Source organism: Synechococcus sp. OH20 (genome assembly GCF_047502685.1).
GTDB lineage: Bacteria > Cyanobacteriota > Cyanobacteriia > Thermostichales > Thermostichaceae > Thermostichus.
Map to the genome: position 1 here is coordinate 1 of NZ_JANSIQ010000010.1, position 56,330 is coordinate 56,330.

Genomic DNA, 56,330 nt, shown 5'->3' on the forward strand with positions numbered 1-56,330 from the left:
GTGGTCTGGTCTTGTTTCTTCCCACGCAAACCCTTAAGCCGTCTCAGCGCTGTCCAAAGTGTGATGCGATTCACAAGGAGTGGGCAGACCTGAGTAATCGCTACCATGTCTGCCCTGCTTGTGGTTTTGCGATAGAGAGGGACAGGGGGACGGTGATGATACTGTACAACGTTGCCACTAATCAGCAACCGGGGTTGGGAACCCGCCTCGTGAGTCTTGGATGCTTCAGCTCTACTTCACAGACCCGGTACACGGGATCAATGAAGCAACTGGGGCAGAGGAAGAGACAAAAATCTCGCCGTAAAGCGGATGGGGAAACCCCACCCGCCTGCGCGGTGGGGTAGTTCATCTATCACGAAGTTCTTTCCTTTTCGTGCTCAAGTCGGGGCTGACAAGAGTAGTTACGATGTTCTCATCCAGGGGAGCCGCGGAGTTGTCTCGATGGGCCAGGAGATTGCCTCCTTCAGCTTTGGCGCAGAGGACTTTGCCGAGTTCAAAGCTCGGCTGCAGCAGGAGACAGATCTGCTGGACCGCTGGCTGGCCGCCGCGCCGGGGCTGGATCCCGCCTGTCAGCCTTTTGCCCAGGGATCCCCGGTGGGAGGGTTCGAGCTGGAGGCTTGGCTGGTGACTCCTCAGGGGGATCCGGCCCCGATCAACTCAGCCTACCTGGAGGCCGTAAACAACTCGCTGGTGGTGCCGGAACTGGCCCGCTTCAACATCGAGATCAACGGCCGGCCTCAGGTCTTGGTCGGTTCGGCTCTGCGGCAGTTGCAGCAAGAGCTGGAACAGACCTGGGATCGCTGCTGCCGAGTGGCCGAGCAACTGCAGGCAGGGCTGATGATGATCGGCATTTTGCCCACGCTGCAGCAGCAGCAGCTCACTTTGGAGATGATCTCCCCCCGCAAGCGCTACCTGGCCCTCAACGAGCAGATCCTAAACCTGCACCGGCGCGAGCAACCCTCGGGGATCCCGCCCCTGGGGCTGGCGATCGCAGGGCCTGCCGCCCGGCTACGCGTCACCCACCCAAACGTCATGCTGGAGGCAGCCACCACCTCTTTTCAAATCCATCTGCAGGTGTCGCCCCACCAGGCAGCCCGCTACTTCAACGCTTCCCTGCTCGTATCGGCCCCCTTGGTAGCCCTGGCAGCCAATTCTCCCTATCTGTTTGGGCACGACCTGTGGGCGGAAACCCGCATCCCGGTGTTTGAGCAGGCGTTGGATGGCCCACCCCCCCTCGCCCCTACCCACCAAGCTCGCGTTACCTTCGGGCAAGGCTATGTCCAGGAATCCCTAATGGAGCTGTTTTGGGAAAATCTGCACCGCTACCCGGTGGTGTTGCCGCAAAGGTTAGCCGCTGCCCCCTCGGAGCTGGCCCACCTGCGTCTGCACAACGGCACCATCTGGCGCTGGAACCGCCCCCTCATCGGCTTGGAGCCCATTCCCCACCTGCGCATCGAACAGCGGGTGGCTGCAGCAGGCCCCACCCTGCCGGACATGATCGCCAATGCGGCCTTTTACTTTGGCCTGGTGCAAGCTCTGGGATCCCGACCTCTTCCCCCGGAGCAGGAGCTGAGCTTTGCCCAGTGCCGCGTCAATTTTTATACGGCCGCCCGCTTCGGCCTCGAGGCCCCCATCACCTGGCTCAACGGTTGGCAGGGATCCCTGCGCCAATTGTTGCTGCAAGAGCTGCTCCCGCAAGCAGAGGCGGGCTTGGCGCAACTGGACTTGGCGCCCCAGGACATCCAGGAGTACCTGGGCATTCTCCGCGGCCGTGTCGAGTCGGGGCAGAATGGGGCCACCTGGCAGCGCCGCTACGTGGCTCGGCATGGTAAAGATATGCAACAATTGACCTGTGCCTACTGGGAACGGCAGCGGCAAGGTCAGCCGGTACACACCTGGGATCTCGGCTAGGGAAGCCGTCTCCCCATAGTTGCCGGCGGGGGGGATAGGTCACCGCTTGGGCATGCCTGCATCGGAAGGGATGCCTTCTCAAAGGTCAGGGCGGCGACCTAATCCACAAGCACGACAGCCAGTTGTTTACCTCCAGCTAAGGATGAGACAGTTCGCTACCCCAATCTCCATCTCCCCTCTCCCGTTGGGAGAGGGGCTGGGGGTGAGGGCCTATTTCCCGGATCCCCTTTGTCCTTAAGCAGCCAAAAGGTTTGCGTTGAGGTGCTTGCCCAAAAAACCGTATGCTCACTGTTCTCGATCACCTGCCGGAGCAACTCCTAGATTTAGAGGCCCATCAACTCTACGACCGATTGGGCGGGCCAACCCTCATCCATCTGGCAGGACGACGGGATCCCCCCTTGTTTGTGTCCGTCCTGCTGCACGGCAACGAGGTCACCGGCTGGCAGGCGGTGCGACAGCTTCTGCGCCGCTACGTCCAGCGGGAACTGCCCCGTTCCCTGTCCCTTTTCATCGGCAATGTGTGGGCTGCTCGCCAAGGACAACGGCGGCTAGACGGCCAACCGGACTACAACCGCATCTGGGGCCCCGGCTCCACCCCCGAACACGCCATGGCCCAGGCCGTCCTGCAGCAGATGCAGCAGCGGGGCGTGTTTGCCAGCGTCGATATTCACAACAACACCGGCACCAACCCCCACTACGCCTGTGTCAACTACTTAGATGCTTCTACCCTGCACCTGGCCACCCTGTTTGGGCGCACCGTCCTCTACTTCACCAAACCGGAAGGGGTACAGAGCATGGCCTTTGGTCGCTTCTGGCCGGCGGTAACCCTGGAATGTGGCAAGCCGGATCAGCCCCACGGCACCCAACATGCCCGCGAATTTCTGGAAGCCTGCCTGCACCTGTCAGCAATCCCTCAGCGCCCCGTCCTTAGCCAGGATATCGACCTGTTCCACAGCGTTGCCATCGTCAAGATCCCAGACGAGGTGAGCTTCAGCTTTGGGGAAGAGGCGGACGACCCACACCTGCGCTTTCCCCCCGATTTGGATCTCTTCAATTTCCGGGAGCTCCCTCCCCACACCCGCATCGGCTGGACGAGCAACGGCTTTCACCTCGACGTGCAAGACGAGCAGGGCCAAAATGTGGCCGATCGCTTCTTCTACGCCCAAGATGGCGAAATTCGCACCCGCGTGCCCATTATGCCGAGCATGCTCACCCTCAACAGCCGCATCATCCGCCAAGACTGCCTCTGCTACTTGATGGAGCGCTACCCTCTGGCCGCTATCGCCCCCCCCTCAGACAAAAGACCCCGGCTGTTGTAGAAAATCCAGCTCTGCGGCTGTAGAGGGGCGACCGAGAACGGCATTGCGATGGGGGAAGTTGTTGATCAAACCCCTGGGCCACCCAAAGCCAAGGGATCCGTTGCAACGGCAGGGGGAGTGCCGCGAAACCCATTGCGGGGAAACCAGAGAACTCCGTCTCGCTGCGAGGGATGGCAGGTACGCTAACGTGAGACAGAATCCTCAAAACTGCCAACTGAGCACACGGGATCCCTATGTTGCGCCTGCTGCGGATCGAGAACTTTGCCCTGATCGAGCACTTGGAGATTCCCTTTCGGGCGGGGCTGAACGTGCTGACCGGAGAAACGGGCGCGGGCAAGTCCATCATTCTCGACGCCCTGGATGCCGCCCTAGGCGGGCCGGCGCGAGCCCTGCGCAGCGGCAGCGAGCGAGGTCTGGTGGAAGCGGTTTTCCATCTCAATCCCGAGCTGGCAGCCTGGCTAGAACAAGAACAAATCGACCCCCTAGAGGAGGGCTTGGTCTGTAGCCGCGAACTGCTGTTGCGCAACGGCAAACTCACCAGTCGTTCGCGGGTGAATGGGGTGCTGGTGAACAAAGCCCAGATGCTCAGCCTGCGCTCCCAATTGGTGGAGATCACCGCCCAGGGGCAAACGGTTCAAATCCAATCTCCGCAAACCCAGCGCCGTTGGCTGGACGATTTTGGCGGCGAAAAGCTGCTGCGAACACGCGCAGAAGTGGCCGCCCTCTACCAAACTTGGAACTATCTGAAAACAGAGACAGAATCCCGCCGGCAAAACCAGCAACTGCGCCTGCAACGGCTAGACCTGCTGCAGTTGCAAGCGCAAGAACTGCTCGCCCTGCGGCTGGAGGATCCCGACGAGCTGGCCAAACTGGAGCGGGAGCGGGATCGCCTGGCCCACCGGGTGGAGCTGCAGCAGCAAAGTTACGCAGCCCACCAACTGCTCTACCAAAATGACAGCGGCTCACCGGCCATCGCCGACCTGTTGGGCCAGGCCGAACGGTTACTGCAAGCTATGACCCAGCGGGATCCCGACCTGGCCCCTCTGGCCGAAATGCTCAGCAGCGCCCTCATTCAGGTAGAGGAGGTGGGGCGAGAGCTGCTGCGCTACGGCGAGACGCTGGAGGCGGATCCCGGTCGGTTGAATAAAATTGAACGGCGCCTTGCCCAACTCCGACAAGCCTGCCGCAAATACGGCCCCACCTTGGCCGAGGTGATGGCCCATGCGGAGCGGGTGCAGGCCGAGTTGGCCCAACTGCGAGGCGACAACACCGACCTGGAGGAATGGCAGGCACGGCTGGACAAAGCTGCCCAAGACTTGGAGTGCCATTGCCGAGTGCTCTCCCAACTGCGCCACCAGGCGGCCCGCCAACTGGAAGAGGCCCTTCTTGAGGAGCTCAAGCTGCTGGGGATGGGCGCAGTGCAATTCCAGGTGCGGATCCAACCCGGCCCCCCGACGGCAGAAGGGGTGGATCAGGTGAGCTTCTGGTTCAGCCCCAACCCGGGTGAGCCCCTACAGCCTCTGGCCAGCATCGCCTCCGGCGGCGAGATGAGCCGTTTTTTGCTGGCCCTGAAAGCCGTATTCAGCCGCATCGATCCGGTGACCACCATGGTTTTTGACGAGATCGATGCCGGTGTGTCCGGCAAAGTGGCCCAAGCCATCGCCACCCAGTTGCACAGCATCGCCCAAGATCACCAGATCCTCTGCGTCACCCACCAGCCCCTGATCGCTGCCTTGGCAGATCACCACCTGCGGGTTTACAAGGTGGTGCAGCAAAAACGAACTTCTGTGCGGGTGGAACTGCTAGGAGAACGGGAACGCCGCGAAGAATTGGCCCAACTGGCCGCCGGCCACTCCGCCCAAGAAGCGATGACCTTTGTAGAGGCTCTCCTCAAGCAAGCGGCTCAACTGCGCCAGCCCCGCCTAGCTCCCCTCTCCCTCGGGGAGAGGGGCTGGGGGTGAGGGTGGATCCCCTCGGGGAGAGGGGCTGGGGGTGAGGGTGGATCCCCTCGGGGAGAGGGGCTGGGGGTGGTCGCGTGAGCGGCGCGGAGCGCTTGGGCCTCAACCGCCCAAAAACAGCTCCAGCACCTCGGGATTGTTCAACAGGTTGGGGCCGGTGTCCTCGAAGCGGTTTTCTCCCATAGATAAGACGTAGCCCCAGTCCGCCATCTGCAGGGCCTGCTTAGCATTCTGCTCCACCATGAGGATGCTGACGCCAAGGCGGTTGATCTGCCGCAGGAGGGCAAAGGTCTGCTCGATGTACAGGGGCGACAGGCCGGCTGTCGGCTCATCCAGCAACAACAACTGTGGCTCTGCCATCAACGCTCGTCCCATAGCCAGCATCTGCCGCTGTCCGCCCGACAGGGATCCCGCCACCTGGCGCCGCTTCTCTTGCAGGGGCGGAAACAGCTCATAAACCCGCTCCAGTTGGGCGGCATAGCCATCGCGTCGGATGAAGGCCCCCATCTCCAAGTTTTCCTGCACGGTGAGGGAAGGAAAGACGTTGTTGGTTTGGGGCACAAAGCCGATCCCCCGTCGCACCAGTTGCTCGGCAGGGAGATGCGTGATGTCGGATCCCTGAAACAGCACCCGGCCTGTGCGGATGGTGGCTAGGCCAAACAAAGATTTCAGTACCGTCGATTTGCCCGCTCCGTTGGGGCCGATGATCACCACGATTTGGCCAGGGTTCACCTTCAAGTGGATCCCTTTGAGGATGTCCACCCCCCGGTAGCCACCGTAGAGATCTTGGATGTCCAGCAAAGGGGTCATGAGAGGGATCCCTCCGAAGGCAGAGAAGAGGGTTTGGATGGACTCAGGGAGTCGGCCAGCGCCACCGATCCCAGATAGGCCTCCCGCACGGCTGGGTTTTGTTTAATCTCCTCCATGGATCCCTGGGTCAACACCCTGCCGGCGGCCATAACTACCACGTGGTCACAGAGACGGGTTACCAGATCCAAGTCGTGCTCGATGATGCAGAAGGTACAGCCGCGCTCGCGGTTGAGATACTCGATAAAGCGCATCAGATCCGCCAGCAACGTGCGGTTGACGCCGGCCCCCGGTTCGTCCAGTAGGATCACCCGCGCATCGGCCATGAGGGTGCGCCCCAGTTCCAGCAGCTTCTTCTGCCCACCGGAAAGGGTGACGGCCAGTTGATCCCGCAGATGGATGAGGTTGAGCCGTTGCAAAACCTCTTCGGCCCGAGCTTGCAGGTTGCGTTCTTGTCGTTGCACCTGCCGCCAGCGGAACCAGGCATTGAACAGGTTCTCCCCCACCTGTTGGGGCGGGACGACCATCAAGTTCTCCAGGACGGTCATGCGGCCAAACTCGCGCGGGATCTGAAAGGTGCGCACCAGGCCGCGCCGGAACAGATGGTGGGGGGGCAGGCCGGTGATGTCTTCCCCATCCAGCCAGATGCGTCCGCTACTGGGCCGAACGAACCCGGCGATGATGTTGAAAAGCGTGGTTTTCCCGGCCCCATTGGGGCCGATCAAGCCCGTGATCCGACCGGTTTCAATGCGGAAGGAACAGTGATCTACCGCGCTGATGCCGCCAAACCGTTTGGAGATGTCGTCGATAACAATCACGCTGCCCGATGAGTTCAGTATTTCAATATAATGAGCCCAATTGCCGAGTTTGCTTATTATCCTTCCCGGATCCCTCTGGGAGCAACTGCCCTTGGAGGTCGCAGCCAACCCTGCGGCAGCTAGGGAACGGGCGAGATACTGAGTCTGGCCCGCTTGTTTTCTGGAGCCATCTTTTTTGAGGGAGTGGGGAACGCTTTGAGGCGAGCCAACGTCTAACTGCTACAATTCAACACTTGGCTTTTGGGATCTGAGTTCTACTTTCTCTTGCCTCACAGGAGGTTGTTGGTTATGTCTCGCATGCACAAACTCACCCGACGCGCCTTTGCGGCGGCGGCTGCCCTGACGGCGGCTGCTCTGGCCACCACTTTGCTGCCCGGCACGGCCCAGCAGGCTGCTCAAACGCCGGTCAAGATTGGGGCTCTGCTGTCTTTGACAGGAGATCTGCAGGCCTATGGAGAAAATTGCCTCAAGGGCATCAAGCTGGCCCTCGACCAGATCAACGCTGCCGGTGGCATTTTGGGATCCCCTGCTCAGGTAGTGGAGGCCGATGACCAGACCTCGGCCCAGCCGGCTATCGACGCCGCTCAGCGGCTGGTGAATGTGGAGAAGGTAGCCGGTATTATCGGTGCCCTGGGCAGCGGCATCACCATCCCGGTGGCCACCACGGTGACAGCTCCCAACAAGATCCCGCAAATTTCCCCGGCTTCCACCGCTCCCACCATCACCACCCTAGAGGACAGCGATTTTCTGTTTCGCACCGTTCCTTCTGATGCTTTCCAAGGGGTAGCCCTAGCCCAGGTTACCCGCGAAGAGAATCTAGAGCGGCTGGCGGTCATCTACATCAACAACGACTACGGTAAGGGGCTGGCCGACAGCTTTAAGGCGGCCTTTGAAAAGCAGGGCGGCAAGATCACCAAAGCTGTTCCCTACGATCCCGGCAAGGCCTCCTACCGCAGCGAGCTGACCCAACTGAAGGAAGGGGATCCCCAGGCGTTGGTGCTGATCGGCTACCCCGAAAACGGCGTGGTCATCCTGCGGCAAGCTTTGGAAGAAGGGCTATTCGACCGCTTTGTCTTCACCGATGGCATGCGCTCTCCCGATCTGGCAGCCCAGGTGGGAGCCGATAAGCTAGAGGGATCCATCGGCACCTCGCCCCAGGCCCTCACCGACAGCAAAGCCTACCAGATCTTTGCCGACGCCTACAAAGCTGCCTACGGGGAGCTGCCTCCCACCCCCTACATCGACACCGCCTATGATGCCGCCTTCCTCTTAGCTTTGGCCATCCAAAAAGCCGGCAGCACCGATGGCACTGCCGTTCGCGATGCCTTGCGCCAAGTGGCCAATCCCCCCGGCACCGAGATCTTGCCCGGCGAGTGGGCCAAGGCGGTGGAGCTGCTGAAGCAAGGGGAGGATATCAACTACACCGGCGCTTCCGGCTCGCTGGACTTCGACGAGAAGGGGGATGTGGCTGGAACCTTTGCCCACTGGACTTTCCAAGGGGGGAAGGTAGTCGATCTGAAAGTGTTTGAGCCGGGGAGCTAATTTCCTTTGGGGGTTTTCTAACGGTTAAGTTCAGTCAAATAAGCAACAGGGGCCTGCAAGGAGCACTCTTTGCAGGCTTTTTTGCGGCAAGTCAACAGAGCCTTCTGGACAAAACAGGCTAAAGTGTCGGCATCCTGGCGTCTTGTGGAGAATCCTCAATGTTGCCCACCCAACTTGTCGCTGCAATGGCAGCCCTGCTCAGCTTCGGGTTTGCTCCAGCCGCCCTAGCCCAGATCCCCCACCTTGAGCAGACGGCACTCCCAAACGACAGCGCCACCCCTCTACAAAGCAATGTCCTACAAAACATCGTCTTCGTCGTGCCCAACGCCCCAATGCAGCACTACGCTGGCAGGTGGGGTTGGCGCAGCAGCCCCTCACCGCCCCCTGCCCCCATCACAATCCTTATCCTCAACTCCCAAGCCAACCTGTCCGCCGAGGCAGCCGAGCCGCAGACCTGTGGCCAGCGCTGCCAGGGATCCCTGCGCCTGCCGTAAAGAAGAGGCGGCTGCTTGCACTTCAGACTGCCCAAGCCCGCAATCCGGCTCGCGGCAATGCTCGGATCCGCAGGGATGGGGGTTGATATAATTCAGGGCAATTGTCCACCGCTGGGCGGCAGAGGGTTTTAGTGCAATCTTGGCCCAGCTTTCCAATCTTTGTGGTGTGCGAGGGATCCCTATGAATTGTTCCAGGCAACTCTGCCCTTGGCTAGCTTCAGCCCTGACCTGTGGGATGGTGCTACACACCGCTGCAGCTTGGGCACAGCCCCAACCCGGCACCCTGGATCTGCGCACCGGTGGCGATGCCCCCGCCCAACCCACCCCCACACCTACCCCCGCCGCCGGCGAGCCAGAAGTTGAAGTTTTGGTGGCAGAAGTGGTGGTCGAGGGTACCGACGACCCAGAGCTGATCGAGCAGGTTTACAAAGTTATCCGTACCCGCGCCGGCGAGGTCTCCACTCGTTCCCAACTCCGGGAAGACATCAACGCCGTGTTTGCCACCGGTTTTTTTGCCGATGTGCGGGCGGTGCCTTCCGATACGCCTCTGGGGGTGCGAGTTACCTTTGAAGTCAAGCCCAACCCCACCCTCAAAGCCGTGCGCACGGAAGGGGCAAAAGTTTTGGATCCGGAGGTGCTCCAGAAGGCCTTTGCCGACCAAGAAGGGCGGGTGCTCAACTTTGGCAAGCTGCAGGCAGCAGTGGCCGAGATTGAGCAGTGGTATGCCGACAAGGGCTACGTGCTGGCCAAAGTGACAGATGTGCGCTCCTCCGAAGATGGCACTCTCACCCTGGAAATTGCCGAAGGGGAGATCGAGGATATTCGCGTGCAGGGCAACACCAAAACCCGCGACTTCATCATCACCCGCGAGCTGAAGTCCAAGCCAGGGGATGTGTTCAACCGCAACCAAATCCAGGAAGACCTGCAGGCGGTTTTCAACCTCAACCTCTTTCAGGATGTAAATGTGGGGCTCAACCCCGGCCAGGATCCCGACAAGGTGGTGGTGGTGGTGAACGTGGAAGAGCGCCGCACGGGCACCTTGAGCGGCACCATCGGCGTCAGCTCGGCCACAGGGGTCTTTGCCGGCCTCAGCGTCTCCGAGGAAAACCTGGGCGGCAACAACCAGAGCGCCAGCTTCAATGTGCAGTTGGGCACCAACGAAACTCTGTTTGATTTGAACTTCACCGACCCGCGCATTGCCACGCTGGAGATCCCCACCTCCTACAACGTCAACATCTCCAACCAGCAGAGCTCCAGCTTTGTTTTCAACGAGGGATTGACCTTGCCCAACGGGGATCCCGTGCGCATCAACCGGCTGGGCGGCAGCGTCACCTTCTCGCGTCCCATTGGGGGCAATTGGCGGGCCAGCTTGGGCACCCGCATCCAATTTGTGGAAGCCCGCAACAGCAACGGCGAGCAGGAGCGCTTTGATGTGCTGGGCAACCCGATTACCTTCAGCGCCAGCGGCCAAGACAGCTACACCACCCTGCGGTTCGGCCTCGTCAACGACAGCCGCGACAACCCCAACAGCCCCAGCCAGGGATCCGTCTTTCGCATCTCCAGCGAACAGTCGGTACGTCTTTTCGAGAATGGCCTCAACGCCAACCGCCTCGAGACTAGCTACAGCCAGTTCATTCCCGTCAAACTGTTCGAGACCCGCAGCGAACGACCGCAGGTGCTGGCCTTTGACGTGCGGGCGGGCACCACAATTGGCGACTTGGCTCCCTACGACGCTTTCCCCATCGGCGGGGGCAGCTCGGTGCGGGGATTTTTTGAGGGTGGCGTCGGCTCCGGTCGCAGCTTTGCCACGGCGACGGCGGAGTTGCGCTTTCCCCTTTTCGACCCGGTGGGGGCGGTGGTCTTCGCCGACTACGGCACCGATCTGGGCAGCGGCGCGGCGGTCATCGGCAATCCTGCGGCGGTGCGCAACAAGCCGGGCAGCGGTTTGGGGCTGGGGGCCGGTATCCGCATCCAATCTCCCCTGGGGCCGCTGCGCATCGACTACGCAATCGGGCAAGGGGAGGCCGGCCAGGCCCAACTGCACTTTGGCATTGGCGAGAAGTTCTAGCTTGGCGGTGGATCTGCTGCCGGCTTGCTATGGTGGGAGCAAGTGCTCGTGAGGGAAGCAACCGATGAAACGGCAACTTGGCCAATCGTTCCGCGGCGGATCTTGGGTACTCTTGCTCTGCGTCAGCCTAGCCCTGGCAGGGTGTGGGCCGTTGGCGCGGCTGGGCATCGGCACAACCCCCATCGCCCAGATCGAACAAAATCCTTCCCGCTACACCAATGTGTACGTCCGCGGTCGTGTGGTCAATCAAATAGGCGTGTTTGGCCAGGGCGTGTACGAGATCCAAGACAACAGCGGCTCCCTCTGGGTCATCACCGACAGGGGCCTGCCGGCCATGAACAGCACCGTAACCGTGCGCGGCAAGGCCCAAGAGGGCATCGTGCTGGGGGGACGCAGCTTCGGGGTCTCGTTGGTGGAAGCAGAGCGCTTCTAGCTGGCCCCCAAAGCCAGCATGGAGACGCGGCCCGCCAAAGTTTTGGCAATTTGCCGCAGGGCTTGGGCCGAAGCCGATTCGGGCTGGCCGACCACAATCGGCTGACCCGCATCTCCCCCTTGGCGCAGGGCAATCTCCAACGGGATCCGCCCCAGCAGTGGGATCCCCAGCTCGCGGGCCGTAGTTTCTCCGCCGGCTGAGCCGAAGATATCGTACTGGCGATCCGGTAGGTCAGGTGGAATGAAGTAGCTCATGTTCTCTACAATGCCGAGAATGGGCACCCCTAACTGGCGAAACATGTTCAAGCCCTTGCGGCTATCCAGCAGGGCCACCGACTGCGGCGTAGTGACGATCACAGCTCCCGCCAGCGGCACCGCCTGCACCAGGGTCAGTTGCGCATCCCCGGTGCCGGGGGGCATGTCCACGATGAGATAGTCCAGCTCCCCCCACTGCACCTGGTAGAGGAATTGCCGGATGACGCCGTTGAGCATCGGCCCCCGCCAGATCACCGGCTGATCCCGCCCCACCAAGAGACCCATCGACACCATCTTGACGCCGTAGTTCTCCAGGGGGAAGATGTCCTCGCCGCCGTCTTCCCGCTTGCGCACCAACAGAGACTGATCCTGCAACCCCAGCATCAGCGGCACATTGGGGCCGTAGATATCGGCATCCAGCAGCCCCACCCGCGCTCCGCTCTGGGCCAGGGCAACCGCCACATTCACCGATACTGAGGTTTTGCCCACCCCCCCCTTGCCGCTGGAGATGGCGATGATGTTGCGCACGCCGGGGACAGACTGGCGATCCGGCAGGGAGGGCGAGCGGGGAGTTTCTGCTGTAACCGTGACCTCGATGGTTTCAACGGGAGCCAGGCGGCGGATGGCAGCCTTGCACTCCTCGACGATGAATTCCCGCAAGGGGCAGGCCGGTGTCGTCAGCACCAGGGTAAAGGCCACCCGCTCCGGCTCGACGCGAATGTCGCGGATCATGTTCAGTTCCACCAGGCTGCGGCGCAGCTCCGGATCTTGAACCGGGCGCAACGCCTCAAGGATGGCGGCAGCATCGAGGGTGGAGGTGGTCATGGCATCAAAAATGAAGTAACGGCTCTATTTTTCACTCTAATCGGTTTTTCTCCAGGGTCTTCGCCCGCTGGCAGGACAGTTGCGAAACTGTCTGCCAACGCTGGCCCTCTGTAGCCGACTGGCCTAGGCTGGCTCTGGCCGACGGAGGAGGGCAATGGTGCAAGCGCTGATTGCGGGAGTCGGTTTGTGGTTGGGACTGACGTTCTTGGCCCAGTTGATCCCTCTGCTGGAAAAGAGAGGCTCCTGCCGCCCCTCAAGCTGGGATGAGCCCACTCCCTCCCACGAGCTGCAGCCCACCTCGGCCTGGGATCCCTCCTGCCGCTACTTTTCTCGCTCACCCTATCTGCCCTGTGCTGTCAACCCCCTAGGATCCTGTCGCTGCCCTCATTACGTCGCGCCTCCAACCGCTGGGGAAAAAGAATAAGCTGGAGTCTGTGCCCGTGCCGATGTTCCAGGAAAAGGGTGGGTGGAGCCGGGCAAAAGTATGGAAATTCGTCCTGCCACGCCTGAGGATGTGCCTGTTCTGTTTGATCTCATCTGCGCTTTGGCCGAGTACGAGCACCTGAGCCACCTGGTAACGGGATCCGCCGAGCTGCTGCAACAGCATCTGTTTGGCCCCGAAGCCTTTGCCTCGGCCTTGTTGGCAGAAGTGGGGGGGCAAGCGGTGGGGTTTGCCCTCTACTTTCGCAACTTTTCCACCTTCCTCACCCGACCGGGGATCTACCTGGAAGACTTGTTTGTGCTGCCGGAGTTTCGCGGCAGGGGCATTGGCAAGGCGCTCTTGGCGCGGGTGGCCCAGGAGGCAGTGGCCAAAGGATATGGGCGGCTGGAGTGGATGGTTTTGGACTGGAACCAGCCAGCAATTGAGTTCTACCGGCGCCTGGGTGCCAAGCCACATCCGGAGTGGATCCTGCACCGCGTGGTGGGTGCTGAGCTGGAAGCTTTGGCTCGGCTGGCCGAGGATCCCTACCCCTCTTGAGCAAGAGATCCCAGGGATCCCTGCGCGAAAGGGGGATCCAGACCTCTATACTTAGCGGCTGAGCCGAGGTTGAGCCGAGCATGAGCCCAACGCAAACCGTCACTCCCCAGGGGGCTGAGATCCTCTGCATTGGCACAGAGCTACTCTTGGGGGAGATTACCAACACCAACGCCCAATACCTAGCAGCCGAGCTGGCCAAGCTGGGGATCCCGCACTACTACCAAACGGTGGTGGGGGACAACGAAGCCCGCATCCACCATGCTTTGGAGGTGGCCTGCAACCGCTCCAGCCTGCTTTTAATTACAGGAGGGCTGGGACCGACCCCGGATGATCTGACCCACGCGGCACTGGCCTCTTTTTTCGGCGTGGAGATGGTGGAGCACCCGCAGGTTTGGGAGGAGATTCTGCGAAAGTACGGCCAGCGAGGTATGGAGCCCTCGCCCAGTAACCGCAAGCAGGCCTTTTTGCCTCAGGGGGCAACCGTCCTGCCCAACCCCCTGGGCAGCGCCTGTGGCCTCATCTGGCAGCCCCGGCCCGACCTGCACATTCTCACCTTCCCCGGCGTGCCGCGGGAGATGCAGCAGATGTGGCAGGAGACGGCTGTGCCCTATTTGCGCTCCCTGGGCTGGGGCAAGGAAGTGTTTTACAGCCGCGTGTTGCGCTACTGGGGCATTCCTGAATCGACCTTGGCCGAACGGGTGGGATCCCTGCTGGCGGGGGAAAATCCCACCGTGGCTCCCTACGCCAGCCAGGGGGAGGTGCGCCTGCGGGTTACCGGACGCGCCCCCACGCGCGAGGCGGCGGAAGCATTGATTGCCCCGGTGGTGGAGCAGATTTTACAGATTTCCGGGGAAGACTACTTCGGCAGCGACGAGGCCACCTTGGCCAGCGTGGTGGGGGAGTTGCTGCTGCAGCGGCGGCAAACCCTGGCGGTGGCGGAATCCTGCACCGGTGGCCTGCTGGGGCAGTTGGTAACCGGGATCCCGGGCAGCTCCCGCTATTTTGTTGGGGGGATCGTTGCCTACGACAACCGCATCAAGGAGCAGCTCTTGCGGGTGGATCCCGCGGCGCTGCAGCAGCAGGGGGCCGTGAGCGAGCCGGTGGCGGCCCAGATGGCGCTGGGGGCCAAGCAAGTCCTCGGCTCCGACTGGGCCTTGAGCATCACCGGCATTGCCGGGCCAGACGGGGGTACCCCCACCAAGCCGGTCGGCCTTGTGTATCTGGGCTTGGCCGACCCGGAGGGGAACGTGGAAGTCCACGAGTACCGCTTCGGCAGCTTGCGGGGCCGCGAGGGGGTGCGCTGGTGGAGCGCCCAGACGGCGCTGGATTGCCTGCGGCGGTGCTTGCTCCGCTACCCCCTTTCGGGGGATCCACCTCAGCAAGGCCAGATCCTTGAGTAAGCTGGGGGAGCAGGCAGATCTCAGAGCAGGCTGATGATCCCCGATGCCCTTCAGGCCGGCAGGGAGGCGCTGCAGCAGGGCCGTTTCCAAGAAGCCGTCCAACTGCTAGAAGCCTACTTGGCGCAGTCCCGCCAGCAGGGCGGAGCAGCAGCGATCCCGGCAGACGCATCCGACAGCCAGGCCCTGGAGGCCCAGATGAACCTGGTGCGGGCCTACCATCTGGCGGGCGAGGCGGAGAAGGCGCGGGCGCTTTGTCTGGAACTGCTGCAGCACCCGGATCCCCAGGCGCGAGGCTGGGCCCAAAAAATCCTGCCCCGCCTGCCCCAAACGGTGGAAAAACCCGCTGCTTCCCCGCCCTCCCCAGAACCGGCTCCTGAAGCTCAGCCGCTCTCCAGCCGCCAACGGGCCGGTCAACTGGGCCTGAAGATCCCCCTGCCGGAGCGGGCCGGTTCTCTACGCTGGGCCAAGTGGGGATCCCTGGGGGTGGGCATCCTCTTCCTCTGGTGGCTGAGTTTTGTGCTGGTGGGCGCTCACCTAGATTTCGGACGGCTGAGTTTTCCGCGGCAACTTTGGTTTTTGCAAGGGTTGCTGCCCTGGCTGCGCAATGGCCTGCGCTGGTTGGTAGCCGGCAGCCTGGCGGTCAACTTTGGCGTCGGCCTTTTGTTTTTTGCCCCCTGGCTGATGGATCACCTGCACCGGCGGCTGCACAAGCTGCGCTGGACCACCTTGGGGGAAATTGAGCGCCACAGTCCCGAGGCGGCCCGCCTGCTGCAGCGCCTCTGCGCCCAAAAACAACTGAAACAACCCCGCCTAGGGGTGATCCCGGAAGGGGGGCCGCTGGCTTTTGTTTACGGCACTCTTCCCGACGGCGGCCGCATCGTGGTCACCCAGGCCCTGTTGCAGCAGCTTGCCCCGGATGAGATTGCCGCCGTCTATGCCCAAGCCCTGGGGCGCATCGTCAACGGCGACATCCTGGTTATGACCCTGCTGGGATCCCCCCTTCAACTGGTTTACTTGGCTCTGGAGCAGGTGAGCCAACTGGGGAACAAACGGCGGGATCTCATCGGCCATGTGGCCCCCCTGCTCTACCTGATCTACACAGTGCTTTCCTACCCGCTGTTTTTCCTCTCTCGCCTGGGCACCTACCACGCCGATCACTTTGCGGTGGAGGTCACGGGCAACCCCAACGGGCTGGTGGCCGCTCTGCTCAAGTCGGCTGCCGGCCTGCAGGAGGCCCACAAAAACGACCGCCGCCCATCTTCGCTGCTGCACTGCACCCGACTGTTCAGCCTCCTGGACTTCAAAACCACCGCCGCTGCCAGTGCAGCCAGCCGTCTCCGGGATCCCGCCCAGGCCGGCCAAGTCTTTCTCTGGGATCAGCTCAACCCCTGGGCCCGCTGGATGCAGGTCAACTCCAGTCATCCGTTGCCGGGGCACCGCTTCCAGGTTTTGGCGGAATATGCGCAACGGCTGCGCCTGGCGCCGGAGCTGGGCTTGGGCAGGCCAAAGGGGGGAGCAGCTCCTCTGCCAGCTCGCTTCTGGCTGGATCTGGCCATTTACGCTGCCGAAGTGGTCGGGATCCCCGTCGGTTGGCTGGTGGGGCTGATCCTCTACCTGCTGCTGCAAGATCGCCTCGATCCCAAAGTCATTGCTGCGGCAGCGGTAGTGGGCTATGGGGCGGGACTGTGGGCCAAAGCAGGACTGATGTACCGCGGAGCCTTTTTGCCCCAGCCGACCGATGTGCTCCAGTTGCTGGCTGACCCTGAGGCGGATCCCTGCCGTGGCCAGCCGGTGGAGCTGGAAGGAGAGCTGCTGGGCTTGGGACAAGCCGGCTATCAACTGGGGGCGGAGCCGAAGCTGCAAGATGCCACCGGGCTGATCCCGCTGCACTTTACCTCTCCCCTGGGACCGGTGGGCAATGTCTTTTCCGGCCTAAAGCGGCTCCGCGGCCTCATGGGCCGGCGGGTCAAGGTGGTGGGCTGGTTCCGCCGCGGCAACACCGCCTGGGTGGATCTGGCCTATGTGCAAGTGGGATCCGACCGGCTCCACAGCCGTCCCCGCCTGTGGCTGGCTTTGTTGGGTTTGGGAGTTGTCTTGCTGGGGATTTGGGGGGCCTTCTATTTCCCCAACCTGCGCTTCTACCTGCGACGGTGGTAGCCGACCACTAGCGACGAGAGGCCGTCAACTGCGCCTTGCGCAGCCGCACCGACTGGGGCGTGATCTCCACCAGCTCGTCCTCGCCGATGTACTCCAGCGCCCGCTCCAGGTTCATCTCCACCGGCGCCTGCAAATGCACCAGCTCTTCCCCGCTGGCAGCCCGGTGGTTGGTCAGTTGCTTGGTTTTGCAGACGTTCAACTCCAAGTCCTGTGGACGGTTGTGCTCGCCCACGATCATACCCTTGTAGACGCGGGTACCTGGCGTAATGAAGAACACCCCGCGGTCTTCCGCATTTTTCAGGGCGTAGCTGGTGGCCACCCCTTCTTCAAAGGCGATCAGCACCCCGTTGCGGCGCATTTCCATTTCAGAGGTCAGGGGGCGATACTCCAAAAAGCTGTGGCTCATGATCCCCTCGCCGCGGGTGATGCGGACGAACTCGCTGCGGAAGCCGATCAGCCCTCGGGCCGGGATGACAAACTCCAACTGGGCCCGCCCGTCCGCGCCCACCATCAGGTTCTGCATCTCCCCCCGCCGCTGCCCCAGCCGTTCAATGCAGGCGCCCACCGTCGATTCCGGCACATCCAGCACCAAACACTCATAGGGCTCGTAGGGTTGGCCGTTAACCTCGCGGAAGATCACCTTCGGCTGCCCCACCTGAAACTCGTAGCCCTCCCGCCGCATGGTCTCCAGCAAAATGCCCAGGTGCAGCTCGCCCCGCCCCGACACCAAAAAGCGATCCGGGGAATCTGTCTCTTCCACCCGCAGCGCCACGTTGGTTTCCAGCTCCCGCAGCAGGCGCTCCCGCAATTGCCGCGAAGTAACAAAGGTGCCCTCTTGGCCGGCAAAGGGAGAGTCGTTGACGCAGATCATCACCTGCAGCGTCGGCTCATCCACCTTGATCAGCGGCAAAGCCTGCGGGTTCTCGGGAGAGGTGAGGGTGTGGCCGATGTTGGCCTCGGCAAACCCCGCCACGGCGACGATGTGGCCGGCAGTAGCCTCGGTGAGCTCGACGCGCTGCAGGCCCTGGAAGCCAAAGAGCTTGGTTACCTTGCCCTTGACGATCGACCCATCTTCTTTGACCACCGCCAACTGATCCCCAAGGCGGATGGTGCCGTTGTGGATCTTGCCGATCACGATCCGACCCAGGTATTCCGAGTACTCCAGCGTGGTAACCTGCAGTTGTAACGGCTTGGCCGGATCCCCAATCGGCGGCGGGACATGCTTGAGGATGGCTTCAAAGAGGGGCTTCATGTCCAGCGGGCCGCTGTACCTTCCTTCCAGAAAAGCTTTCAGGTCAGCTTCTTCCAAGGCAAAGCCCCGCAGCCCCGAAGCAAAGAGGTAGGGAAAGTCGCACTGGTCTTCGTCGGCCCCCAGCTCCAAAAACAGATCCAGCACCTTGTCGATGGCTTTGTAGGGCTCGGCACGAGGCCGATCGATTTTGTTGACCACCACGATCGGGCGCAGGCCCTTTTCCAACGCCTTGCGCAGCACAAAGCGGGTTTGCGGCATCGGGCCTTCGTTGGCGTCCACGATCAACAAGCAGCCCTCCACCATGCCCAGCACCCGCTCCACCTCTCCGCCGAAGTCGGCGTGGCCGGGGGTATCGACAATATTGATCAGGGTTTCGCCGTAGCGGACGGCTGTGTTCTTGGCCAGGATGGTGATGCCCCGCTCTCGCTCCAGGGCATTGAAGTCCAGCACGCAGGTGGGAATGTCCTCTCCCTCCCGAAAGGTGCCTGCCTGGCGCAACAGGGCGTCCACAAGGGTGGTTTTGCCGTGGTCAACGTGGGCGATGATGGCGACGTTGCGGATGGGGAGTGACATAAGAAATAATCAACTCATAAAGTAGCGCCCTACAGGCGAGCTTGCCCTAGGGCTGCTTCTATAACTGTAGCGCAAAGAAGCGTTACATTAAGAAATAGGGGAGCAACAGAGCGAACTCCCCCACCGACGCCGACAGGCCCTCCTCAGGGGATCCTGTCAACTGCGCCGGCAACCGGCCTAGGTTGCCTACATATCCGCGCCGCGTAGGTAGAGCAGCAGGATAACCGCCGGCCCTGCCAGAACGATCAAGGCCAGCAGCGCCAGCTGCACGAACACTTCGTACTGTCCGAACATACCCCCAACTCCCAGAGCTTACGTTTTGTATCCTAAGGGCAGCCCTTCCCCTGAGATGAGAGAGCTGTTACAATTCTTTAATATTTGACACTGCCCAGGGATCCCTAGCGTTCCTGCTGCGCCTGAAACGGCATGGGATCGAGGTTAAACAGCTCCTGCAGGATTTGCATAGCCCTGCGCCGCGCCTCGATGTCCCGCTTGGCCCGCAGCTGCACCATGGGATCGTGCAGGATCTTGTTGACGATGCCGCGGGTGAGGGCGTCGATCACCTCCAGGTGCTTTTCGGCAAAGTCTTTGCCTAGGCGGGAGAGGGCTTTTTCCATCTCCTGCTCGCGGATAGACTCCACCTTGTGGCGCAGGCTGGAAATGGTGGGCACCGTCTCCAGAGAGCGCCACCACTCCATAAACTGCTCCACCTCTTCTTCCACCAAGTCTTCGGCATCCCGGGCCAGCTTTTGCCGCTGGGCGCGGTTTTCTTCCACAATGCGGGAGAGGTGATCCACGTTGAACACCTGTACCCCTCTTAGCTTTTCCACGTCGGGATCAATGTTGCGGGGCACCGAGATATCCACCAACAGCAGCGGCTGATTCGTCTGCAGCACCCCCGCCAGTTGCTCGTAGGTGAGGATCGGCTGGGTGGCGCCAGTGCTGGTGAAGACCAGGTTGGACTCGGCCACACTGCTCAACAGCGCCTCCCAGGGCAACACCTGGATCGGCTGCTCAAATTGTTTGGCCAGGGCCTCGGCTCGCTCCAAGGAGCGGTTGATCACGGTAATATCCACCGCCCCTTTGGCCAGGAGGTGCTGCACCAACAGGCGGGCCATCCTCCCTGCTCCCACCACGGTCACCTTGCCCTGGGAAAGGGATCCCTGCTCCTGCAAGGCCAACTCCACCGCTGCCGAGCTGATGGACATGGCGCCGGTGCCGATCCCCGTCTCGGTGCGGATGCGCTTGCCGGCGGTGATGGCCGCCTTGAAGAGGCGGTTGAGGATGCGATCCATGCCGTTGCAGGCTTGCCCCAGTTGCTGCGCTTTTTTCACTTGCGACAGGATCTGCCCCTCTCCCAACACCAAGCTGTCCAGCCCGGCGGCCACCCGCACCAGGTGCGTCACCGCATCTTGGTAGAGCAGCGTAAACAGGTGCGGGCGCAGTTGGGGCAGCGGGATCCCTTTTGCCTCCGCCAAAAACTGCATCGTCTGCTGGACACCGCTTTCCATTTCTGGGGTGACAATGTAGACTTCCAGCCGGTTACAGGTGCTGAGGATCGCCGCTTCCTCAATGTGGGGGTGGGCACGGAGCTGCTGGATCCTCTCTCCCACCTCGGCCTCGGAAATGCTGAGGCGCTCCCGGATCTCCACAGGAGCTGTGCGATGGCTAAGACCGACAACCGCGATAAACATGCCTCTCCGTCGTCTGTACAGCAACAGTTATTAAAAGCAAAATCTCTGAACAAAAGCAAATCATCCCTTTTCGGGAAGGTTGAGCTGAGACCGGTGTCAAGGCAGTTCCTTGTCTCGGTTCCAGCAAGCTTAGGTAACTTTTCTCAGCCTACCTAAACCCTAAGACCAGTATCGAACCGGTTTCGCAGGATTTTGCTGAAGAGTTATTACGTTTTTTCGGGTTGCAACTTGATAGATTTTTTAACGTTCGACCAACGAGAAGAGCGACCTTCGCCAAGGGAAAGTCGCCCTCATCTTTTCGGCAGGGGATCTGTTTAGCGCAGTTGCAGGCTGCGGGGCTGTTGGCCGTCTTTCATGTGGATGGTATCCACGAAGCGCACCGTGCGCGACTGGCTGGAGATCACCAAGGTCTCGGTACGGGCCCCGCCGCCGAAGAAACGCACCCCCCGCATCAGGTCGCCATCGGTAATGCCGGTGGCGGCAAAGAGCACTTCCTTGCCGCTGGCCAGCTCTTCGCATTCCCACACTTTGTCGGGATCCTCGATGCCCTTTTCTTTCAGTTCCCGCCGCGTTTCCTCCACCGGCGGCAGGTAGGTGCCCGCCTGCACCACTTCGGGATCGTAGATCAGCCGCCCCTGGAAGTGGGCGCCCAGGCAACGCAGCGCCGCTGCCGAGATCACTCCTTCGGGAGCCGCCCCGATCCCCATCAGGGCGTGGATGCCGGTGCCGTTGAAGCCTGCCGAGAGGGCCGCCGAGATGTCGCCATCGGTAATCAGCTTCACCCGCGCCCCCGCCTCGCGGATTTGGCGGATGAGATCGACGTGGCGCTTGCGATCCATGACCACCACCGTCAGGTCTGAGATCTCCCGATCCAGGCTTTCGGCGATGATCTGCAGGTTTTTCTCAGGGGGATAGTCGAGGTGCACCTTGCCCTTAGCCTGGGGCGGAGCCGCCAGCTTTTGCATGTAGATGTCCGGCGCGTGCAGCAGGCCGCCTTTTTCGGAGATGGCCAGCACTGCCATAGAGCCGTTTTGGCCTTTGGCCACCAGGTTGGTACCCTCGCAGGGATCCACGGCAATATCGATTTCCACCAGCTCTTCCACACGGCAGAATTGCTCCGCATCCGGGCGGGTACAGATGCCCACCTCTTCCCCGATGTAGAGCATGGGGGCCTCATCACGGGTTCCCTCCCCGATGACGATGCGACCGCGCATGAGGATCTGGTTCAGTTTCTCCCGCATGGCCTCAACGGCCACTTGATCGGCAGTCTTGTTGTCGCCTTTGCCCATCCAGCGGGCGGCAGCAATGGCAGCCTGCTCCACCACTTCAATGATCTCTAGCCCCAACTTGTTGTCCACGGTGTGCCCCCTTTGTGATGTCGGAACGGTGAAGGCCAACTTAAGGATATCTTCAGACTCTGCTCCTCAGTTTACCAGGGTAGGCTTCTTCTCAGGATCCCGTTCTCTCAACCCCAATAATCTGAGAGAACAAATCCCCCAAAGTCAAGCAGAAAGAGCGATCCCCGTCTTAGCCGTTGGCTATTGTCGGCTGGGGATCAAGGGTGATAGCCTGGCTTAAAGCCAATAAGTTTTTCTTAAGGACATTAAAAAAACGCGATGAGAAGATACGTTTTCGTCAACCGTTCCCGGCAGGTTCAGGTGATACGAACGATCCCCGGCCACTGGGAGCGTACCCTCTTCCCCGGCCAGTATGCCATTTTCGAGGCGGAGCCCGACGACTACCTAGAAGTGTATAGCTGCTGCTGCTCCACCACCCTTTTGGAAGAGCGCCGCCCCTGCCACTCGCTCTTGGATTCTTCGCTGCCTGAGGCCGATCCCCACTCCTGGCTGCCCCCCCACCTGGGCAGCTTGGCAGATGCAGTGAACGGATAAAGTGAATCAGCTTGGGGATCCCAGATCCTGAGGCCGATTCCCGATTTTGGGCAGCTCGGCAGAAGGAGCATCGGGGGGACGGTTGAGGCAACTGCCCCGTGCGGCGTCGCGAAAGGTATCGATGCGCTCTACGCAATTGTGATAGCCGCAATAGGGGCAATAGAGGCGATCCCCCGGCTGGGGCTCCACGTCAGCCTGGCTCCACCACCGCCGGCAGCGGTCACAGCAAAAGTGGTAGAGAAACTCCAGCGCCACCCTCATGGCAAGCGACTCCCTGCCCTGGTAGAGTCCAGCGACGAGAAAGAAGGGGGATACCCTAGATCGCGGCGCTCCAGCTTAGCCGACCAGTAAGACAAAGTCATTATGAGTATGGTATGTTAGGTTTGGTTTGCATTTGTACTTTACCGTAAGGAGCATCGACTGATGTCTCAGGAAGGATGTCTGCGGGTGGGGCAGCCCGCTCCCGATTTTTCGGCCACTGCCGTCTACGACATGGAGTTTAAGACGGTGAGGCTTTCCGACTACCGGGGTAAGAAGTACGTGGTGCTGTTCTTCTACCCCCTGGACTTCACCTTCGTCTGCCCAACGGAGATCACGGCTTTTAGCGATCGCTACGACGAGTTTGCCAAGCTGGACACGGAGATCCTCGGCGTCTCGGTGGATAGCGAGTACTCTCACCTGGCCTGGATTCAGACCGACCGCAAAGCCGGCGGGGTGGGCGAGCTGAGGTATCCGCTGGTCTCCGACCTCAAGAAAGAGATCAGCGCCGCCTACAATGTCCTAGATCCGGCGGCAGGGGTGGCTTTGCGCGGCCTGTTCATTATCGACAAGGAAGGGATCATCCAGCATGCCACCATCAACAACCTGGCCTTTGGCCGCAGCGTGGATGAAACCCTGCGCACCCTGCAGGCCATCCAGTACGTGCAAGCTCACCCCGATGAAGTTTGCCCGGCCAACTGGCAGCCCGGCCAGAGAACGATGAACCCCGACCCGGTGAAATCCAAGGAGTTCTTCGCGGCGGTTGCCAAGTAGGCTTGCCCAGGCCCTGTCAGGGTGCAGGTACAGCTCCAGCTTTGCTGGAGCTTTTTTGGCCAAAGGCAGCCCGACAAAAGATCCGACTCTTCCCAACATGACCTTCCGCCTCCTCTCTCCCTCGGGGAGAGGGGCCGGGGGTGAGGGCTAACAGCGCCGAACCCTTTCAAACCGGTTGCCAGCGGAGACGAATAAATTAAAGATCCCCTGAGCTGGCCAGGGGATCCGACAAGACAGAAAGACAAAGGCCGCCGGAATTAGTCCCAGGGCTTCCCGTCGGTGAATTTGTAGGTAACCGGCTCTTTGTTCTTGCCGATGTTGTGATCCACCTTGCCGACGGGCTGGCGCCCCTCGTTGACCTTCTCGGGAAAGACGCCATCTTTGGGATGCACCAGCTCCGGCTGTCCACCCGCCGGGATGCGGAAGATCTGGTAGTCCTTGATCTTGAACTCCGAGATCAACTGGGCGCCGAGAGCCAAGCACTGCTCCTTGCGGGCGAAGGTGAGATAGTTTTTGCCCTCCACCATCTCGGCAGCGCCGCCGGTGGGCATTTCAAACACCTGCCCCGGCTTGCCCGTCCAGGTGATCACGTATTTTTCTTCGGTTTCGGCTGCGCTCAACAGCCCTCCGGTGGATCCGCCAAACAGAGGCAGCTTCGCCCCCTGACGGGGATCGCCTTCCATCACAGCCATAGCCTACCTTCTCGTTGTTGTTTGCGTTGTCGGGCCGCGCTTGGAGTTGCGGCGCGGAGCACTTTGAATCTACCATCGGCCCAATTTTTGACCCCAGATCTGCCGGCGAACTGTAATTTTTCGTAGCAGATCCAGATCCGGCGCCGGCGGATCCCGGCTTACCCTGTGAGCCACTATAGAAGCAGGCCGCAGAGCTCCACCTTTGCAACAGGAACGACGTCCATGGCCCAGTGGTCCCTCCATCCCAGTTCGCAATCCAACGCCAGGGTCATTCTCATCCCCACTGCTTTTGGCCACGATACGCAGGCGCCGCTGGCCATTCTCAACGCTGGCGCCGAACTGTGTGCCTTCGAGCCTAGGTTGGGGATCGATGTGGATAAGCTGGCGGTGGCGCAGTTGCCGGGGCTGGTGGATGAGCCGCCCTACGGCATGTGTGAGGCGGCAGTGACGCAGGCTTGGCGACGACAACAGTGGCCGGTGTTGTTGCCTTCGGTCTTGGCGGCCAGTTGGGGGGCCATTCGTGCCCTTTGGAAGCACCACCCGGCCCTGAGTGTGGTGCATTGCAGTGCCCATGCCAACCTGATGCCTCCCGCAGAGATGACCCAGCCGGAGCAAGATATGGGCTATGGCAACGCCGCTTGGGTGGAGCGGCTCTACCAGCACAAGCTGCCGGTGGTGCATGTAGGGCTGCGCAGCGGCAGTGCCCGCGCCTACGCCTGGCTCAAAAAACACTCCAGCCCGATCTTCTGGGCCCAGGATGGCTGGGATCCGCAGCAGGTGGTGGAGGCTTTGCCGGAGCAGCCGGTGTTTTTGGTGGTGGACTGCAGTGTGCTGGATCCCTCTCTGGCGCCGGCGGTGCATTACCCAGAGCCGGGGGGGCTGGGCTGGTTGCGACTGTTACAAACCTGTGAGGGCATCTTCGCCGCTCGCCCGGTGGTCGGCCTTTCCCTGGGAGGGGTGGCGGTGGGATCGGCGACGCGGCCAACCGCCCGCGTGGTGGCCCGTCTGCTCAATTGGCTGCTGGCCTGCTACGGCCTCTACTCCCTGAAGCTGGATCCCGACCCCGCTATGCTCGAACGGCTGGAAAATAGATCGCGAACCTTTTGAGCCCAGCTTATGAAGTCTTTATCCGCATTCCTCTCGACCCTGACACTACGGGTACAAGGCGGGGTTCCTGCGGTTTCTAGCTGACCTTGGGGTTAGGCTGAGGCACCAGCTTCGGCCCAGAAGCTTGGGGCTGTGCGTCCTCGGCTCTGTCCGGCACCGGGCGCAGGGGTGGGCCGAAGCGGCCAACGACTATGGTGTTGTGCAAGGCCGGGATCTGGCGGATGGATCCCTGGCGTAGGCAGCGGTGCAGGCGGCGCAGCAGGAAGAGGTCGGCCTCGGAGCACTCCTCTCGGAACAGCCTCACGTTGAGCTCGTGTTCCTGAGCAGCGGTGAGCAGACCGGTGATCATAGCGGTTTGAATGATCTGCTGCACGGTCATGGTTGTCGCTTCATTCATAGATTCATGCTGCTAAATCGAGATTTTTTGCTGCTCTTATTCTCGACAAATCCCTCTGATATTGACTCCGCCAAATAGCGGATTCGAGAATGGGGGCTTTCGAGGTGTTCATTGACTGCTGATTCATAAGGGCTCCGTCCCGCTGATGCGACCAGATCCCATCCGAGGAAAAAGCCTAGAATCTTTGTGGTGCAAGCTTTTCTCGGCTAATCGGGAGCAAAGCCAGCAACTTGATACGTAGGGATCCAACCTTCGCTGCAGTGCGGAATTAGACTCAACAATGGGTTGCTTGAACTTGCCAAAGAGTGGCCGATTCCATGATTTTCCGAGCTGTTGTTTGAAGCTACAAACAGATGTCTGTAGCAATACGGAACTGGGAAGCGTCGCTCGTTACCGACAAATGGCGTAGGCTTGATTGGCCTTTTATCTGGGCTTTGTGGGACAGGAAGGCAACCAGGATGAGCGGCAACTTTGTGTTAGTGTAGGGGCACTCTGCGGTGGCGGTTGGCCATGTCGGAAAGTCCCCAACAAGTTGGCTGTGCTGTCCCGCTGGGCTGCTGCGGCTGTGGTTGTCTGGGTCTGCTGGCGGTGCTGGGCTTGGGGCTGGTGGGGGCAGGGATCCTGGTCTGGAATGGGATCCGCGCTTCGGGAGCCTATCGCACCTACCAGTTGGCGGTGGAGCAGCTCGAACAGAATGCGGTGGTGGTGGAGCGGCTAGGGGATCCCCTGCGTCCGGGCTGGCCCTCGCGGCTGCGCTTTCAGAAGGATGAGCAAGCCGGCTGGGCCTGTCTGTCCTTTTTGATCACAGGCTCCCGGCGCACCGGCGAGGTGGCTGTGGAGTCGGAGCGGGGGGTGGCCGGTAAGGACTCCGTCCCGCTGACGCGAACAGCCTGGCAGTTGCGCCATCTGCAGGTGAAGGTGGATGGGGATCCGCAGGCCATTCGGGTCATCGAGGGGGGATCCCGGTGTGAAGGGGAAGAGCCGCCCCTACAGCCTGAGGGCGAGATCTGAGTAGTCGGACAAGGGCAGCCACGGCTAGAGTCAAAAGGACTCCGTTCCGCTGACGCGAATGGTTGTGGCCCTGGATCCCTATGCGATCGGTTCCCTATCTGCGCTTGCTGCTGCTGTTGGCGCTGCTGGCCTCGTTCACGGGCTTGATTGTCTGGCTGATCCAATCGTTTTTGGATCTGTACTACGCCACCCGCTACCACCCGATTTTGGGGGGGCTGTTGATCGGGGTGCTGGTGTTGCTGCTGCTGGTGTTTTTGGCCGCTTCCATCTACTACTTGTTTCTGTTCCGCCCCGCCCCTAAAACCGAGAGGCTTCCCAGGCCGGCCCCCCCGGAGACCCCTGCCGAGAAGTGGGAGGCAGCCCGGCGCAACCTGGCGCAACTAGAAGCTCAGATGGCGCAGATCCAGGATCAGGTGGCGCGGGCGGCGCTGGCGGAGCGGTCGGCTCGGCTGGCCCAACAGTTGGCCCAGCCCCAACTGCAGGTGGTGGTCTTCGGCACCGGATCGGCGGGCAAAACCTCGCTGGTGAACGCGCTGCTGGGGCGGCGGGTGGGGGCGGTGGGGGCAACGCTGGGCACCACGCAGGCGGTGGCGGTTTACGATTGGGACTTGCCCGGGATCCCCCACCCGGTGCAGATCGTGGACTGCCCGGGCATTTTGGAGATCGGGCCGGCAGGGGCGATGCGGGAAGAGGAGGTGCAGGCGCAGGCCCAGGCCGCCGAGCTGCTGTTGGTGGTGGTGGATGGGGATCTGCGCCAGTCGGAGGTGGATCCCTTGCGCCGGTTGATCGCCCTGGGCAAGCGGGCTCTGCTGGTGCTCAACAAAATCGACCGTTACACCTCGGAAGAACGGCAGCTCCTCTTGCAGCGCCTGCGGGAACGGGTTTACCCCCTGATCCAACCGGAAGATGTGCTGCTGGCTGCTGCTGACCCGGCCCCCGTGCGGCTGGGATCCCAAACCTGGCAACCGGAGCCCGAGGTGGCGGCGGTGCGGGATCGCGTCCAGGCGGTGCTCTACGCCGAAGGGGGATCCCTGGCCTTGGACAATGCCCTGCTGCAATCGCAGCAGTTGGGGGAAGAGGCCAAGCGGATCATCCAGGCGCAGTTGCGCCGCCAGGCGGAGGAGGTGATCGATCGCTTTCAGTGGATCGTGACCGGCGTCGTGTTTGCCAACCCCATCCCGGCGCTGGATCTGCTGGCCATTGCCGCCATCAACGCCCAGATGGTGGTGGAGCTGGGATCCCTCTACGGCTGCCAGATGAACCTGCAGCAGGGGCGGGAACTGGCCCTGTCCCTGGCCAAGACCCTGGCCGGCCTGGGGCTGGTGGAAGGGGCGATCCAACTGACCACCGGGCTCCTGGCTACGGTGGCTGAGGTGAGCGTGGTCGGTTTTTTGGCGACAGCCCCCATCCAGGCGGCCAGCGCCGGCTATCTCACCCGCATTGCCGGCAAAAGCTTCATCGAGTATTTCCAGCGCAACCAAAGCTGGGGGGAAGGGGGGATGCAGGCGGTGGTCAGGGCCCAGGTGGAGAGCACCCAAAAAGCGGGCTGGCTCAAGGAGTTTGTCCGCCAGGCCTCAGAACGGGTTTTTCGCCTGCGCTAGTCCCTGTTGGCGGCCTCGACAGCAATATCCGTCGGCAGGAAGGTCAGCTCCATCTGCGCCACATAGTCGGCGTAGCTCAGGGCGGGCACATCATCCCATTCCGCCAGGCCATGCATGCACTTCGACCACTGAATAAAAGTGGCCGGATAGATATAGGCCAAGCTGGGATCCTGCAAAACCTCTTTGGGCAGCGGCGGAGCCGACTTGAGCACCGCCAACAAAGCCGGGGGCTTGTGGAGGATCACGCGGGTGGCCTCGATCTGCTCTGGGGAAACCTTGAACTTGGCGGCGACAAACGAGATCACTTTGGAAAGGGTCATCACCCACCACCAACCTTGCCTACAGAAAGAGATTGCCCCTAAGCCAAGAGGCTGGCCTCAGGGATCCTACGGAGCCCAAGCAAGGGGAGCGGCGAGGATGGCTGGCTCTGGGATCCCCTTGCCTGAGGGGAGGGCTTCTCGCTATTCTAGATGAGCTGAAAAATTGGGAGAAACAGGTGAGCCGTGGCTAAAAAGAGCATGATCGAGCGGGAGAAAAAGCGCCAGCGCTTGGTCGAAAAATATCGGGAGAAGCGCCAACAACTAAAGGCGGCCATGGCCGATCCCAACATCGACCAGGTCACCCGCATGGAGCTGCATGCTCAACTGCAAAAACTCCCTCGGGCCAGCTCGCCCACCCGCCTGCGCAACCGCTGCTGGAAAACCGGGCGTCCCCGCGGCTATTTCCGGGATTTTGGGCTCTGCCGCAACAGCTTGCGGGAAATGGCCCACCGCGGCCTGCTGCCGGGCGTGGTGAAAGCAAGCTGGTAGAGCCAAGCTTGCCAGCCGCTGATTACAACCCTGCCTTCAGGGGTGGCTTTGGGCTAAACTGAACGCGGAGCGTTGCGAGCGAAAACCGGCCTGCTGGCTGTCTCAGTCGAGGGGAGAGCACCTCCTGTCTCTGAGGGGGATGAGGCTTGCTCAGGGCTAGCTGGCCAGCAGCGCTTGTTGAGATGTCAACAACTCTTGTCTTCAGGTGAGGGAAGTATCTCAGCGGGGCGGCTGCTCCCGCTAAGTGAGGGATCCTTGTGGAGCCTTTCCAGATCTGCGACGAAGATCTCACCCCCGAAGTGGCAGAGGCGCTAGCCGGGGAAACCTTCCTGGCCGTGGATACCGAAACGATGGGCTTGATCCCGCAGCGGGACAGGCTCTGCGTCGTGCAAATAGCTAACGCTGCCGGCGAGGTGGTGGTGCTGCGGCTCAGCCGCGGCGTGAAGCAGGCCCCCCGTTTGGCGCGGCTGCTGACGGATCCCAACATCGAAAAGATCTTCCACTACGCCCGTTTTGACCTGGCCATGCTGCGCTACCACCTGGGGATCCAGGCCTGGCCGGTCTTTTGCACCAAGGTAGCCAGCAAGCTGGCCCGCACCTACACCAGTAAGCACAGCCTGAAGGACGTGGTGAGCGAGCTGTGCGGGGTGGAGCTAAACAAAGCCGCCCAAAGCTCCGACTGGGGAGCTGTCCAGTCCCTCTCGCCGGAGCAGTTGGACTATGCGGCCAACGATGTCCGCTATTTGATCCCGGTGCGCCACAAGTTGGCCCAGATGTTGCAGCGGGAGGAGCGCTGGGAGCTGGCGCAGCGCTGTTTTCAACACCTGCCCACCTTGGTGGAGCTGGATCTGCTGGGATATAGCAACGTCTTCGAGCACCAGTAGGCGACAGCCCCGAAGAACCGGCCTCGCCGCTGGCCGGCAGAGTATTGGGCAATACAGTTGGTTGCTCTCCTCTCTGGTGTAATGGGAAGGAGGCTGGCCGTGAAAACCACCGGAGTTGAGTCGATGTTGGAGTCGCAGCAGGTGGCCCAGAGCAGTGTCTCTCTTGGGCTCTTGGACAAGCCTATCCTGGAGCTGCGCCACGTCTCCCTGCAGTACCCCGGCAAGGGATCCCCGGTCACGATCATCCGCGACCTTAGCTTTTCGGTGGCCCACTCGGAGTTTGTCTCGATTGTGGGGCCGAGCGGCTGCGGCAAGACGTCTCTTTTGAAGATGATAGCCGGCCTCAACACCAACCACGGCGGCACCCTTTACTTTCGGTTGCAGCCCGTCACCGGCCCCCTCAAGAGGGTGGGCATGGCCTTCCAAAACCCGGTGCTGCTGCCCTGGCGCACTACCTTACAGAACGTGTTGCTGCCTCTGGAAGTGGTAGAGCCCTACAAGCGCACCTTCCGGCAAAACCTGGCTCAGCACAAAAAGTCGGCGCTGGAGCTGTTGGCCGCCGTGGGCTTGGATGGTTTCCAAAAAGCCTATCCTTGGCAGCTTTCCGGGGGGATGCGGCAGCGGGTTGCCCTCTGTCGAGCTTTGATCCACCAGCCGGAGCTGTTGTTGCTGGATGAGCCCTTTGCCGCCCTGGATGCCTTCACCCGCGAGGAGATGTGGGAGATGTTGCAGCGGCTGTGGCTGCGCACCGGCTGCACGGCTATTCTCATCACTCACGATCTGCGGGAGGCGGTTTTCCTCTCCGATACCATTTATGTCATGGGGTCGCGGCCTAGCGAGATTGTCTTTACCCTCAAGGTAGATCTGCCCCGCCCGCGCCCGTTGGAGATCTGCCTGACGGACGAGTTTCACCACTTGGTTGCGGAAGTGCGCAAGCACATAAGGACTCCGTCCCGCTGACGCGAACGGCGCAGCAGCTAACCAAAGTTTTCTCGATAGATCGCCGCGCAACCCTGATGAAAAACTCCTTTGACCGATTTCTCCAGACGAAAGCGGCCTCGCTGCTCCTGCCGGTGGTCACCCTGCTGCTGACCCTTGGCCTTTGGGAGGCAGGGGTGCGGCTGTTGCAGGTTCCCCGCTTTGTTTTGCCTGCGCCCAGCGCGATCTGGCAGTCGATGCAGGAGTGGGACGAGGTGATCCTGGGGCACTCGCTGTTTACCCTCAGCTCAACCCTGCTGGCTTTTGGGCTGGCTTTGGTGGGCGGGATCTTGCTGGGATCCCTTATCGGCAGCTCCCGCCTGGCCCATCTGTGTCTGTACCCACTGCTGGTGGGGTTTAATACCATCCCCAAGGTGGCCCTGGTGCCGCTGCTGGCGATTTGGTTTGGCCTGGGCATGATCCCGGCGGTGATTACAGCTTTTTTGCTGGCCTTTTTCCCCATTGCCGTGAATGTGGCGGTGGGCCTGGAGACGGTGGAGCCAGAAATGCGCGATGTGCTGCGCTCCCTGGGGGCCAGCGGTTGGGAAATCTTCCTCAAGGTGGGGCTTCCCCACAGCTTGCCCTATCTGTTTGCCTCGCTGAAGGTGGCCATTTCGCTGGCCTTTGTCGGCGCGGTGATCGCGGAGACGGTGGCCTCTAACCGCGGGCTGGGCTACCTGATTGTGTCCGCCAGCTCTTCTTTTGATGTGCCCTTGGCCTTTGCCGGCTTGGTTGCCCTCGGCCTCATGGGTGTTCTGCTCTACTCTTTTTTCGCCGCTCTGGAGCGCTACCTCTTGGCCTGGCGGCAGTAGCGGGAGGGATCCCGACGGGAAAGCTGGCCCAAGCTAGCTCAAGTCGGGAAAGGTGGCCCGCACCGCCGGGTGGATGAGCTTTCCGCCCCGGATGTTGAGCCCCTTGGCCAGGCCCGGATCCTGCTCCAGGGCGGCGCTCAAGCCAAGGTTGGCCAACTTGAGGACGTAGGGGAGGGTGGCGTTGACCAGCGCCTGGGTCGAAGTCCAGGGGACGGCCCCCGGCATGTTGGGAACCCCGTAGTGCAAGACTCCGTGGGCTTCGTAAACCGGCTGGGCATGGGTGGTGACCTTGGTGGTGGCGATGCACCCCCCCTGATCCACGGCCACATCTACGATCAAAGAGCGGGGCCGCATCTGGGCCACCAGCTCTTCCTTCACCAAAACCGGGGCGCGGCTGCCCGGCACCAACACTGCTCCCACCACCAGGTCGGCCTCGCGGACGCACTCCTCGATGCTCTGGGCGGTGCTGTAGAGCAGCTCCACCCGCGACCCGAAGATCAGCTCCAGCTCGTTGAGGCGCTGCAGGTTGATGTCCAGAATCTGCACCCGCGCCCCCAGCCCGACGGCCATCTTGGCCGCCTCCGTACCCACCGTGCCCCCGCCCAGGATCACCACCCGCCCCGGCGGCACCCCTGGGATCCCGCCCAGCAACACGCCTCGCCCCCCCTGCTGACGGGTGAGGTAGTGGGCGCCAAATTGCACCGACAGCCGCCCGGCAATCATGCTCATGGGCATCAAGAGGGGCAGGGATCCGTCGGGCAGCTCCACCGTCTCGTAGGCCAGGCAGGTGGCCCCCGAACGCAGCAGGGCCTGGGTCAGCTCGCGGCTGGCCGCCAGGTGCAAGTAGGTAAACAGGATGAGATCCGGATGGAGCAAGGGATACTCGGCGGGCAGGGGCTCTTTGACCTTCACCACCAACTGCTGCCGGTAGATCTCCTCGGGCGTAGCGGCCAGCTTGGCCCCCGCTTTTTGGTAGTCTTCGTCGCTAAAGCCTGCCCCCTGGCCGGCTTGGGTCTCCACCCACACCTGGTGCCCCTGCTCAGTCAAGGCCCGCACCGCCGCGGGCGTCAGGCCGACGCGAAACTCCTGCTCTTTGATCTCTTTGGGCACGCCAATGCGCATAGGGATCCCCACAGGGCTGTTCTCCAGTCTAGACAGACCGGCGCTGGGATGGGATCCCTGGCCTGCGCAGACCGGCCAAAATCCCTACCTTTTCCCCGCAAGGGGACGGAAATTCTGTTGAGGGGATCCGGTGGATCCCTGGCTAGGTTGGGGGTTGCTCCGCCCGGAAGGGATCCCTAGCGCAGGAAGCGGGCCAACAGCAGCAGGCCGAGGCTGCCAAAGAGGAGGTTGAAGCTCCAGGCTGCTGCCCAGGGGGGAAGGGCTCCTGCTTCTCCCAGGCTGCGAGATACGCTCAGCACCACGTAGTAGGCAAACACCAACAGGATCCCGAAGACGACGCCGCCATAGCGGCCCACACGGCGAGCGGTGCTGGATCCCAGGGGAAGGGAAATCAGCACGGCAAAAAAGCTGGCCAGGGGCAGGGAAAAGCGCATGTGGAACTCGGTGCGCAAGGGCTGGGTATTGAGGTTGGAGCGGGCCAGGCGGGAGATGCGCTCCGCCAGCTCCGGTAGGCTGAGCTCGTTGGGGGGAACTGGCGGCTGCAACAGGGCGGCCAGATCTTGGGAGACCGCCAGCGGCTTGCGGTCGAAGGGCTCTTCGGCCAGGCTGAGGCCATCGGGGCCGTAGCGGTGGGTCACTCCTTCGCTGAGGGTCCAGTCCAGGCCATTCCACACCGCCTGGGCCGCCAGCGTCACTTCCGCCAACTGGTACTTGCCCCCCGGCAAGGGATCCACCTGCAAGATGGTGACATCCTGCATGGTATTTAGCCGCGGATCCACCTGGCGGATGAAAAACCAGAGGTTGTCTAAGGACTCCGTCCCGCCAACGCGAGCGGTCTTGAAAAAGACGTCGTATTGCACCGGGCTTGTAGCTTGGGCCAGGAGCGCCTGCTGGTCAATGCGGCGGATTTCCCGTTTGCTGGCCGGCAAGAGCACGTTGCTGATCAAAAAAGCGCTCAGGCTCATGAGCAGCCCCACCAGCAACAGGGGACGAAAGATGCGCGTAAACGGGATCCCGGCTGCCCGCATGGCGGTAATCTCGCTGTTGCCGCTCAGCTTGCCCAAGGTGAGCATGGTGGCAAAAAAAGCAGCGATGGGCATGCCCAGCACCACCATCTCCGGCAGATCCAACATCAAGAGCCGCAACACCGTCAGGGGCGGTACGGATCCCTCGACCAGCCGCTCGGCCAGGGTAAAGAGCCGGCCCGCCAAAAGCAGCAGGGTTCCCCCAGCTATACCGGCCAAAAGGGGGGTGAGCATCTGTCCAAAGAGGTAGCGCTCCAGCAGCCAGAACTTGGTGAACAAGCGGGCCATGGGCAAAAGTTGAGGGATTAGGGCTATTTCAAGCTAGCGTGAACGGTTCTCCGGCATTCCCTCACCCCCGGCCCCTCTCCCAGAGGGACTGCCCTCACCCCCGGCCCCTCTCCCAGAGGGAGCATTCCCTCACCCCCGGCCCCTCTCCCTCTGGGAGAGGGGAGCTGGTCATTGGCTCTGGATCAGGGCCGTAGGGAGGCTGGCGGTTCGGCGGGAGGGGGTAAGGGCTCGCTGCTGCCGCCGGGATCCAAGCGGGAATTGGGGGGCGAAGGGTCGGGATCCAGTTTGGCCCCCCAGGTGGCCAGGTAGGCTCTTTGTTCGGGGGAAAGGCGACGCACCCGGCGGAAGTCCGCGCCGGCCACGATGGCGCCGGCATAGGCTCCCGTTTTGAAATCGGGCTTTTGTCCTGGCTGGGCCGGGGAAGCGGTCTGCAGGGATCCCACAAACAGCAAAGCGCGGTAGAGATCGGCCCCGCGCAGGTCGGCATTGCGCAGATTGGCCCCGCAGAGGTTGGTGTGGCTGAGGTCGCAATCCTGCAGGTTGGCTCCTTCCAGGCTGGCCTCGCTGAAATCCACCCCCCGCAACAGGGTGCCATGCAGGTCGGCCCCTTCCAGCATGGTGCCCAGGTTAACCACGCGGATCCCGTTGAGGCGATCCCGCTGGTAGCCGCCTTTGCCGTCCAAAATGGGCCGGCCCAGGTGTTCGTCGCGGCGCAGGGGGCTGAGCAAATTGGCGGTGGAGAGGAAGCGCAGAATCTTGGCTTTGCCGAAGCGATCCACGCCGTTGAGGAGCGCCGCCGTGCGCCCGGCAGCGATGGCCCGCTCCAGGGGCCAGTCGTCCAACTGCCCATCAGGGGAGAGAACCAGGTTGGAGATGCCCTCGAAGTAGGCGTCGATGGTCTGCTGCTGGGTGATGATGTTCTGCTGGATGGTGAGGTCGCGGGAGATGACGTACTGCCGCCAGGCGATGTAGGCGGCTAGAAGAGCAATCAGGATCTGGCCTGTAGCCCCGAACACCTCCCCCAAAGCCCCAATCGCCTCCCAGCTCAGGGATCGCAGGGTTGAGAGAACCCCACTCCAGACCACTGCTCCTGCCACGGCCAAGCCGAGGGCTGCTGCCGCCCATCCCAGGCTGGGCCACGTGGTTAGCCACTGCCAGAGATCGCGCCCAATCTGCACCCAGAGCGGCTGCCCCCACCAGCCGGCCAAGCCCAGCCAAGCCAGCACCGCCCCCCAGCCCAAAACTGGCTGCCCTGTCAACCCCGCCAGCGCCAGCAGCCCCGCCGGGATCCCCAACAGCAGCAGATTAAGCAGGGGGCGCCCAGACGAGAGGGAAGCCAGCGGCAACTCTTGGGAGGAGCCTTCGCGGGCAAGGGCTTCTTCGGTCATGGCAAGGGTATACTCTAGGGGTAGCGTTGGATCTACAAAAAAAGCCTGCGTCAGTCCGTATTTGGAGTTGGGGAAGAGGGCAGGATCCCGCCTCTCGGGTTTGGTAGGATAGCCTCGACCCTCCTTCCTTCTCTGGCCCAGCCTGGTGTGAGGATGACTCCTATGATCGCTTCCTTATCGTTTATCCGTCTGCAGAAATCCGGCGAACACCAATTTACAGCAGTCCTGCCTGACTTGTGGTTGCAGCGTCACGGCTCCGCAACCCTGGCACGACTGGCCGCCTCTCTGCTGTTGAGCACCAGCCTACTGCTGGCGGCAGGAAGGGATCCCAGTTGGGCGCAAACTTCCCTGGACACCGGCCTTTTGGAGAAGCAGGCCCTGCCCCAGGCGCCACCGCTGCCGGACGACCGCCCGGCCATTTTTGTCGATGCCGCCAACGGCAGCGATACCCAAGGGGATGGATCCCGCAACAACCCCTTCAAGACCATCACCCATGCCATTGGACGGGCGCCAGCGGGCAGCATTATCCAGCTTCTGCCAGGGATCTACAGCGCAGAAAGCGGCGAAGTCTTCCCCATCCGCCTCAAGGCTGGCCTTATCTTGCGCGGGGACGAGTCCAACCTAGGGGAGGGCTACCTCATCGATGGCGGCGGCACCTACATGAGCCCGACCCTGGCCCGGCAAAATGTTGCTCTGCTGGCCGAGACCGGCTCAGAGGTGCGCGGAGTTACCCTGCGCAACCAGGGGCGGCGCGGCTATGCCCTCTGGATAGAATCGGCTTCCCCCCGCATTCTCAACAACAGCTTTGTGGGCAGCATCCACGACGGCATTTTCATTGCTGGCGCCTCCAACCCCTGGATAGAGGGCAACCGCTTCTACAAAAATGGGGCCAACGGCATCTCCGTCTTGGGCACCTCCCAGCCCACCATTGTCAACAACCTCTTCCAAGAGACCGGCTTTGGCCTCACCATCGACCAGCGCTCGGCGCCGATGGTGCGCAACAACCGCATCCTGCAAAACCGCACCGGCATTGTGGTTGGCGGCAGCGCCCGGCCCATCTTGCGCAACAATCTCATTGCCCGCAACCTGGAGACTGGCCTGACAGCTATCACCAACGCCCAGCCCGATCTGGGCACGGCCTCGGATCCCGGCAACAACATTTTTGAGGGCAACGGCCAGTACGACATCCACAACGCCACCCGCGGCCTGCGCCTCAACGCCAACGGCAACCAACTGGCGGGCAAAACCAAAGGGGAGCTGGATCTAGCGGGCCAAACCACGGTTGCTGCTCTGCCCAGCAGCGCCCCACCACCCATTGCTGCCGGCGGCCTGACGCTGCCCAGCGCTCCCCCGGCTCCCAGCCGGGATCCCCAGCCGGCGGCGGCCAAGCCAGCCGAAACTTCCACAAACCTACCGGTGGTGGCGGTGCCGCAATCGACAGCCCCCCTTCCCCCTCCTGCAGCGGGCTCGGGGGGGCGTATTTTGCCCAGCGGCCCCAGCCAGCCGTCAAGCACGCAACCCCAGGAGTTTGTTGCCGTCCCCTTCACCCCCGATGGCTCTACCACGCCTGCCCAGCCGGTTGAGCCGGCTCCTGCCGCCCCTGTCCGCCAGGCCTCTGCAGCTCCTCTTACCGACATCACCACCCTGCTGCCGCCGCCGGCCCGCCGCCAAGCCAGAGAAAACCCTCCTACCTCCTCCTCTGCACCCTCAAGCTCGGCCCCAGCTCCTCCTGCTCAGGCTGCCGACAAGGACTCCGTCCCGCTGACGCGAGCGGCAACCCAGTTTCGCGTCTTGGTGACCCCCAAGGGCAGCGACGATTTGCAGCGGCTGCGGCAGCTCGTCCCCGAAGCGGTGGAGACCGTGTTCAACGGCAGGACGATGCTGCAGGCCGGCCTCTACGACAGCCGCAGCCAGGCCCAGTCAGTCCTGGATCGCCTGTTGGACGCCGGCTTTGACGCAGTGGCGGAGATGATCTTCCGTTGATATCACTGCCCAGGGATCCCCCCCGGCAGGATAGGAACTCCCGAGCAGGGGATGTATGATGCCTAGCACGGCTTTTTCCAAAAGGACTGCGGAGAAAGCCGTGCCGTCGGGTTGCTCTGGGGATCAGCCAGGGCAAGCAATGGGGAAAGTCCGGTGCAAATCCGGCGCTGTGCCGCAACTGTGATGGGCTAAGGCCCTCAGTCAGGATGCCCGCCTGCGGCTTTGGCTCACAGCTTAGCTCTTCCGCGTCGCACGGAAGCAGGAGAAAGCGGATGAAAGTAATTGTTGTATGTCTCAGCCTTGGGCTGGGGAGCTGGAGTTTGGGGATCCCAGCCTGGGCGCAAGCGGTCTTGGACACCAGTCTTAGTGCCGAGATTTTCAATCAACCCGTCACCACACCGTTTCGCCGCCCTGGCTTGCTGCGGGACTCTTCGCGCCCAGTCTATGTCATCACCCGCCAGCAGATGCGCGAGCAAGGGGCAAGGACGGTGCAAGAAGCCCTGCGCTATCTGCCTGGGATCCTCAGCGATGGCACAGCGGGAACTCAGTTGGGAGCTCTTAGCTCTCAATTCATGCGAGGGGCGCGAACGGCGCAGGTGTTGGTGCTCTTGGACGGCCGCCCCCTCAACGATCTGGGCTTCTTTGGGGGGTTTGACCTCTCTCAACTCACCACAGATATTGTCGAGCGAATTGAAGTCTCTCCCGGTGGCGGCTCTACTCTGTATGGCTCGGATGCTGTTGGCGGCGTGATCAACATCGTTACGGTGGAGCCACAGCCAGAAACGGAGACGGTGCTGGAAGCGGCGGTCGGCAGCTACGGCCTCAATGAGCAAGGGATCCAAAGTCGGGGCCAAGCCCAGGATCTGGGCTGGGTGCTCAGCTATCGCCGTCTGAAAAGTAACAACGACTTTCCCTTTGCAATTGAGCGGCTGGGCAAGTCAGGCAAGCGGGAAAACTCGGCGGTGGAGTACCACAACTTGCAGGCCAAGCTTACCTGGCAACTGGCCAAAGACCAAGTCCTAACAGCCAACGCCCTCTACCTCAATAAAGCCTTTCGTGTGCCCGGCAGTGTGGAATTTCCCTCTCCCGATGCAGAGCAAAACACCAACGATCTGCTGCTGGATCTCAGTTGGCTGTGGACTCAGGCAACAGGATCCCTGCAGGCAAGAGTCTTTTTTGACGATCTCAACTACCGTTTCAGTGCTCCGCAAAGCCAGGGATCCCGCGACGTCATCCTGCGCAATGGCTGGGGATCCCAGCTGCAGTATGCTTGGCAAGCCGGCGAAAACCTAGAGGGAGTTTTGGGGGTAGATTATCGCTCCATCTCAGCTCGCAATACAACTTTTTCCTTTGCCAACGGTTCTGCCAATATCAACTACGACGATACGGTTAACCAGGGCGCCCTGTTTGCCCGCCTGGATTACAGCCCGGATCCCAACTTCCACCTTGATCTGGGCATTCGCCAGGACTTCAGCAGTTTGGCCAATGGCTCGGCCACCTCGCCGGCTGTGGGGATCCGCTGGACAGTGGCGGAAGGCACCACCTTGAGAGCCAACTACGCCAGCAGCTTTCGCACCCCCTTGATCTCGGAATTATTCTTTCGGCTGCGAGGCTTTTTTGAAGTGGATGGCAACCCCAATCTCCGCCCAGAGCGAGGGGAGAGCTTTGACGTTGGCTTGGATCAGAGCCTGGGAGATTTTGGCCTGCTGCGGCTAACGTTTGCCCACAACCGCATCCGCGATGGCATCACCTTTGTCAGCCTGGGGCCGCGCCAGGGAACCTATGAGAATATTGGGCTGGTCGAATACACCGGCCTGGAAGCGGCTTTGGATTTGCGTTTGGGGGAAAACTGGACGCTTTTTGCCAACTACACCCTCAATGATCCCATCATCCGCGCTGCACTTAACCCGGCCACAGTTGGCAAACAGCTAGCCTTTGTGGGAGCCGATAGCTTCAACCTAGGCCTAACCTATCGCCATGAGCAGGGCGGGTACGGCTCGATCTTGGTCCATCACATTGGGAGCTTTTTTACCAACAACTCCAATACGGAATCCCTTCCAGGCTATACCACCGTGGCTTTGCGGGGAGGGATCCCGTTGACTGAGGCCCTGAGCCTAGAGTTGGGGATCGACAACCTGCTGGATGAGCAGTATGAAGTTTTCCCCGGCTATCCCGGCGTTGGCCGCACGCTGAGGATGAACTTGCGGGGGCAATTTTAGCATCCTCTCGGGCTATTTTTGGCTAACTATCTAGAACAAGCTGCCCTAGTGGAATTGTCTGCTTTGCAGTGGAGTTTGGATACAACTCTATGGTGAGCGCGACCAACTTTCCCTCTATTTCTCCATCGACAACTTTGGCTCAAGCTGAGTCTAAACATTGCCTCTGGGTTTGCACCACCTGTGGATCTCGCTGGGTCAACGGCCAAAAAGAAGGGATCAGCAAGGGAGAAATGCTCCTAGCTGCCTTGGAATCCCAAAGGCTCAATCCCCAACTGCAACTGAAGCCAGTTGCCTGTATGAGCGGCTGCAGCCACGCTTGTGTGGTTGCGCTGGCAGCCCCCCGAAAGATGACCTATGTCTTTGGCGATCTCGATCCAAAAGACGTGGAGCCAATCTTGCAAACGGCGGAGCTGTATTTGACAAAGCCCGATGGGATCCTGCCCTGGGCAGAGCGCCCCATCAAAAAGGGGGTGATTGCCCGCATTCCGCCAATCCAATAGGAGCAACCTATGGCTGTTTTCAATCCCTGGGTCACACCCTTAAATCAAACTTGGCAAGAGGTTTCCCCCACCGGCTGGACAACCGTTTACGAAGGGATCCCGGCTCACATCGACTGTCTTGGGCCGCTGCTCTATGGGCTCTTTCAGGAGCGCTGGGCCGAGATCCAAGTGGGCCAGGTGGTGGAGGGTGGCGTCCTGGAAGCGGCCTTCAAGGATCCCCCTGCTCTCTGTGTGCTCTACGACGGCTACTTGACCGTGGCCACGGAAACTTGGCATTTGCATCTGTGTTTGGAGGAACACCAGGGCGGCCCCTACCGCAGAACTCCTCCTGAGCTGCGCCGCAAAAGATTGGTCGGCCGCGCCGCACTCTATCGCCGCCTCAATCCGCAGGGCCAGCCTCGCCAATGGGGGATCCAGTTTTGGAACGGGGCAGAGGAATCGCTGCTGCAGATCTTTTTGCCCAGTCCCTTTTTGGGGCCAGGAGAAGACTACCTGCCCGAAGGCAAAGCCGACTATCAGCAGCTTTCCCTTTATGAACGCCTGCGAGCCATTTACGTCGAGGGAAAAGAGCGGATCCCTTACGCAGATAACCCTCTCAAGCGGCCCTATTTGGCGGTTTGCCGTTCCAGCCGCTGCTATCCTTCTCGCCACTATCAGCCGGTGGTGGAAGCTTTGCAATCGGCCCTGCGCGAGGCCAATCTGGATGTTCCGGTTATCACCTCAGGATGCCTAGAAGTCTGCCAACAAGGGCCGGTGGTTTTCTACTCTGGTGACCGCACCTGGTACAAGCAAGTCACACCCCCAGTAGCGCGGCAAATTGTCCAGGAGCACCTGCTGAACAAGTGTCCCTTAAAAGCTCACCTCTTTCCTGGGGATTAGCCTATGGTCAGCCTACAAGCTCTTGTCCAGTCCATCCCCAAAACCCGCCGCGGGATCCCGGAGGTCATTTGGATCCAAGCCACCCGCGATCTAGCCCAAGGTCGATTTTGGCCCAGCCTATTGACCACCATCGGCTGCCTTAGCAACATTGCCTATACCTGTACACTGCCTTTTGTAACTGTTGGCATCGTCACGGGCACCACGTTAACTCGCCAAAGGGCAATCGTCAGCGCTTCGATGATTTGGCTGGCCAACCAAATCTTTGGCTACACCTGGCACAACTATCCCCGTACCCCTGATTCTTTGGCTTGGGGGTTGGTCTTGGGGATCGGCACGGTGGGGGTGGCGTGGCTGGCCAGCTATCGCCCGCTCTTTTTCCAGCCCCACCCTGTCCAACCTCGGCAATGGCTGCGCAATTACCTTTGGATCCTGGTCATGCTGATCCTAGGGTTCCTTGCTTTTGAAGGGCTAATCTTGGCAGCCGGCCTGGTGCTGGGCGGAACAGAGGGCTTGACCCTGCCCATCTTGGGCAAGATCTGGTTGCACGACTGGCTGTGGACGGGCTTTTGGCTTGGGATCCACGCGCTGCTGGCCTGGGACAGAGGACGCCGCCGACTGGAGTTGGCGAGAGCCCACCTCAGCGGGCTGGGGTATCCCCAAGAGAGATCCAGGCCAGAATAGGGGTGACCTGCGCGCGAGGGATCCCTTTGCAGCCCGCTCAGCTCGACAACTCCCCCTTTGACCGGCTCGTGGACTACGTCCCGCTGACGCGATCGGCTTCCTGCCGCTTGCTGCTGTTGAGCGGCAAGGGGGGCGTGGGCAAAACCACCCTAGCCTGTGCCCTGGCCCGTCACCTAGCCCAGAGGCAACCAGAGCGCCGTCTGCTGTTGTTGTCCACCGATCCGGCCCACTCCCTGGGGGATGTGCTGGGGATCCCGGTGGCCGACACCCCCCAACCCCTGCCGGAAAGTGCTCCGCACCGCTTGCGCGAATGGCCGAACTTGCAGGTGCGGGCTCTCCAGGCCGAGGTGCTGCTGCAGTCTTTCAAGCAGACCTACGGCCCTGCTCTGGAGCTCATTGCCGAGCGGGGCAGTTGGCTGGGGCGAGAGGATCTGTTGCCCCTTTGGGATCTGGACTGGCCGGGGGTGGACGAGCTGATGGCCATCCTCGAGGTCAACCGCCTGCTGGCAGGCCAAGAGGTGGACACAGTCATCCTGGACACGGCCCCCACCGGCCACACCCTGCGGCTGTTGGAGTTGCCCGACTTTTTGGATAATCTGCTGGCGGTGTTTGCCACCTTCCAGGCCAAGCACCGCGAGGTTGTCCAATCCCTGACGGGCACCTATCGACCGGATGAGGCCGATGCCTTTTTGACCCGGCTACAAAGTGAGCTGGAGGGAGGCAAAGCCCGCCTCACCGACCCGGAGAGCACCTCTGCTTGGCTGGTGCTGATCCCGGAGCCCTTGAGCGTGGCGGAGACCCGCCGCTTCTGTCAACAACTGCAAAGCCGCCGTGTGCCTGTGGGGGGTCTTCTGGTCAACCAGGTGTTGCTAGGGACGGTGGCGGCCGCAGGGGAAAAAGCGGAAGCAACCCCCAGCCGCCCCTCGCCTCTCTACCTGGCCCGCCAGCAGGAGCAGTGGCGCTGGCTAAAAACGCTTCAAGAGGAGCTGCCTGGCTATCCCATCTGGGTTTGTCCCTATCAACTGGAGGAGCCGATTGGGCCGACGGCCCTGGACAAGCTGGTGCAGCAGCTTCGCCCCTTGCCAGAGGTGCTGCCGCAGTTGGCAGGGATCCCCGCCCCGGGGGAACTCTCCCCTTCGCCGCAGCGGGACGAAGTCCTTGGGATTGCTTCTGGGCAGAGCCAGGCTTTGGGCCTTCCAGATTTTTTGGCCCAAGGGATCCGCCTTGTGCTGGTGGGGGGCAAGGGTGGGGTGGGCAAGACCACGGTGGCCGGGGCCCTAGCCTGGAACCTGGCCCAGCGCCATCCCGACCAGCGGCTCTTACTGGTCTCCATCGACCCGGCCCACTCGCTGGGGGATCTGTTTCAGACGAAGCTGGGTCAGGAGCCGCTGCCGCTCTTGCCCAACCTGCTGGGCCAGGAGATCGAGGCGGCGGCAGTGCTGGAGCGCTTCCGCCAAGACTACCTGGAGGAGGTGGCGGCCATTTTGGCAGGCGAGGGGACGGCAGGGGTGGAAGTCCAGTACGACCCGCAGGCTTGGCGGCAGCTTTTGCAGATGCCCCCTCCCGGCCTGGACGAGGTGATGGCCCTGCTGACGGTGCTGGAACAAGAAGCCAGCGGCCAGTTCAACCTGGTGGTGGTGGATACCGCCCCCACCGGCCATCTCCTGCGCTTTTTGCAGATGCCGCAGGCCCTAGAAGGCTGGGTGAGCTTGGCCCTGAAGCTGTGGCTAAAGTACCGCGACGTGGTGGGCAGGCCGGAATGGGCGCAGCGGCTGCGGGATCTCTTGGCCCAGGTGCGCCAGCTCCAGCGGCGGCTGCGGGATCCCCAGTTTGTTAGCTTTGTCCCCGTCTTCAACCCCGAACAGGCAGTTCTGGCCGAAACCGAGCGTCTTTTGGCGGAGTTGGATGCCCTGGGGATCCCCCATCCCTACGCCGTTCTCAATCGGGTTTGGCTAGAGGACTCCACCCCCTTGGGAGAGGCCCTCCGCCGCCGCCACCAAGCCCTTCTGGCCCAGCTCCCCCGGCGATTCTCCCAACAGGCCATCTTGATCATCCCCTTCGTGCATCCTCCCAGCTTGGAGAATATCGGCTCCTACTTATTTGCTCCCCAGGAGCCCTAACCTGGGGGTAGATCTTGCTCACCCAAACGGTATGGATCCCAGACTGGAAGAGCGCGCCCGCGAGCTGCGCGCCCTGCTGCAGAAGGCCAGCATCGCCTACTACGTCCACGATGCCCCCATCCTGGAAGACAGCGTTTACGACCGCCTCTACCGCGAGCTGCAAGAGCTGGAGCGGGCTTACCCCGAACTGGTCACCCCCGACAGCCCTACCCAGCGGGTGGGAGAAAAACCTGCAGAGCATTTTCCTACTGTCTTCCACCGCATCCCCCTCCACAGCTTGGAAAATGCTTTCAACCCAGAAGAGCTAGAGGAGTGGCAAGAGCGCCTGCTGCGAGTTTTGGGCCGCGACAGCGAGACAGAGGAGGAGCTGGAATACGTCTGTGAGCTGAAGATCGATGGCGCCGCCTTGGCCCTGACCTACCTCGATGGTCTTTTGGAGCGGGGCGCTACCCGGGGGGACGGTCAGGCCGGAGAGGACATCACCCCCAACGTGCGCGCCATTCGTTCCATTCCCCTGCGGCTGGCGACGGCAGATCCGCCTCCCGTTTTGGAGGTGCGGGGGGAAGTCTATCTGGCCCTGGCTGAGTTCGAGCGCATCAACCAAGAGCGCCGCTCCGCTGGGGATCCCCCCTTTGCCAACCCGCGCAACTGCGCCGCCGGCACCCTGCGCCAATTGGATAGCCGCGTTGTCGCCGCCCGCAAGCTCAGCTTTTTTGCCTATGCCCTCCACTGGCCAGAAGGCTGGCCGAGCGGGGATCCCCCGCAAACCCAGTGGCAGTGTCTGCAGCGGCTCAAGGAGCTGGGATTGCCCGTCAATCCTCTGTCCCAGGTGTGCCGGGGCTTGCAGGAGGTGATCCAATTTTACGAGCGGTGGCGGGGTGCCCAGCTCCCCTACGCCTGCGACGGCGTGGTGGTGAAGCTCAACTCCTTGCGGCTGCAAGAGGAGGCCGGCTTTACGCAAAAATTCCCCCGCTGGGCCATTGCCATCAAATACCCTGCCCAGGAAGTCCCCACCCGCATCCGCGCCATCGTGGCCAGCGTAGGCCGCACCGGAGCCGTCACCCCGGTGGCAGAGCTGGAGCCCGTGCTTCTGGCCGGCACCACCGTCAGCCGCGCCAGCCTGCACAATGCCGATCGCCTCGAGGAGCTGGATGTGCACATCGGCGACACGGCCATCGTGCGCAAAGCCGGGGAGATCATCCCCGAGGTGGTGGGGATCCTCAAAGAGTTGCGCCCCCCCGACGCTGTTCCCTACCGCCTGCCCAGCCACTGCCCCGAATGCCACACCCCCCTGGTTCGCCCTGCCGGCGAGGCGATAACCCGCTGCCCCAACCCAGACTGCCCGGCCAAGATCAGGGGGGAACTGCAGCACTGGGCCAGCCGCGACGCTTTGGATATCGAGGGCTTAGGGGAAAAGCGAGTAGCCCAGTTGGTGGAAAAGCTGGGGGTGCGCACCGTGGCCGACCTCTACCGCCTCGCCCCGGAACAGTTGGAGAGTTTGGCAGGGATGGGATCCCGTTCCAGCCAGAAGCTGGTGCAGGCCATTCAGCGCTCCCGCCAACAGCCCTGGGAGCGGGTGCTATATGGATTGGGGATCCCCCATGTGGGGGTGGTGACCGCCCAGACTTTGGCCCAGCATTTCCCCGCCCCAGAACTCTTAGCCCAGGCCAGGGCTGAAGACATCGCCCAGATCTACGGGATAGGGGCGGAAATTGCCGAGGCGGTGGTGGCCTGGTTTGCCGATCCCGCCCACCAGAAGTTGTTGCAGGAGCTGGGGGAGCTGGGGATCCCTGCCCTGCCCCAGCAGAAGGCCCCTGCTGTTTCCCAGGTGCTGGCCGGGAAGAAGTTTGTAATCACTGGCACCTTGCCCACCCTCTCCCGCCAGCAGGCCAAGGCTTGGATTGAGAGCCGCGGCGGCAAAGTGACCGCCAGCGTCAGCCGCCAAACCGACTATGTGGTGGTGGGGTCGGATCCCGGCTCCAAGCTCAAGCAGGCGCAAGAATTGGGGATCCCCCTGCTGAGCGAAGCGGAGCTGTTGGCCCTGGAATCCGGTGATCCGCAGCCTTGACAGGGGTAGATCCCCAGAAAACTTGGGGAAAGTGGGTTGTTCTAACGGCAGGGATGATTTATGATTCAACTCTAGTGAGGAGTGGACGCCAATAGGGGGGAAGCGAACGAAACACGGACAGTTCCTTCCCCTTTTTGGTTGCCAACAAAGGCCGTCACACCCCCCCGAAAGCATCCAACTTAACTGAAAGATCCCTTGGCCTTCGATAGCCATCTTTGCCAGGGCCGGGTAAGTTCTACTATGATGGGATCAGCGGAGACGCATGTTTCCGTTCACTCCTCACACCATCTGCCGCTCGGCGTTCAGTCGGGCGGTTTTTCTGTAGACCTGTCTAGGGGGGTCACAGTTATCTCACAAGAATCTCTGAGCACTTCGCCTGGGAACAAGCCCAGCGGAGATGCTAGACTGATAGACCAGTGAGTTCCACCCGCCTCGGCATTCCTACACTCTCATAGCCGATTTGCCCCACGCTTTGATTTGTTTGAATGTCCAGTCTTCTTCTGGCTTTTGCCGGATAGGATAGCCAAGAACAAGCAGCAACGAGGATCCCATGGCCAAATATGACTCCCACTTAAGGTGCTCCTTCTGCAATAAGTCCCAGGATCAAGTGCGCAAGTTGATTGCAGGGCCGGGGGTCTACATTTGTGACGAGTGTGTGGAGCTCTGCAACGAAATTTTGGATGAGGAGCTCTACGACGGCAACCCTCCTGCTACTGCTGCCACTGCCCCTGCCCCCAGTCGTCGCGAAACCACCAAGAAATCTTTTCGCAGCCTGCCTTCTCTGGCGCAGTTGCCTAAGCCGCGCGAGATCATGCGTTATCTTGACCAATATGTGATCGGCCAAGAGAAGGCCAAGAAGGTCTTGTCGGTGGCGGTGTACAACCACTACAAGCGCCTAGCGGCCAAGGCCAACCCCAGCAGCCTCGGAGCTGCGGAGCTGGATGAGGTGGAGCTGCAAAAGTCCAACATCTTGATCATCGGCCCCACCGGCTCCGGCAAAACCCTGCTGGCCGAAACCCTGGCCCGCATGTTGGATGTGCCCTTTGCTGTTGCCGATGCCACCACCCTCACCGAAGCCGGCTACGTCGGCGAAGATGTGGAAAACATCCTGTTGCGCCTGCTGCAGGTGGCGGACATGGATGTGGAAGCAGCCCAGCGCGGCATCATCTACATCGACGAAATCGACAAAATTGCCCGCAAGAGCGAAAACCCCTCCATTACCCGCGACGTTTCCGGCGAAGGGGTGCAGCAGGCTTTGCTGAAGATGCTGGAAGGCACCATCGCCAACGTGCCCCCCCAAGGCGGACGCAAGCACCCCTACCAAGACTGCATTCAAATCGATACTTCGAATATCCTCTTTATCTGCGGGGGCGCTTTTGTCGGCCTAGAGAAGGTAATCGAGCAGCGCATCGGCAAAAAGTCGATGGGCTTTATCAAGCCAGGGGAGCAGCTAGCAGTTACCCGTGAGCAGCGCATGGCCAACGCCCTCAAGGCTTTGGAGCCGGAGGATTTGATCAAGTACGGCATGATCCCCGAATTCACGGGACGAATTCCGGTGGTGGCCACTTTGGATCCGCTGGATGAGAAGGCGCTGGAGGCCATCTTGACGCAGCCTAAGAATGCCATTCTCAAACAGGCGCAAAAGCTGTTGCGCATGGACGGGGTGGAGCTGGAGTTCGAGCCGGCTGCCATTTCTGCCATTGCCAAGGAAGCCTACCGTCGCAAAACGGGGGCGCGGGCGTTGCGGGCCATTGTGGAGGAGCTAATGCTGGATGTAATGTACGAGGCGCCCTCCCGCCGTGACCTAAAGTACATCCGCATCACCGCCGAGATGGTGGAGCGCCGTTCCACGCACGAGCTGATCCCTCACCCTTCCACCCTGCCCAAGCCTGAGTCTGCCTAGGATCTCAGCCCTGCCCGATCCCTGCTGCGTCAGCCTATGATTGGTGTTTGGTTTTGAAGTAAAGGGCAAGGGGGCGCATGGGGCGAGCGGATCGCGAGTATGCGGTGATCGGTCTGGGACGCTTCGGCACGAGTTTGGCCCTCACGCTGATGGAGCGGGGGCACAATGTTTTGGGGATCGACCGCAGCCGGGAGATCGTGCAGCGTCTGGCGGATCAACTGACGCAGGTGGTGGCTCTGGATTCCAGCGATGAGGATGCGCTGCGAGCGGTGGATATTCTCTCCTTCGACACGGTGGTGGTGGCCATCGGCAGCGATTTCGAGAGCAATTTGCTGACGACGGTGGCCCTCAAGAGCTTAGGGGTGCGCAACGTGGTTTGCAAGGCTTCGACGGAGCGGCAGCGCTCGATTCTCTTGCGGGTGGGCGCCGATCGGGTGGTGTTGCCGGAGCAGGAGGCGGGCCGGCGTCTGGCTCAGGTGTTGACGGCACCAGGGATCCTGGATCAATTGGAGCTGGAGCCGGGCTACGGCATTACCGAGCTGGAGGTGCCGGAGGCGTTGGTGGGCCATACGCTGGCGGAGTCGGACTTGCGTCGCCGCTTTGGCATCACGGTCTTGGTGGTGAAGCGAAAACAATCATTGGTGGTCTCACCGCCAGCAGACTACCTGTTGGAGAAGGGAGATCTGCTGGTGGTGCTGGGGGCCAATACCAATATCTCGCGGCTGAACGAGATGTAAGGGGGGATCCGATGAGAGAGGGTTGTGTCCCGCCGTCGCAACCCGAGGGGGCTGGGGGCTGGGGGTCTGCCCGAGCTGCGGGAAGCCCTCGCCTGATGCTGCCTCAGTCCTCTTGGATCCCGGCCAACCGCTTGCATCGGCTCGTTTTTGGGGACAGGCGTCGCCCGCTGCCGCCGCCTCTGCGCCTGGTCGCAGGGTTGGGCCTGCTGGCGGTGGTGGGAACTTTGCTGCTGATGCTGCCGGGGATCGGGCGCGGAGATCCCTTGAGCTGGAATGAGGCGCTATTCACGGCCATGTCCGCCCTGAGCGTAACGGGGCTCTCGACGATTGTGGCGGCGGAGGATCTCACTCTGTTCGGCCAGATCGTCTTGCTGCTGTTGATCCAAATTGGCGGGGTAGGCTTCATGGTGCTGGCGGTGGTGGTGTTCCAACTGATCGGGCGGCGCATCTCCCTGCTCAACCGCTTGGCGCTGTGCAATTCGCTGGGCCTGATCGATCCGGGGGCCATTCTGGAATTGACGCGGCGGGTGTTGATCGGGGTCACCCTGATCGAGCTGGGAGGGGCCCTGCTGCTCTGGGTGCATTGGCGGGATCTCTACGGGCCAGGTCGGGCGGTTTTTCTGGCCATTTTTCACGCCGTGTCAGCTTTCTGTAATGCGGGGTTCGACCTATTTGGGCAGGAGGGGATCCCTACGGATGGCCTGTCGCTGGCGATCTTGGGCGCTCTGATTTTTATTGGCGGCTTGGGCATCCCGGTTTTGTCGGATTTGTTAACTTGGCCGCGGGGCCACCGTCCCTCTCTGCACACCCGCATCACTCTAGTTGTGGTAGTGGTCTTGCTCTGCACAGGCGGCTTGGGGATGTTCTTGGCCGAGAGTTTGCCTGAGGGATCCCTGCGGGAGCTGAACTGGCCCCGCCGCTTGGGCCTGACGTTTTTTCAATCGGTTTCGGCTCGTACCGCCGGGTTCGCCGGGATCCCCATTGAGGATTTGACCCCGGCAAGTCGGTTGTTGCTGATGGCTCTCATGTTTATCGGGGCAGCTCCGGCTTCTATGGGGGGTGGCATCACCACCGGAACCTTGGCGGTGTTGGTGCTGGCCCTGTGGGGCTATGCCCGCGGCCTGCCCAGCGCCCAGATTGCCGGGCGCAGTTTGGATCCCTCGATGGTGCGCAAGGCGGCGGCGGTGCTGACGGTTTCTCTGTTTGTGGTGCTGTTGGCGGCCTGGCTGATCTTGATTTCCCACGGCAACAGCAGGCTGGATCCGGTGTTGTTTGAAGTGATCTCCGCTTTTGCCACCTGCGGTCTCTCGACGGGGTTTACCGGGGAGCTGAACTTGTTTGGCCAACTGATCATCGTTTTGGTGATGTTCTGGGGCCGCTTGGGGGCACTGACCATCGTCTTGGCTTTGGCCCAACAGCAGCCCCGCCCGTTGGTGACCTACCCTGAAGAGTCGATCTTAATCGGTTAGCTAAGGCAGTCTTCGTTAGACTGGGTATCGGAGTTCTCTGTCTCTCGCGTTGCCAGGAGCCATCCGTGTCCAAGTTCCTTCTCATCGGTTCTACTGAGCCCTTCAGCGGCAAGTCGGCAGCCATCTTGGGTTTGGCCAAGCATTTGCAGCGGCAGGGGGTGCAAGTTACCTACAGCAAGCCGATTGGATCGTGGGCTAGAGAGGATGGCTCCCTGGAAGGGATGGATCCGGATATGCGCTTTGTAGCGGAGACGCTGCGGCTGACTCAGATGCCTCCCATGCTTCTCCAGCTCAACGAAGAGGCGTTGCTGGCTCACATCCAGCAGTCGCTGGAGAAGCTGGCCCCCGCCTGCTCCGTTGCCCCTCTGCTGGAGTTTGCCGAGGGATCCGCTGCGGATTTGATCCTGCTAGAGGGCCCCGCCGATCTCTACGAGGGAGAGTTGTTTGGCCTCTCCTTGGCCAAAATGGCCCAAGCCCTGGATGCTCAGGTACTGCTGATCAACCGCTACCACTCCCCTTTGGCGGTCGATTCTCTTCTCTTTGCCCACCGCCAACTGGGATCCCATTTGGCCGGCGTGCTGCTCAACGATGTGCCGCCCGACCAGATGGAGCCCACCAAGACCACCGTTCGACCCTTCCTGGAGGCGAAAGGGATCCCGGTTTTGGGCATTTTGCCCTCCCACCGCATTTTGCGCAGCATCAGCGTCGGCGAGCTGGCGCGGCAACTGGAGGCCGAGGTGCTCTGCTGCCCAGATCGCCTGGATTTGATGGTAGAAAACATCGCCGTGGGGGCGATGAACGTCAACTCGGCCTTGAAGTACTTCCGCAAGCTGGAGCACAAGGCGGTGATCACCGGCGGAGACCGCACCGATATTCAACTGGCCGCCCTGGAAACTTCCACCCTCTGCCTGATCTTGACCGGCAAGCTGCCTCTGGATCCCCGCATTCAATCTCGAGCAGAAGAGCTGGAAGTGCCGATCCTCTCGGTGGATCTGGACACTTTCACCACCATTAACCGCATCGAACGGGTTTTTGGCCAAATTCGCCTCCATGAGGAGGTGAAAGTCCGCTGCATCCAGGAGCTAATGTCAGCAAATTTTGACTTTTCTCGCCTCTATGCTCATTTGGGCTTGACACAACCCCTAGTGTCAGCGGCGGGCACCTAAAAAAAATCATTATCAGACCTCTCTACCCCTAGTGCTTAATTAGATATTTTTTCAAAACTAAGCACTATACCTGATCAAGATGAAAATAAGCTCTGTTCTGGTGCGCTGGCTTCTAGTGTCTGATGCTTTCCAGCATCTGCAATGATTTCTGCAAAAAAACGCAGAGATCTCTCGCCGAGTTGGCCTACTCGCTGAATTGGGGGGATATCATGCGAGTATTCATCACCTCAACACACCACTCCTCCCCCAGGTTTTCTGGGGGTTTTTGTTTGCGCTGTTTTGGCAGGAGTTCCCTATCTCTATACCCTAACGGGGCTTATGCTGCTGATGGTGTGAAATAAGGCTTCGCTGACGCTGTTTCCACTAAATATCTACTAAGTAGTGGCGCTGACAGGCCTGGGGGGTTAAGATCCAGTGTCTGTTGTCGAGCAGGGATCCTGAATGATGGCCCAAGTCTCACGGACTCACAACCGTGGAGGAGCGCGCCCTAGCCGTCCGGTTGCTTGCCCCCACAGCGGCATCTTCACTGACGGGGGCTGTTCCCCCAATCCGGGGCCAGGGGGATGGGCGGTGGTGGTGGTTGAGGATGACCAGATTGTGGAAGAGTTTTGGGGAGGGGATCCCGCCAGCACCAACAACCGCATGGAATTGACCGGTCTCATTCGGGCCTTGCAATACTGCCGCGATACCCAGGACAACTGCATGGACACTATCTACAGCGACTCCCATCTCTGTGTGCAGACCTACAACGATTGGATGGAGCGCTGGGCAGCGCAGGGGTGGCGACGGCGTACGGGGCCGGTGGAAAACCTGGACTTGGTGCAAGAGCTGTATCAACTGAAACGGCAGTGCCCGCAGGTGCGGGTGGCCTGGATCCCGGCCCACCGAGGTCTGCGCTGGAACGAATATGTGGATGGGCTGGTCGCGCGCGCCCGATCCCGGTAGGCATTTCAAGTAACAATTTCTACATATTTTGGTGGGCGGGCCTGGGATCACAGACAGCCTTCGAGTTCATCGCTTATGCTCAAGAGGACGGCTCGTTGCAGGTGTGGTATGCAGGCCCAACTTTATCGTTGCCCCCGTCCGTTCTCCCTGACATTGATGGCGGTGGGGGGCTCTTGGCTTTTGGGCTCCTGTCAGCTCAGGGCACCCCAGGTGCAGTTGCCCGGCGACGTCCTGCCGGAGACGGCGCTGGTTCCCCAATCGGCACCCCTGGTGTTGGCCTTTTCCACCAAACCGGAAGAGGCGCTGCGCACCCACCCTGACCTTTTGGCCCGTTGGGAGAGCTGGACGGCAGAAGCTTGGGCCAGCACCGGCCAGGAGTTCTCCCGCGAGGAGATCCAGACCTGGGCCGGGGATCAATTCACGCTGGCGGTGGTGATCCCCAACCTGGTGCCGGGGGCTGCGGAACCGATGCCTGGGATCCTCTTTGGAGCCAGCACCCGCAACGCCGATCTGTCCAGGCAATTCCTGGCCCAAGTGCGGCAACAGGCAGAGGCGGAAGGGGCCAACTTCGAGCAGCGCCAGGAGCAAGGGGTGACTCTCTACGTGCAAACCAATGGGGAGCCGGGCGAACGGTGGGTGACTGCGGAGTTTGGCAACCGCTTCGTGGCCCTGGCCAACGATCCCAAGGTGATGGAGCAGGCAATTGCTGTCTATCGCGGCCAGGCGGAGCCCATTAGCCGCGCCGAAGCTTTCCAAGCTGCCGTGGGCGATCTCTACCAGAAGCCGGGCGCCCTGGCCTTTGCCTACTTCAACTTCCAGGCTTTGCAGGAGGATCCCGAGTCTTTCCGAGATTGGACGCGGGACTGGGATCCGGCGGAGCTGGGATCCCTGCAGCCGCTGCGCTCTTTGGCTATGGCTGCCCACTGGCGGGAGCAGGGCCTGCAGATGCGCCTACTCACCCAACTGGATCCCCAAACTCCCCTGCTGCGCAGGTGGCAGACTGCCCGGGGCGAGCTGATCCAGCGGCTGCCCGGCAGTGCCCTGGCGGTGATCACCACCCAGCAGGTTGCCCAACGCTGGCAGGCGGCTGTGGCGGAGCTGGAAGAGGATCCCCAGGCCAAAGAGTCCCTGGATGAACTGCGGGCCGAGTTCCGCACCAACACCCGCGTGGATCTGGATCGAGACCTGATGGCTTGGCTGGATGGGGAGATAGCCTTGCTGGTGGCGCCCGATGCCCAGGCCCACCCCCTCTTGCAAGGCATGGGGGCGGCTTTGATCATCGAGAGCAGCCAAAAAGACAAAGCCAACGCGGCCCTGGCCCAGTTGGATCGGCTGGCTCAGGAGTCGGGCGCGCGAGTAACGGAAGCCGATGGCCAGGTAACCTGGGCGGATCCCTTGTTTAACCGTCCGCTTCTAACCCGTGCCTGGGAAGGCAACTACCTGATGGTTACCACCAGCACGGCGGCGCTGCAAAGCCTTGCCCAGCGCCAGGGCCATCTGCTTCCTCAAACCGAGCCGCTGAAAACCCTCTACAACCAGTTGCCCAAGCCCAACTACGGCTACTTTTTGCTGAATTGGCGAGGCCTCCGCACGGTGCTAGAAGCCGCCTTGCCAGGTGGGCTGGCCAGCGTAGAGCCGGAAGCCCGCGAGCTGCTGACCCGCATCGATGGGGTGGGGATCACCAGCTACCCCGCCGGGGAGCATGCTTTTGGGCTGGAGCTGCTGGTTACCGTTCCGCCCAAGCCACAGCCGTAAGCTCCTTCTCCCCTCTCCCAGAGGGAGAGGGGCCGGGGGTGAGGGCAGCTCCCTCTGGGAGAGGGATCGGGGGTGAGGGCTACAACCGGATCAGGCCGTAGGTGAGGGCGTAGCGCACCAGCTCGGTGCGGCTGCTGGTGCCCGTCTTGTTGAGGAGGCGGGTGACGTATTTTTCCACGTTGCGCACGCTGGTTTGCAGTTGTTTGGCAATTTCTTTGTTCATCAGACCTTCTGCCACCTTCTCCAACACCTGCTGTTCCCGCGGCGTCAGCTCCACCTTAATCGGTGGGGGCAAAGGAGTTGGGGTGAGGGACTGGGAGGGACTGGTTGGGGGGAGAGTTCGCTCCGACAGCAGGGCGCGAATCGAGGCCAGCTCACGGGCCACCACTTCCGAGGGGCTAGCCGCGCGCGAGCGCTCGATGAGATTGGAGACAATGGCCACCAGCTCTTCCGGATCGAAGGGCTTGGGCAAGTAGGCATCGACGCCGGCCCGGTAGCCTTGGATGCGGTCGGCGGTCATCCCTTTAGCGGTGAGGAACACCACCGGCAGATGGCTGTAGGGCTCGAGTTTTCGCACTTGCGCCAAAAATTGGTAGCCGTCCATGCCCGGCATCATGATGTCGGAGATGATCAGTTGCGGTTGGGCCGTGCCGAGAAGCTGCAGAGCCTGCTGGGCGTTGGCAGCCGGGATCACCTCAAAGCCGCTGTCTTCTAGGTAGGCTTGCACTGCCTCCCGCAGACCTGGCTCGTCATCTACCAACAAGATGCGGGCCGAGGCAGGTTCGGGTTTGGCTTGAGCGGAGGGGGCCATTGGGCAGCTCCTGGATAGCTTTCAAGATTTTGGCTGGGAGAAACACCCTTGCTCACATTTTCAAGCTCTACTGGGCCGTGGGCAATCTGAGGCGAAAACAAGAGCCTTGGGGGGAGCTGTCCACGCGAAGGTCTCCTCCCATCTGGGTGGCCAAGTCGCGGCTAATGGCCAACCCCAGCCCCTGTCCTGGCTTAGAAAGATCCGCCCGAAAGAAAGGGTCAAAGATCCGCTCCAGGTTCTCGGGGTGGATGCCGGGGCCATTGTCACAGACGGCGATGGCTACTGACCGCTGCGAGTCAGGTGAGCAATCCTCAACCAACTCCACCTTCAGCCAAATCTGACCTGGGGGCGGGGTATATTTGCAGGCGTTGTCGATTAGGTTATCCAGCACCTGCCGCAGGGCGCGCGGATCGCCTTGTACAGGGGGCAGCGAAGGGGGCAGAACGGCCTGAAAGCGGTGTCCCTGGGTTTCCGCCAGGGCTTGATAAATGGGGATCCACTCCCGCAGCAGGTCAGGCAAGGAGAGGGACTGAAGTTGGAGAGGAGCCGGGATCCCGTCCAAACGCTCGAACTCCGCCAGCAGATCTTGCAGATGCTTGCACTCCTGTTCAATGCTCAGGCCAATCCAGTGGTTGCGATCTTCTGGGGGCAAGCGTTTTTGTAGTAACTTGGCCAACGTGCTCAGAGCGGTGAGAGGGTTGCGCATCTCGTGGAGCAAGGTGGAGAGCTGCTGCGCAGAGAGAGTTACCCCCTTGACTCTGGGATCCCCAGCTCCACAGGCAGGCTCTGGCTCTGGATGGTGTTCGGCAACTTTTCTGGCTCTCGGCATGGATCCAATCTCTAGACTCTCCCGGCGCTGGCAGATCGATCCTAGCCCCATCTCCCCTGCGATCCGCCACAAGGATATCGGGATGAGAGCGGGATCGGTGGCTCATAGCTGGCGGGGCAGGTAGATGTTGAGAATTTCCCCCCGGTGGGCGCGGTGGCGCACGGTGAGGTAGCCCCCCAAGGCGCGGAACAAGGTTTGGGTGACGGGAAGGCTGAGGCTCACTGCACCCGTATCCGGCTGCACGACCAACAACTGCCCAATGGCTTGGGGAGATTTGGGCTCTGAGTCGGCAGCGGCGTTGCTGGCCTCAGGTGTGTTGACCTGAAACTGGAGTTTGACCAGCTCGCCAGCGCTGACCAGCTGGGCGCGAATGTGGCTGCCGGCCGGTGTGCTGCGGGCAATGCGATCCACCATGCCGAACAGCACCGCTTCCAGCGCCTTGGGATCGCTGACCACATCCGGCAGCTCGTCGGGGATCTGCAGCTCCAGTTGGGATCCCCGTCGTTTCACCTGCTCCTGCCAGCGAGGTAGGTTTTGCCGCACCAAGTCCACCAACGCAATGGGCTCTAGCTGGAGCCGACGCCCTTCGCCGGGAGTGGCAGCGGGCATCACGGTTTCCGTGGCCTGGAAGAACAGCCCGAAGCGGTTGATCTGCTCGGTACATTCGCGATCGATTTTCTCTACGTATTCCCGTACCCGTGGCGGCAGGTCGCGCCGCTTCAGAATGAGACTGACCAAGGTGC

The 56,330-nt window shown here is 61.5% G+C and carries 52 protein-coding genes and 1 riboswitch (1 of these 53 running past the window's edge); of the genes, 34 read left to right on the forward strand and 18 right to left on the reverse strand.

All coding sequences use genetic code 11. The annotated features are described in order from the left end of the window. Window positions 1-11: 11 nt before the first annotated feature. The 3 genes from NW826_RS01785 (at window position 12) to NW826_RS01795 (ending at window position 3,230) form a co-directional block, all read left to right on the forward strand. Window positions 12-344 (forward strand): zinc ribbon domain-containing protein, encoded by a 333-nt coding sequence (locus tag NW826_RS01785; RefSeq protein WP_414509310.1) that lies wholly within the window; start codon window positions 12-14, stop codon window positions 342-344. Window positions 345-441: 97 nt separating this feature from the next. Further along, window positions 442-1,911, forward strand: a complete 1,470-nt coding sequence (locus NW826_RS01790; RefSeq protein WP_414509286.1) for a glutamate-cysteine ligase family protein — start codon at window positions 442-444, stop codon at window positions 1,909-1,911. Between the two features lie 281 nt (window positions 1,912-2,192). Next, on the forward strand, window positions 2,193-3,230 hold the full coding sequence (locus NW826_RS01795; RefSeq protein WP_414335657.1) for a M14 family metallopeptidase: 1,038 nt from the start codon (window positions 2,193-2,195) through the stop codon (window positions 3,228-3,230). On the opposite strand, the gene NW826_RS01800 is transcribed toward NW826_RS01795, so the two are convergent. Beyond that, window positions 3,204-3,299, reverse strand: coding sequence for a DUF924 family protein (locus tag NW826_RS01800; protein WP_414335655.1), 96 nt, complete (start codon window positions 3,297-3,299; stop codon window positions 3,204-3,206). The genes NW826_RS01795 and NW826_RS01800 overlap by 27 nt on opposite strands. A gap of 164 nt (window positions 3,300-3,463) precedes the next feature. Here NW826_RS01800 and recN point away from each other — a divergent pair, with 164 nt between their 5' ends. Beyond that, entirely contained in the window at window positions 3,464-5,191 is a 1,728-nt protein-coding gene (recN, locus tag NW826_RS01805) for a DNA repair protein RecN (protein WP_414335653.1), read from the forward strand. Between the two features lie 99 nt (window positions 5,192-5,290). On the opposite strand, the gene NW826_RS01810 is transcribed toward recN, so the two are convergent. Together NW826_RS01810 and NW826_RS01815 are read right to left on the reverse strand one after the other, a co-directional pair. Next, on the reverse strand, window positions 5,291-5,998 hold the full coding sequence (locus tag NW826_RS01810) for an ABC transporter ATP-binding protein (RefSeq protein WP_414509287.1): 708 nt from the start codon (window positions 5,996-5,998) through the stop codon (window positions 5,291-5,293). Then, window positions 5,995-6,813 carry an ABC transporter ATP-binding protein gene (locus NW826_RS01815; RefSeq protein WP_414335650.1) on the reverse strand — a complete coding sequence of 273 codons (819 nt, stop codon included), beginning with the start codon at window positions 6,811-6,813 and terminating at the stop codon, window positions 5,995-5,997. Before NW826_RS01815 ends, NW826_RS01810 begins: the two co-directional genes overlap by 4 nt. A gap of 288 nt (window positions 6,814-7,101) precedes the next feature. Between NW826_RS01815 and NW826_RS01820 the strand changes: the two genes are divergently transcribed. From NW826_RS01820 to NW826_RS01835, 4 genes are all read left to right on the forward strand, one after another. Next, the gene (locus tag NW826_RS01820) at window positions 7,102-8,355 is read left to right on the forward strand and encodes an ABC transporter substrate-binding protein (RefSeq protein WP_414335648.1); all 1,254 of its coding nucleotides are present in this window, start codon (window positions 7,102-7,104) and stop codon (window positions 8,353-8,355) included. A 158-nt stretch (window positions 8,356-8,513) separates the two neighbouring features. Next, window positions 8,514-8,849: a hypothetical protein gene (locus NW826_RS01825; RefSeq protein WP_414509288.1), complete on the forward strand. Its 336-nt coding sequence runs from the start codon at window positions 8,514-8,516 to the stop codon at window positions 8,847-8,849. A 181-nt stretch (window positions 8,850-9,030) separates the two neighbouring features. Next, the gene (locus NW826_RS01830; protein WP_414509289.1) at window positions 9,031-10,917 is read left to right on the forward strand and encodes a BamA/TamA family outer membrane protein; all 1,887 of its coding nucleotides are present in this window, start codon (window positions 9,031-9,033) and stop codon (window positions 10,915-10,917) included. Between the two features lie 64 nt (window positions 10,918-10,981). Further along, a complete protein-coding gene (locus NW826_RS01835; protein ID WP_414336073.1) occupies window positions 10,982-11,350 on the forward strand; it encodes a hypothetical protein in 369 nt (122 codons plus the stop codon). Here NW826_RS01835 and NW826_RS01840 read toward each other — a convergent pair. Continuing rightward, window positions 11,347-12,429: an Mrp/NBP35 family ATP-binding protein gene (locus NW826_RS01840; RefSeq protein ID WP_414509290.1), complete on the reverse strand. Its 1,083-nt coding sequence runs from the start codon at window positions 12,427-12,429 to the stop codon at window positions 11,347-11,349. The genes NW826_RS01835 and NW826_RS01840 overlap by 4 nt on opposite strands. A 154-nt stretch (window positions 12,430-12,583) precedes the next feature. On the opposite strand from NW826_RS01840, the gene NW826_RS01845 reads away from it, so the two are divergent. The 4 genes from NW826_RS01845 (at window position 12,584) to NW826_RS01860 (ending at window position 16,965) form a co-directional block, all read left to right on the forward strand. Further along, on the forward strand, window positions 12,584-12,853 hold the full coding sequence (locus NW826_RS01845) for a DUF6464 family protein (RefSeq protein WP_414509291.1): 270 nt from the start codon (window positions 12,584-12,586) through the stop codon (window positions 12,851-12,853). A gap of 60 nt (window positions 12,854-12,913) precedes the next feature. Next, window positions 12,914-13,408, forward strand: a complete 495-nt coding sequence (locus tag NW826_RS01850; protein ID WP_414338073.1) for an N-acetyltransferase family protein — start codon at window positions 12,914-12,916, stop codon at window positions 13,406-13,408. A gap of 80 nt (window positions 13,409-13,488) precedes the next feature. After that, complete coding sequence (locus tag NW826_RS01855) at window positions 13,489-14,808, forward strand: competence/damage-inducible protein A (protein ID WP_414509292.1); 1,320 nt, start codon at window positions 13,489-13,491, stop codon at window positions 14,806-14,808. Window positions 14,809-14,841: 33 nt separating this feature from the next. Continuing rightward, window positions 14,842-16,965: a M48 family metalloprotease gene (locus NW826_RS01860; RefSeq protein WP_414509293.1), complete on the forward strand. Its 2,124-nt coding sequence runs from the start codon at window positions 14,842-14,844 to the stop codon at window positions 16,963-16,965. A gap of 7 nt (window positions 16,966-16,972) precedes the next feature. On the opposite strand, the gene typA is transcribed toward NW826_RS01860, so the two are convergent. From typA to glpX, 4 genes are all read right to left on the reverse strand, one after another. Beyond that, a complete protein-coding gene (gene typA, locus NW826_RS01865; protein WP_414509294.1) occupies window positions 16,973-18,790 on the reverse strand; it encodes a translational GTPase TypA in 1,818 nt (605 codons plus the stop codon). Window positions 18,791-18,976: 186 nt separating this feature from the next. Continuing rightward, on the reverse strand, window positions 18,977-19,084 hold the full coding sequence (gene psb30, locus NW826_RS01870) for a photosystem II reaction center protein Ycf12/Psb30 (protein ID WP_011433833.1): 108 nt from the start codon (window positions 19,082-19,084) through the stop codon (window positions 18,977-18,979). A gap of 104 nt (window positions 19,085-19,188) precedes the next feature. Continuing rightward, window positions 19,189-20,484 carry a glutamyl-tRNA reductase gene (locus tag NW826_RS01875; protein WP_414509295.1) on the reverse strand — a complete coding sequence of 432 codons (1,296 nt, stop codon included), beginning with the start codon at window positions 20,482-20,484 and terminating at the stop codon, window positions 19,189-19,191. A 314-nt stretch (window positions 20,485-20,798) separates the two neighbouring features. Continuing rightward, the gene (gene glpX, locus NW826_RS01880; protein WP_414349313.1) at window positions 20,799-21,842 is read right to left on the reverse strand and encodes a class II fructose-bisphosphatase; all 1,044 of its coding nucleotides are present in this window, start codon (window positions 21,840-21,842) and stop codon (window positions 20,799-20,801) included. Window positions 21,843-22,100: 258 nt separating this feature from the next. On the opposite strand from glpX, the gene NW826_RS01885 reads away from it, so the two are divergent. Next, a complete protein-coding gene (locus tag NW826_RS01885; protein WP_414338064.1) occupies window positions 22,101-22,376 on the forward strand; it encodes a DUF1830 domain-containing protein in 276 nt (91 codons plus the stop codon). 6 nt (window positions 22,377-22,382) lie between these two features. Here NW826_RS01885 and NW826_RS01890 read toward each other — a convergent pair whose 3' ends face one another. After that, a complete protein-coding gene (locus NW826_RS01890) occupies window positions 22,383-22,637 on the reverse strand; it encodes a hypothetical protein (protein WP_414509296.1) in 255 nt (84 codons plus the stop codon). A gap of 162 nt (window positions 22,638-22,799) precedes the next feature. Between NW826_RS01890 and NW826_RS01895 the strand changes: the two genes are divergently transcribed. Then, window positions 22,800-23,408: a peroxiredoxin gene (locus NW826_RS01895; protein ID WP_414334399.1), complete on the forward strand. Its 609-nt coding sequence runs from the start codon at window positions 22,800-22,802 to the stop codon at window positions 23,406-23,408. A gap of 257 nt (window positions 23,409-23,665) precedes the next feature. Here the strand turns inward: NW826_RS01895 and NW826_RS01900 are convergent, their stop codons facing one another. Next, window positions 23,666-24,100, reverse strand: coding sequence for a photosystem I reaction center subunit II PsaD (locus NW826_RS01900; RefSeq protein WP_414334398.1), 435 nt, complete (start codon window positions 24,098-24,100; stop codon window positions 23,666-23,668). Window positions 24,101-24,322: 222 nt separating this feature from the next. On the opposite strand from NW826_RS01900, the gene NW826_RS01905 reads away from it, so the two are divergent. Beyond that, the gene (locus NW826_RS01905; RefSeq protein WP_414509297.1) at window positions 24,323-25,207 is read left to right on the forward strand and encodes an arginase family protein; all 885 of its coding nucleotides are present in this window, start codon (window positions 24,323-24,325) and stop codon (window positions 25,205-25,207) included. A 76-nt stretch (window positions 25,208-25,283) separates the two neighbouring features. Here NW826_RS01905 and NW826_RS01910 read toward each other — a convergent pair whose 3' ends face one another. Beyond that, window positions 25,284-25,604 carry a hypothetical protein gene (locus tag NW826_RS01910; protein WP_414367864.1) on the reverse strand — a complete coding sequence of 107 codons (321 nt, stop codon included), beginning with the start codon at window positions 25,602-25,604 and terminating at the stop codon, window positions 25,284-25,286. A gap of 510 nt (window positions 25,605-26,114) precedes the next feature. On the opposite strand from NW826_RS01910, the gene NW826_RS01915 reads away from it, so the two are divergent. Together NW826_RS01915 and NW826_RS01920 are read left to right on the forward strand one after the other, a co-directional pair. Further along, entirely contained in the window at window positions 26,115-26,615 is a 501-nt protein-coding gene (locus NW826_RS01915; RefSeq protein ID WP_414509298.1) for a cytochrome c oxidase assembly factor Coa1 family protein, read from the forward strand. A gap of 80 nt (window positions 26,616-26,695) precedes the next feature. Further along, window positions 26,696-28,216, forward strand: a complete 1,521-nt coding sequence (locus tag NW826_RS01920; protein WP_414509299.1) for a YcjF family protein — start codon at window positions 26,696-26,698, stop codon at window positions 28,214-28,216. Here NW826_RS01920 and NW826_RS01925 read toward each other — a convergent pair. Continuing rightward, window positions 28,213-28,536, reverse strand: coding sequence for a hypothetical protein (locus NW826_RS01925; protein ID WP_414334389.1), 324 nt, complete (start codon window positions 28,534-28,536; stop codon window positions 28,213-28,215). The two genes, NW826_RS01920 and NW826_RS01925, sit on opposite strands and share 4 nt — an antisense overlap. Before the next feature lie 183 nt (window positions 28,537-28,719). Here NW826_RS01925 and rpsN point away from each other — a divergent pair, with 183 nt between their 5' ends. The 4 genes from rpsN to NW826_RS01945 all read left to right on the forward strand — a co-directional run bounded on the left by rpsN (window position 28,720) and on the right by NW826_RS01945 (window position 31,699). Continuing rightward, on the forward strand, window positions 28,720-29,025 hold the full coding sequence (gene rpsN / locus NW826_RS01930; protein ID WP_414365590.1) for a 30S ribosomal protein S14: 306 nt from the start codon (window positions 28,720-28,722) through the stop codon (window positions 29,023-29,025). 251 nt (window positions 29,026-29,276) lie between these two features. Beyond that, on the forward strand, window positions 29,277-29,909 hold the full coding sequence (locus NW826_RS01935) for a ribonuclease D (RefSeq protein WP_414378613.1): 633 nt from the start codon (window positions 29,277-29,279) through the stop codon (window positions 29,907-29,909). 99 nt (window positions 29,910-30,008) lie between these two features. Next, on the forward strand, window positions 30,009-30,869 hold the full coding sequence (locus tag NW826_RS01940; RefSeq protein ID WP_414367857.1) for an ABC transporter ATP-binding protein: 861 nt from the start codon (window positions 30,009-30,011) through the stop codon (window positions 30,867-30,869). A 56-nt stretch (window positions 30,870-30,925) separates the two neighbouring features. Then, entirely contained in the window at window positions 30,926-31,699 is a 774-nt protein-coding gene (locus NW826_RS01945; protein ID WP_414338052.1) for an ABC transporter permease, read from the forward strand. Window positions 31,700-31,732: 33 nt separating this feature from the next. Here NW826_RS01945 and ald read toward each other — a convergent pair whose 3' ends face one another. The 3 genes from ald to NW826_RS01960 form a co-directional block, all read right to left on the reverse strand. Then, window positions 31,733-32,821, reverse strand: coding sequence for an alanine dehydrogenase (gene ald, locus NW826_RS01950; protein ID WP_414334380.1), 1,089 nt, complete (start codon window positions 32,819-32,821; stop codon window positions 31,733-31,735). Between the two features lie 176 nt (window positions 32,822-32,997). Then, on the reverse strand, window positions 32,998-34,134 hold the full coding sequence (locus NW826_RS01955) for an LptF/LptG family permease (protein ID WP_414334378.1): 1,137 nt from the start codon (window positions 34,132-34,134) through the stop codon (window positions 32,998-33,000). A gap of 182 nt (window positions 34,135-34,316) precedes the next feature. Beyond that, complete coding sequence (locus NW826_RS01960; protein ID WP_414509300.1) at window positions 34,317-35,522, reverse strand: pentapeptide repeat-containing protein; 1,206 nt, start codon at window positions 35,520-35,522, stop codon at window positions 34,317-34,319. Window positions 35,523-35,684: 162 nt separating this feature from the next. Between NW826_RS01960 and NW826_RS01965 the strand changes: the two genes are divergently transcribed. The 13 genes from NW826_RS01965 (at window position 35,685) to NW826_RS02025 (ending at window position 53,947) form a co-directional block, all read left to right on the forward strand. Beyond that, window positions 35,685-37,505, forward strand: coding sequence for a DUF1565 domain-containing protein (locus NW826_RS01965; RefSeq protein WP_414509301.1), 1,821 nt, complete (start codon window positions 35,685-35,687; stop codon window positions 37,503-37,505). A 91-nt stretch (window positions 37,506-37,596) separates the two neighbouring features. Then, a riboswitch (cobalamin riboswitch) is annotated at window positions 37,597-37,738 on the forward strand. Window positions 37,739-37,777: 39 nt separating this feature from the next. After that, a complete protein-coding gene (locus tag NW826_RS01970; protein ID WP_414509302.1) occupies window positions 37,778-39,724 on the forward strand; it encodes a TonB-dependent receptor plug domain-containing protein in 1,947 nt (648 codons plus the stop codon). Window positions 39,725-39,813: 89 nt separating this feature from the next. Further along, window positions 39,814-40,224: a DUF1636 domain-containing protein gene (locus tag NW826_RS01975; protein ID WP_414415205.1), complete on the forward strand. Its 411-nt coding sequence runs from the start codon at window positions 39,814-39,816 to the stop codon at window positions 40,222-40,224. Window positions 40,225-40,233: 9 nt separating this feature from the next. Beyond that, window positions 40,234-41,103: a (2Fe-2S) ferredoxin domain-containing protein gene (locus tag NW826_RS01980; protein WP_414509303.1), complete on the forward strand. Its 870-nt coding sequence runs from the start codon at window positions 40,234-40,236 to the stop codon at window positions 41,101-41,103. A gap of 3 nt (window positions 41,104-41,106) precedes the next feature. Beyond that, complete coding sequence (locus NW826_RS01985) at window positions 41,107-41,784, forward strand: hypothetical protein (protein WP_414509304.1); 678 nt, start codon at window positions 41,107-41,109, stop codon at window positions 41,782-41,784. A gap of 2 nt (window positions 41,785-41,786) precedes the next feature. Continuing rightward, complete coding sequence (locus tag NW826_RS01990; protein WP_414338033.1) at window positions 41,787-43,904, forward strand: ArsA family ATPase; 2,118 nt, start codon at window positions 41,787-41,789, stop codon at window positions 43,902-43,904. A gap of 31 nt (window positions 43,905-43,935) precedes the next feature. Continuing rightward, window positions 43,936-45,972, forward strand: a complete 2,037-nt coding sequence (ligA, locus tag NW826_RS01995; protein WP_414509305.1) for an NAD-dependent DNA ligase LigA — start codon at window positions 43,936-43,938, stop codon at window positions 45,970-45,972. 550 nt (window positions 45,973-46,522) lie between these two features. Then, window positions 46,523-47,875, forward strand: coding sequence for an ATP-dependent protease ATP-binding subunit ClpX (clpX, locus tag NW826_RS02000; protein ID WP_414334720.1), 1,353 nt, complete (start codon window positions 46,523-46,525; stop codon window positions 47,873-47,875). A gap of 77 nt (window positions 47,876-47,952) precedes the next feature. After that, window positions 47,953-48,612 carry a potassium channel family protein gene (locus NW826_RS02005; protein WP_414334721.1) on the forward strand — a complete coding sequence of 220 codons (660 nt, stop codon included), beginning with the start codon at window positions 47,953-47,955 and terminating at the stop codon, window positions 48,610-48,612. Between the two features lie 95 nt (window positions 48,613-48,707). Next, window positions 48,708-50,081: a TrkH family potassium uptake protein gene (locus tag NW826_RS02010; protein WP_414367849.1), complete on the forward strand. Its 1,374-nt coding sequence runs from the start codon at window positions 48,708-48,710 to the stop codon at window positions 50,079-50,081. Window positions 50,082-50,146: 65 nt separating this feature from the next. Next, complete coding sequence (locus NW826_RS02015) at window positions 50,147-51,247, forward strand: phosphotransacetylase family protein (RefSeq protein WP_414509306.1); 1,101 nt, start codon at window positions 50,147-50,149, stop codon at window positions 51,245-51,247. A 444-nt stretch (window positions 51,248-51,691) separates the two neighbouring features. Further along, window positions 51,692-52,192, forward strand: a complete 501-nt coding sequence (locus NW826_RS02020) for a ribonuclease H family protein (RefSeq protein WP_414509307.1) — start codon at window positions 51,692-51,694, stop codon at window positions 52,190-52,192. A 108-nt stretch (window positions 52,193-52,300) separates the two neighbouring features. Then, window positions 52,301-53,947 (forward strand): DUF3352 domain-containing protein, encoded by a 1,647-nt coding sequence (locus NW826_RS02025; RefSeq protein ID WP_414509308.1) that lies wholly within the window; start codon window positions 52,301-52,303, stop codon window positions 53,945-53,947. A 79-nt stretch (window positions 53,948-54,026) separates the two neighbouring features. On the opposite strand, the gene NW826_RS02030 is transcribed toward NW826_RS02025, so the two are convergent. The 3 genes from NW826_RS02030 to NW826_RS02040 form a co-directional block, all read right to left on the reverse strand. Beyond that, window positions 54,027-54,758 (reverse strand): response regulator, encoded by a 732-nt coding sequence (locus NW826_RS02030; RefSeq protein WP_414509309.1) that lies wholly within the window; start codon window positions 54,756-54,758, stop codon window positions 54,027-54,029. 67 nt (window positions 54,759-54,825) lie between these two features. After that, entirely contained in the window at window positions 54,826-55,587 is a 762-nt protein-coding gene (locus NW826_RS02035) for a sensor histidine kinase (RefSeq protein ID WP_414349328.1), read from the reverse strand. Window positions 55,588-55,689: 102 nt separating this feature from the next. Beyond that, window positions 55,690-56,330, reverse strand: the final stretch of a protein-coding gene (locus tag NW826_RS02040; RefSeq protein ID WP_414336157.1) for a sensor histidine kinase. It continues 871 nt past the right edge of the window; only the last 641 of its 1,512 coding nucleotides appear in the window; its start codon lies off the right edge, out of view; the stop codon is at window positions 55,690-55,692.

What these genes read in the sequence shown, in the direction of transcription:
- NW826_RS01895 (WP_414334399.1), top strand. Translation starts at nt 22,800, where the DNA reads ATGTCTCAGGAAGGATGTCTGCGGGTGGGGCAGCCCGCTCCCGATTTT.
- NW826_RS01905 (WP_414509297.1), top strand. Translation starts at nt 24,323, where the DNA reads ATGGCCCAGTGGTCCCTCCATCCCAGTTCGCAATCCAACGCCAGGGTC.
- NW826_RS01945 (WP_414338052.1), top strand. Translation starts at nt 30,926, where the DNA reads ATGAAAAACTCCTTTGACCGATTTCTCCAGACGAAAGCGGCCTCGCTG.
- NW826_RS01820 (WP_414335648.1), top strand. Translation starts at nt 7,102, where the DNA reads ATGTCTCGCATGCACAAACTCACCCGACGCGCCTTTGCGGCGGCGGCT.
- NW826_RS01855 (WP_414509292.1), top strand. Translation starts at nt 13,489, where the DNA reads ATGAGCCCAACGCAAACCGTCACTCCCCAGGGGGCTGAGATCCTCTGC.
- NW826_RS02020 (WP_414509307.1), top strand. Translation starts at nt 51,692, where the DNA reads ATGGCCCAAGTCTCACGGACTCACAACCGTGGAGGAGCGCGCCCTAGC.
- NW826_RS01845 (WP_414509291.1), top strand. Translation starts at nt 12,584, where the DNA reads ATGGTGCAAGCGCTGATTGCGGGAGTCGGTTTGTGGTTGGGACTGACG.
- ald (WP_414334380.1), bottom strand. Translation starts at nt 32,821, where the DNA reads ATGCGCATTGGCGTGCCCAAAGAGATCAAAGAGCAGGAGTTTCGCGTC.
- NW826_RS02025 (WP_414509308.1), top strand. Translation starts at nt 52,301, where the DNA reads ATGCAGGCCCAACTTTATCGTTGCCCCCGTCCGTTCTCCCTGACATTG.
- NW826_RS01965 (WP_414509301.1), top strand. Translation starts at nt 35,685, where the DNA reads ATGATCGCTTCCTTATCGTTTATCCGTCTGCAGAAATCCGGCGAACAC.
- NW826_RS01840 (WP_414509290.1), bottom strand. Translation starts at nt 12,429, where the DNA reads ATGACCACCTCCACCCTCGATGCTGCCGCCATCCTTGAGGCGTTGCGC.
- NW826_RS01970 (WP_414509302.1), top strand. Translation starts at nt 37,778, where the DNA reads ATGAAAGTAATTGTTGTATGTCTCAGCCTTGGGCTGGGGAGCTGGAGT.
- NW826_RS01890 (WP_414509296.1), bottom strand. Translation starts at nt 22,637, where the DNA reads ATGAGGGTGGCGCTGGAGTTTCTCTACCACTTTTGCTGTGACCGCTGC.
- NW826_RS01925 (WP_414334389.1), bottom strand. Translation starts at nt 28,536, where the DNA reads ATGACCCTTTCCAAAGTGATCTCGTTTGTCGCCGCCAAGTTCAAGGTT.
- clpX (WP_414334720.1), top strand. Translation starts at nt 46,523, where the DNA reads ATGGCCAAATATGACTCCCACTTAAGGTGCTCCTTCTGCAATAAGTCC.
- NW826_RS01830 (WP_414509289.1), top strand. Translation starts at nt 9,031, where the DNA reads ATGAATTGTTCCAGGCAACTCTGCCCTTGGCTAGCTTCAGCCCTGACC.
- NW826_RS01985 (WP_414509304.1), top strand. Translation starts at nt 41,107, where the DNA reads ATGGTCAGCCTACAAGCTCTTGTCCAGTCCATCCCCAAAACCCGCCGC.
- recN (WP_414335653.1), top strand. Translation starts at nt 3,464, where the DNA reads ATGTTGCGCCTGCTGCGGATCGAGAACTTTGCCCTGATCGAGCACTTG.
- NW826_RS02035 (WP_414349328.1), bottom strand. Translation starts at nt 55,587, where the DNA reads ATGCCGAGAGCCAGAAAAGTTGCCGAACACCATCCAGAGCCAGAGCCT.
- NW826_RS01835 (WP_414336073.1), top strand. Translation starts at nt 10,982, where the DNA reads ATGAAACGGCAACTTGGCCAATCGTTCCGCGGCGGATCTTGGGTACTC.
- NW826_RS01955 (WP_414334378.1), bottom strand. Translation starts at nt 34,134, where the DNA reads ATGGCCCGCTTGTTCACCAAGTTCTGGCTGCTGGAGCGCTACCTCTTT.
- NW826_RS01850 (WP_414338073.1), top strand. Translation starts at nt 12,914, where the DNA reads ATGGAAATTCGTCCTGCCACGCCTGAGGATGTGCCTGTTCTGTTTGAT.
- NW826_RS01980 (WP_414509303.1), top strand. Translation starts at nt 40,234, where the DNA reads ATGGCTGTTTTCAATCCCTGGGTCACACCCTTAAATCAAACTTGGCAA.
- NW826_RS01975 (WP_414415205.1), top strand. Translation starts at nt 39,814, where the DNA reads ATGGTGAGCGCGACCAACTTTCCCTCTATTTCTCCATCGACAACTTTG.
- NW826_RS01920 (WP_414509299.1), top strand. Translation starts at nt 26,696, where the DNA reads ATGCGATCGGTTCCCTATCTGCGCTTGCTGCTGCTGTTGGCGCTGCTG.
- NW826_RS01910 (WP_414367864.1), bottom strand. Translation starts at nt 25,604, where the DNA reads ATGAATGAAGCGACAACCATGACCGTGCAGCAGATCATTCAAACCGCT.
- NW826_RS01860 (WP_414509293.1), top strand. Translation starts at nt 14,842, where the DNA reads ATGATCCCCGATGCCCTTCAGGCCGGCAGGGAGGCGCTGCAGCAGGGC.
- NW826_RS01875 (WP_414509295.1), bottom strand. Translation starts at nt 20,484, where the DNA reads ATGTTTATCGCGGTTGTCGGTCTTAGCCATCGCACAGCTCCTGTGGAG.
- typA (WP_414509294.1), bottom strand. Translation starts at nt 18,790, where the DNA reads ATGTCACTCCCCATCCGCAACGTCGCCATCATCGCCCACGTTGACCAC.
- NW826_RS01825 (WP_414509288.1), top strand. Translation starts at nt 8,514, where the DNA reads ATGTTGCCCACCCAACTTGTCGCTGCAATGGCAGCCCTGCTCAGCTTC.
- NW826_RS02010 (WP_414367849.1), top strand. Translation starts at nt 48,708, where the DNA reads ATGCTGCCTCAGTCCTCTTGGATCCCGGCCAACCGCTTGCATCGGCTC.
- NW826_RS01885 (WP_414338064.1), top strand. Translation starts at nt 22,101, where the DNA reads ATGAGAAGATACGTTTTCGTCAACCGTTCCCGGCAGGTTCAGGTGATA.
- NW826_RS01790 (WP_414509286.1), top strand. Translation starts at nt 442, where the DNA reads ATGGGCCAGGAGATTGCCTCCTTCAGCTTTGGCGCAGAGGACTTTGCC.
- psb30 (WP_011433833.1), bottom strand. Translation starts at nt 19,084, where the DNA reads ATGTTCGGACAGTACGAAGTGTTCGTGCAGCTGGCGCTGCTGGCCTTG.
- NW826_RS01900 (WP_414334398.1), bottom strand. Translation starts at nt 24,100, where the DNA reads ATGGCTGTGATGGAAGGCGATCCCCGTCAGGGGGCGAAGCTGCCTCTG.
- NW826_RS02005 (WP_414334721.1), top strand. Translation starts at nt 47,953, where the DNA reads ATGGGGCGAGCGGATCGCGAGTATGCGGTGATCGGTCTGGGACGCTTC.
- ligA (WP_414509305.1), top strand. Translation starts at nt 43,936, where the DNA reads ATGGATCCCAGACTGGAAGAGCGCGCCCGCGAGCTGCGCGCCCTGCTG.
- NW826_RS01960 (WP_414509300.1), bottom strand. Translation starts at nt 35,522, where the DNA reads ATGACCGAAGAAGCCCTTGCCCGCGAAGGCTCCTCCCAAGAGTTGCCG.
- NW826_RS01795 (WP_414335657.1), top strand. Translation starts at nt 2,193, where the DNA reads ATGCTCACTGTTCTCGATCACCTGCCGGAGCAACTCCTAGATTTAGAG.
- NW826_RS01915 (WP_414509298.1), top strand. Translation starts at nt 26,115, where the DNA reads ATGTCGGAAAGTCCCCAACAAGTTGGCTGTGCTGTCCCGCTGGGCTGC.
- NW826_RS01810 (WP_414509287.1), bottom strand. Translation starts at nt 5,998, where the DNA reads ATGACCCCTTTGCTGGACATCCAAGATCTCTACGGTGGCTACCGGGGG.
- NW826_RS02030 (WP_414509309.1), bottom strand. Translation starts at nt 54,758, where the DNA reads ATGGCCCCCTCCGCTCAAGCCAAACCCGAACCTGCCTCGGCCCGCATC.